This is a genomic window from Ruegeria sp. R13_0, assembly GCF_017743995.1.
GTDB lineage: Bacteria > Pseudomonadota > Alphaproteobacteria > Rhodobacterales > Rhodobacteraceae > Ruegeria.
Genome location: NZ_JAGHRB010000018.1, coordinates 1 through 55,423, shown reverse-complemented (window position 1 = coordinate 55,423; position 55,423 = coordinate 1). Strand labels below are relative to the sequence as shown.

At 53.8% G+C, this 55,423-nt stretch carries 61 protein-coding genes and 1 pseudogene (1 of these 62 cut by a window edge); 31 read left to right on the top strand and 31 right to left on the bottom strand.

Translation table 11 applies throughout. The features are described 5' to 3' along the window. Positions 1-826, bottom strand: partial view of a LysR family transcriptional regulator gene (locus tag J7394_RS19605; protein WP_209255601.1) — the 5' portion only. Its footprint begins 104 nt before the window's first position; only the first 826 of its 930 coding nucleotides appear in the window; it begins with the start codon at positions 824-826; its stop codon lies off the left edge, out of view. A 112-nt stretch (positions 827-938) separates the two neighbouring features. Between J7394_RS19605 and J7394_RS19600 the strand changes: the two genes are divergently transcribed. The 5 genes from J7394_RS19600 (at position 939) to J7394_RS19580 (ending at position 4,068) form a co-directional block, all read left to right on the top strand. Continuing rightward, positions 939-1,892 carry a glutathione S-transferase family protein gene (locus tag J7394_RS19600; RefSeq protein ID WP_209255599.1) on the top strand — a complete coding sequence of 318 codons (954 nt, stop codon included), beginning with the start codon at positions 939-941 and terminating at the stop codon, positions 1,890-1,892. After that, on the top strand, positions 1,892-2,830 hold the full coding sequence (locus tag J7394_RS19595; RefSeq protein WP_209255597.1) for a DMT family transporter: 939 nt from the start codon (positions 1,892-1,894) through the stop codon (positions 2,828-2,830). Before J7394_RS19600 ends, J7394_RS19595 begins: the two co-directional genes overlap by 1 nt. 33 nt (positions 2,831-2,863) lie before the next feature. Further along, positions 2,864-3,241, top strand: a complete 378-nt coding sequence (locus J7394_RS19590) for a nuclear transport factor 2 family protein (RefSeq protein WP_209255595.1) — start codon at positions 2,864-2,866, stop codon at positions 3,239-3,241. A gap of 104 nt (positions 3,242-3,345) precedes the next feature. After that, on the top strand, positions 3,346-3,561 hold the full coding sequence (gene nrtS / locus J7394_RS19585; RefSeq protein ID WP_209255593.1) for a nitrate/nitrite transporter NrtS: 216 nt from the start codon (positions 3,346-3,348) through the stop codon (positions 3,559-3,561). 24 nt (positions 3,562-3,585) lie between these two features. Further along, positions 3,586-4,068, top strand: a complete 483-nt coding sequence (locus tag J7394_RS19580) for a MerR family transcriptional regulator (protein WP_209255591.1) — start codon at positions 3,586-3,588, stop codon at positions 4,066-4,068. A 2-nt stretch (positions 4,069-4,070) separates the two neighbouring features. Here J7394_RS19580 and J7394_RS19575 read toward each other — a convergent pair whose 3' ends face one another. Together J7394_RS19575 and J7394_RS19570 are read right to left on the bottom strand one after the other, a co-directional pair. After that, on the bottom strand, positions 4,071-4,694 hold the full coding sequence (locus tag J7394_RS19575; protein WP_209255589.1) for a class I SAM-dependent methyltransferase: 624 nt from the start codon (positions 4,692-4,694) through the stop codon (positions 4,071-4,073). Positions 4,695-4,747: 53 nt separating this feature from the next. Then, positions 4,748-5,599 carry a 3-methyl-2-oxobutanoate hydroxymethyltransferase gene (locus J7394_RS19570; protein WP_209255587.1) on the bottom strand — a complete coding sequence of 284 codons (852 nt, stop codon included), beginning with the start codon at positions 5,597-5,599 and terminating at the stop codon, positions 4,748-4,750. Between the two features lie 355 nt (positions 5,600-5,954). Here J7394_RS19570 and J7394_RS23145 point away from each other — a divergent pair, with 355 nt between their 5' ends. Then, positions 5,955-6,488 (top strand): Crp/Fnr family transcriptional regulator, encoded by a 534-nt coding sequence (locus J7394_RS23145; protein ID WP_209255585.1) that lies wholly within the window; start codon positions 5,955-5,957, stop codon positions 6,486-6,488. Between the two features lie 53 nt (positions 6,489-6,541). Then, positions 6,542-7,474: a methylenetetrahydrofolate reductase gene (locus J7394_RS19560; RefSeq protein WP_247748309.1), complete on the top strand. Its 933-nt coding sequence runs from the start codon at positions 6,542-6,544 to the stop codon at positions 7,472-7,474. Between the two features lie 63 nt (positions 7,475-7,537). Here J7394_RS19560 and J7394_RS19555 read toward each other — a convergent pair whose 3' ends face one another. From J7394_RS19555 to J7394_RS19540, 4 genes are all read right to left on the bottom strand, one after another. Continuing rightward, the gene (locus tag J7394_RS19555; RefSeq protein ID WP_209255583.1) at positions 7,538-8,041 is read right to left on the bottom strand and encodes a DUF1772 domain-containing protein; all 504 of its coding nucleotides are present in this window, start codon (positions 8,039-8,041) and stop codon (positions 7,538-7,540) included. Positions 8,042-8,107: 66 nt separating this feature from the next. Further along, positions 8,108-8,935: an NmrA family transcriptional regulator gene (locus tag J7394_RS19550; protein WP_209255581.1), complete on the bottom strand. Its 828-nt coding sequence runs from the start codon at positions 8,933-8,935 to the stop codon at positions 8,108-8,110. Between the two features lie 210 nt (positions 8,936-9,145). Next, on the bottom strand, positions 9,146-9,760 hold the full coding sequence (locus tag J7394_RS19545) for an isochorismatase family protein (RefSeq protein ID WP_209255579.1): 615 nt from the start codon (positions 9,758-9,760) through the stop codon (positions 9,146-9,148). A 27-nt stretch (positions 9,761-9,787) separates the two neighbouring features. After that, the gene (locus J7394_RS19540) at positions 9,788-10,654 is read right to left on the bottom strand and encodes a pirin family protein (RefSeq protein ID WP_209255577.1); all 867 of its coding nucleotides are present in this window, start codon (positions 10,652-10,654) and stop codon (positions 9,788-9,790) included. Between the two features lie 108 nt (positions 10,655-10,762). Here J7394_RS19540 and J7394_RS19535 point away from each other — a divergent pair, with 108 nt between their 5' ends. Beyond that, the gene (locus J7394_RS19535; protein ID WP_209255575.1) at positions 10,763-11,662 is read left to right on the top strand and encodes a LysR substrate-binding domain-containing protein; all 900 of its coding nucleotides are present in this window, start codon (positions 10,763-10,765) and stop codon (positions 11,660-11,662) included. 56 nt (positions 11,663-11,718) lie between these two features. Here J7394_RS19535 and J7394_RS19530 read toward each other — a convergent pair whose 3' ends face one another. From J7394_RS19530 to J7394_RS19510, 5 genes are all read right to left on the bottom strand, one after another. Then, positions 11,719-12,678, bottom strand: coding sequence for an MBL fold metallo-hydrolase (locus J7394_RS19530; protein ID WP_209255572.1), 960 nt, complete (start codon positions 12,676-12,678; stop codon positions 11,719-11,721). Between the two features lie 34 nt (positions 12,679-12,712). Beyond that, positions 12,713-13,510 carry a serine O-acetyltransferase EpsC gene (gene epsC / locus J7394_RS19525; RefSeq protein WP_247748308.1) on the bottom strand — a complete coding sequence of 266 codons (798 nt, stop codon included), beginning with the start codon at positions 13,508-13,510 and terminating at the stop codon, positions 12,713-12,715. Between the two features lie 9 nt (positions 13,511-13,519). Next, positions 13,520-14,470, bottom strand: a complete 951-nt coding sequence (locus J7394_RS19520) for a DMT family transporter (protein WP_209255569.1) — start codon at positions 14,468-14,470, stop codon at positions 13,520-13,522. A gap of 70 nt (positions 14,471-14,540) precedes the next feature. Further along, complete coding sequence (locus J7394_RS19515) at positions 14,541-14,762, bottom strand: 4-oxalocrotonate tautomerase family protein (RefSeq protein WP_209255568.1); 222 nt, start codon at positions 14,760-14,762, stop codon at positions 14,541-14,543. A gap of 4 nt (positions 14,763-14,766) precedes the next feature. Beyond that, positions 14,767-15,147, bottom strand: coding sequence for a nuclear transport factor 2 family protein (locus J7394_RS19510; protein ID WP_209255567.1), 381 nt, complete (start codon positions 15,145-15,147; stop codon positions 14,767-14,769). Positions 15,148-15,435: 288 nt separating this feature from the next. Between J7394_RS19510 and J7394_RS19505 the strand changes: the two genes are divergently transcribed. Next, positions 15,436-16,335, top strand: a complete 900-nt coding sequence (locus tag J7394_RS19505) for a LysR family transcriptional regulator (RefSeq protein WP_209255565.1) — start codon at positions 15,436-15,438, stop codon at positions 16,333-16,335. A gap of 41 nt (positions 16,336-16,376) precedes the next feature. Here J7394_RS19505 and J7394_RS19500 read toward each other — a convergent pair whose 3' ends face one another. The 5 genes from J7394_RS19500 to J7394_RS19480 form a co-directional block, all read right to left on the bottom strand. Then, entirely contained in the window at positions 16,377-16,970 is a 594-nt protein-coding gene (locus J7394_RS19500) for a flavodoxin family protein (RefSeq protein WP_209255563.1), read from the bottom strand. A gap of 125 nt (positions 16,971-17,095) precedes the next feature. Further along, positions 17,096-17,569 (bottom strand): carboxymuconolactone decarboxylase family protein, encoded by a 474-nt coding sequence (locus J7394_RS19495; RefSeq protein ID WP_209255561.1) that lies wholly within the window; start codon positions 17,567-17,569, stop codon positions 17,096-17,098. Between the two features lie 406 nt (positions 17,570-17,975). Continuing rightward, positions 17,976-18,806 carry a tetratricopeptide repeat protein gene (locus tag J7394_RS19490; RefSeq protein ID WP_371812091.1) on the bottom strand — a complete coding sequence of 277 codons (831 nt, stop codon included), beginning with the start codon at positions 18,804-18,806 and terminating at the stop codon, positions 17,976-17,978. A gap of 69 nt (positions 18,807-18,875) precedes the next feature. Beyond that, positions 18,876-19,556, bottom strand: a complete 681-nt coding sequence (locus tag J7394_RS19485) for an IS6 family transposase (protein ID WP_209255559.1) — start codon at positions 19,554-19,556, stop codon at positions 18,876-18,878. Positions 19,557-19,676: 120 nt separating this feature from the next. Next, positions 19,677-20,252, bottom strand: coding sequence for a CGNR zinc finger domain-containing protein (locus J7394_RS19480; RefSeq protein WP_209255557.1), 576 nt, complete (start codon positions 20,250-20,252; stop codon positions 19,677-19,679). Positions 20,253-20,340: 88 nt separating this feature from the next. Between J7394_RS19480 and J7394_RS19475 the strand changes: the two genes are divergently transcribed. The 4 genes and pseudogenes from J7394_RS19475 (at position 20,341) to J7394_RS19460 (ending at position 24,645) form a co-directional block, all read left to right on the top strand. Then, complete coding sequence (locus J7394_RS19475; protein ID WP_209255555.1) at positions 20,341-21,153, top strand: alpha/beta fold hydrolase; 813 nt, start codon at positions 20,341-20,343, stop codon at positions 21,151-21,153. A gap of 17 nt (positions 21,154-21,170) precedes the next feature. Then, positions 21,171-23,216 (top strand): FAD-dependent oxidoreductase, encoded by a 2,046-nt coding sequence (locus tag J7394_RS19470; protein WP_209255553.1) that lies wholly within the window; start codon positions 21,171-21,173, stop codon positions 23,214-23,216. A gap of 79 nt (positions 23,217-23,295) precedes the next feature. Next, positions 23,296-24,001, top strand: a pseudogene (locus J7394_RS19465) (IS6 family transposase). Between the two features lie 422 nt (positions 24,002-24,423). Beyond that, positions 24,424-24,645 (top strand): hypothetical protein, encoded by a 222-nt coding sequence (locus J7394_RS19460; RefSeq protein ID WP_209255551.1) that lies wholly within the window; start codon positions 24,424-24,426, stop codon positions 24,643-24,645. Between the two features lie 151 nt (positions 24,646-24,796). Here J7394_RS19460 and gcvA read toward each other — a convergent pair whose 3' ends face one another. Further along, a complete protein-coding gene (gcvA, locus tag J7394_RS19455; RefSeq protein ID WP_209255549.1) occupies positions 24,797-25,708 on the bottom strand; it encodes a transcriptional regulator GcvA in 912 nt (303 codons plus the stop codon). Between the two features lie 49 nt (positions 25,709-25,757). On the opposite strand from gcvA, the gene J7394_RS19450 reads away from it, so the two are divergent. Beyond that, a complete protein-coding gene (locus tag J7394_RS19450) occupies positions 25,758-27,008 on the top strand; it encodes a hypothetical protein (protein WP_209255547.1) in 1,251 nt (416 codons plus the stop codon). A gap of 62 nt (positions 27,009-27,070) precedes the next feature. Here the strand turns inward: J7394_RS19450 and J7394_RS19445 are convergent, their stop codons facing one another. After that, positions 27,071-27,928, bottom strand: a complete 858-nt coding sequence (locus tag J7394_RS19445) for a LysR substrate-binding domain-containing protein (protein ID WP_247748307.1) — start codon at positions 27,926-27,928, stop codon at positions 27,071-27,073. Between the two features lie 96 nt (positions 27,929-28,024). Here J7394_RS19445 and J7394_RS19440 point away from each other — a divergent pair, with 96 nt between their 5' ends. Further along, positions 28,025-28,405, top strand: a complete 381-nt coding sequence (locus J7394_RS19440; protein WP_209255546.1) for a tautomerase family protein — start codon at positions 28,025-28,027, stop codon at positions 28,403-28,405. Positions 28,406-28,522: 117 nt separating this feature from the next. On the opposite strand, the gene J7394_RS19435 is transcribed toward J7394_RS19440, so the two are convergent. The 3 genes from J7394_RS19435 to J7394_RS19425 form a co-directional block, all read right to left on the bottom strand. After that, the gene (locus J7394_RS19435) at positions 28,523-29,056 is read right to left on the bottom strand and encodes a dihydrofolate reductase family protein (RefSeq protein WP_209255544.1); all 534 of its coding nucleotides are present in this window, start codon (positions 29,054-29,056) and stop codon (positions 28,523-28,525) included. Positions 29,057-29,293: 237 nt separating this feature from the next. Then, positions 29,294-30,211: a LysR substrate-binding domain-containing protein gene (locus tag J7394_RS19430; protein WP_209255542.1), complete on the bottom strand. Its 918-nt coding sequence runs from the start codon at positions 30,209-30,211 to the stop codon at positions 29,294-29,296. 352 nt (positions 30,212-30,563) lie between these two features. Continuing rightward, positions 30,564-30,797, bottom strand: coding sequence for a hypothetical protein (locus tag J7394_RS19425; RefSeq protein WP_209255540.1), 234 nt, complete (start codon positions 30,795-30,797; stop codon positions 30,564-30,566). 483 nt (positions 30,798-31,280) lie between these two features. Here J7394_RS19425 and J7394_RS19420 point away from each other — a divergent pair, with 483 nt between their 5' ends. After that, positions 31,281-32,198, top strand: coding sequence for a calcium-binding protein (locus J7394_RS19420; protein WP_209255538.1), 918 nt, complete (start codon positions 31,281-31,283; stop codon positions 32,196-32,198). Positions 32,199-32,309: 111 nt separating this feature from the next. Here the strand turns inward: J7394_RS19420 and J7394_RS19415 are convergent, their stop codons facing one another. Beyond that, entirely contained in the window at positions 32,310-32,990 is a 681-nt protein-coding gene (locus J7394_RS19415; RefSeq protein ID WP_209255536.1) for a peptidoglycan-binding protein, read from the bottom strand. Between the two features lie 369 nt (positions 32,991-33,359). Between J7394_RS19415 and J7394_RS19410 the strand changes: the two genes are divergently transcribed. From J7394_RS19410 to J7394_RS19385, 6 genes are all read left to right on the top strand, one after another. Further along, the gene (locus J7394_RS19410) at positions 33,360-33,740 is read left to right on the top strand and encodes a nuclear transport factor 2 family protein (RefSeq protein ID WP_209255534.1); all 381 of its coding nucleotides are present in this window, start codon (positions 33,360-33,362) and stop codon (positions 33,738-33,740) included. A 43-nt stretch (positions 33,741-33,783) separates the two neighbouring features. Further along, positions 33,784-34,743, top strand: a complete 960-nt coding sequence (locus tag J7394_RS19405; protein ID WP_209255532.1) for a LysR family transcriptional regulator — start codon at positions 33,784-33,786, stop codon at positions 34,741-34,743. A 165-nt stretch (positions 34,744-34,908) separates the two neighbouring features. Further along, positions 34,909-35,223, top strand: coding sequence for a RidA family protein (locus J7394_RS19400; RefSeq protein WP_209255530.1), 315 nt, complete (start codon positions 34,909-34,911; stop codon positions 35,221-35,223). 72 nt (positions 35,224-35,295) lie between these two features. Continuing rightward, positions 35,296-35,979 (top strand): LysE family translocator, encoded by a 684-nt coding sequence (locus tag J7394_RS19395; protein ID WP_209255528.1) that lies wholly within the window; start codon positions 35,296-35,298, stop codon positions 35,977-35,979. 124 nt (positions 35,980-36,103) lie between these two features. Further along, positions 36,104-36,640: a DinB family protein gene (locus tag J7394_RS19390; RefSeq protein ID WP_209255526.1), complete on the top strand. Its 537-nt coding sequence runs from the start codon at positions 36,104-36,106 to the stop codon at positions 36,638-36,640. Positions 36,641-38,066: 1,426 nt separating this feature from the next. Further along, entirely contained in the window at positions 38,067-38,504 is a 438-nt protein-coding gene (locus tag J7394_RS19385; RefSeq protein WP_209255524.1) for a globin domain-containing protein, read from the top strand. Between the two features lie 42 nt (positions 38,505-38,546). Here the strand turns inward: J7394_RS19385 and J7394_RS19380 are convergent, their stop codons facing one another. Beyond that, positions 38,547-38,924 carry a DUF1801 domain-containing protein gene (locus J7394_RS19380; protein WP_209255522.1) on the bottom strand — a complete coding sequence of 126 codons (378 nt, stop codon included), beginning with the start codon at positions 38,922-38,924 and terminating at the stop codon, positions 38,547-38,549. An 88-nt stretch (positions 38,925-39,012) separates the two neighbouring features. Next, complete coding sequence (locus J7394_RS19375) at positions 39,013-39,663, bottom strand: pyridoxamine 5'-phosphate oxidase family protein (RefSeq protein WP_209255521.1); 651 nt, start codon at positions 39,661-39,663, stop codon at positions 39,013-39,015. Positions 39,664-39,723: 60 nt separating this feature from the next. Here J7394_RS19375 and J7394_RS19370 point away from each other — a divergent pair, with 60 nt between their 5' ends. Together J7394_RS19370 and J7394_RS19365 are read left to right on the top strand one after the other, a co-directional pair. Then, positions 39,724-41,154 (top strand): PLP-dependent aminotransferase family protein, encoded by a 1,431-nt coding sequence (locus tag J7394_RS19370; protein ID WP_209255519.1) that lies wholly within the window; start codon positions 39,724-39,726, stop codon positions 41,152-41,154. An 839-nt stretch (positions 41,155-41,993) separates the two neighbouring features. After that, positions 41,994-43,031, top strand: coding sequence for an autotransporter domain-containing protein (locus J7394_RS19365; RefSeq protein WP_209255517.1), 1,038 nt, complete (start codon positions 41,994-41,996; stop codon positions 43,029-43,031). 134 nt (positions 43,032-43,165) lie between these two features. On the opposite strand, the gene J7394_RS19360 is transcribed toward J7394_RS19365, so the two are convergent. Continuing rightward, a complete protein-coding gene (locus J7394_RS19360; RefSeq protein ID WP_209255509.1) occupies positions 43,166-44,362 on the bottom strand; it encodes a lysozyme inhibitor LprI family protein in 1,197 nt (398 codons plus the stop codon). 139 nt (positions 44,363-44,501) lie between these two features. Here J7394_RS19360 and J7394_RS19355 point away from each other — a divergent pair, with 139 nt between their 5' ends. Next, on the top strand, positions 44,502-44,915 hold the full coding sequence (locus J7394_RS19355) for a CVNH domain-containing protein (RefSeq protein ID WP_209255507.1): 414 nt from the start codon (positions 44,502-44,504) through the stop codon (positions 44,913-44,915). A gap of 606 nt (positions 44,916-45,521) precedes the next feature. On the opposite strand, the gene J7394_RS19350 is transcribed toward J7394_RS19355, so the two are convergent. Further along, positions 45,522-46,118 (bottom strand): NUDIX domain-containing protein, encoded by a 597-nt coding sequence (locus J7394_RS19350; protein WP_209255505.1) that lies wholly within the window; start codon positions 46,116-46,118, stop codon positions 45,522-45,524. Between the two features lie 16 nt (positions 46,119-46,134). Further along, positions 46,135-46,962 (bottom strand): GNAT family N-acetyltransferase, encoded by an 828-nt coding sequence (locus J7394_RS19345; RefSeq protein WP_209255503.1) that lies wholly within the window; start codon positions 46,960-46,962, stop codon positions 46,135-46,137. A 330-nt stretch (positions 46,963-47,292) separates the two neighbouring features. Here J7394_RS19345 and J7394_RS19340 point away from each other — a divergent pair, with 330 nt between their 5' ends. After that, positions 47,293-48,192 (top strand): LysR substrate-binding domain-containing protein, encoded by a 900-nt coding sequence (locus J7394_RS19340; RefSeq protein WP_209255501.1) that lies wholly within the window; start codon positions 47,293-47,295, stop codon positions 48,190-48,192. 22 nt (positions 48,193-48,214) lie between these two features. On the opposite strand, the gene J7394_RS19335 is transcribed toward J7394_RS19340, so the two are convergent. After that, positions 48,215-48,667, bottom strand: a complete 453-nt coding sequence (locus J7394_RS19335; RefSeq protein WP_209255499.1) for an Lrp/AsnC family transcriptional regulator — start codon at positions 48,665-48,667, stop codon at positions 48,215-48,217. 123 nt (positions 48,668-48,790) lie between these two features. Here J7394_RS19335 and J7394_RS19330 point away from each other — a divergent pair, with 123 nt between their 5' ends. The 5 genes from J7394_RS19330 to J7394_RS19310 all read left to right on the top strand — a co-directional run bounded on the left by J7394_RS19330 (position 48,791) and on the right by J7394_RS19310 (position 51,780). Then, on the top strand, positions 48,791-49,630 hold the full coding sequence (locus J7394_RS19330; protein WP_209255497.1) for a PhzF family phenazine biosynthesis protein: 840 nt from the start codon (positions 48,791-48,793) through the stop codon (positions 49,628-49,630). Then, positions 49,627-50,004, top strand: a complete 378-nt coding sequence (locus tag J7394_RS19325; protein ID WP_209255496.1) for a nuclear transport factor 2 family protein — start codon at positions 49,627-49,629, stop codon at positions 50,002-50,004. The genes J7394_RS19330 and J7394_RS19325 overlap by 4 nt, the downstream gene beginning before the upstream one ends. Positions 50,005-50,109: 105 nt before the next feature. Then, positions 50,110-50,508 (top strand): RidA family protein, encoded by a 399-nt coding sequence (locus J7394_RS19320; protein WP_209255495.1) that lies wholly within the window; start codon positions 50,110-50,112, stop codon positions 50,506-50,508. Between the two features lie 12 nt (positions 50,509-50,520). Continuing rightward, the gene (locus J7394_RS19315) at positions 50,521-51,117 is read left to right on the top strand and encodes a LysE family translocator (protein WP_209255494.1); all 597 of its coding nucleotides are present in this window, start codon (positions 50,521-50,523) and stop codon (positions 51,115-51,117) included. Between the two features lie 126 nt (positions 51,118-51,243). Further along, entirely contained in the window at positions 51,244-51,780 is a 537-nt protein-coding gene (locus tag J7394_RS19310) for an AAA family ATPase (RefSeq protein ID WP_209255492.1), read from the top strand. A gap of 196 nt (positions 51,781-51,976) precedes the next feature. On the opposite strand, the gene J7394_RS19305 is transcribed toward J7394_RS19310, so the two are convergent. Both J7394_RS19305 and J7394_RS19300 read right to left on the bottom strand, forming a co-directional pair. Further along, complete coding sequence (locus J7394_RS19305) at positions 51,977-53,956, bottom strand: bifunctional 2',3'-cyclic-nucleotide 2'-phosphodiesterase/3'-nucleotidase (protein WP_209255490.1); 1,980 nt, start codon at positions 53,954-53,956, stop codon at positions 51,977-51,979. Positions 53,957-54,407: 451 nt separating this feature from the next. Beyond that, on the bottom strand, positions 54,408-55,040 hold the full coding sequence (locus J7394_RS19300) for a tyrosine-type recombinase/integrase (protein WP_209255488.1): 633 nt from the start codon (positions 55,038-55,040) through the stop codon (positions 54,408-54,410). Positions 55,041-55,423 lie beyond the last annotated feature (383 nt).

Below are 55,423 nucleotides of genomic sequence, written 5' to 3'. Positions count from 1 at the left end.
GTTGGCGTTCCGGAAACACGGCATAGAGCGCCTGTTCCGGCATAGCTAAATCGGACAACACGCGTCGAAGGCGTCCAGAAGCCAAGTGCTTGCCCGCGATGAACGTGGGAAGACGACCGATGCCGAGGCCGGCGATCAATGTCGTGCACAGAGCCTCACTGTTGTTGACCCGAAACTTTCCCTTGGTCTTCACAGCGATCTCACCATCTTCGCTTATGAATTTCCATTCAAGCGGATCGCGCGAATAAGCGTAGTGCAGGCATTCATGGTCTGTCAGGTCTTGAGGATGGACAGGGTTTCCAGCCCGGTCCAAATAGTCCGGTGAGGCGACAAGGACGCTGTGAATGGGGGCCAGCTTCCGAGCGATCAGTGCGGAGTCGGGAAGTGTGCCGGCGCGGAGTGCTACGTCCATACCGGACTCGACGAGATCAACAAAACGATCATCCATCGACAACTCCATCGTGATGCCAGAGTGCTGCTGCAGGAACTCGGGGACGGCTGGAGCAACATGAAGCTGACCGAAGGACATCGGCACGCTGAGTTTCAGATGTCCCACAGGATCGCCTTGTAGTGCAGCAACCGCGTCTTCGGCTTCTTGCGCGGATCCCAGAGCAAGCACGGCATGCGACAGGTAGATTTCTCCAGCTTCCGTCAGGGAAATACTGCGTGTCGAGCGATGGAAAAGCTGCGCTCCGAGATTGGCCTCAAGTATTCCTATTCGCTTGCTGACCGCGGATTTCGTGATGCCGAGCTTGCGCGCGGCGGCGGCAAAACTTCCGTTTTCCGCCACGGCCACGAAGACGGGAATAGCGCTGATTTCGGTCATCTACACGTCTTTGGTCAACTTTTTCTCACCTTAATGTACAAAAGATAACCAATTATCGCGCAATGGGAAACCGCCTACATCGCTTTCAACACCGCGAAGATCGGAGGAAACGATGTCAAAAATGCTGATCAATGGAATATTGCGAGACAAGCCCCCGCAAGCTGAAGGCCGCTTTGTTCGCCTGCCAAGCCGGTTTCGAAGCCGGATTGAAAATGACGCGAATGCCGAGTTTCCGGCAGAACCGAACCGCTACCATCTCTATCTGTCCAAGGCCTGTCCCTGGTGCCACGGCGTCGACCTTGTTCTGTCGATCAAAGGGTTGCGCGACATCATCAGTATTACCTGGATGGACCCGATTATGTCGGAGGAAGGGTGGGTCATCGATCAGTCTGTCTTCAACCCGATGCAAGGCGTGCCGCGCGACCGATATCTTTATGAAGTCTACCAGCGGGCTGCGCCCGATTATACTGGTGTGGTCACGGTGCCCGTCTTGCTTGACCGCAAAACCGGCAAGATCGTCAGCACGGACTCCGCCGATATCATGCGGATGTTCGGGTCCGTATTTTCTGAAGCATCAGGGCCAGAACTTTATCCTGAGAACCTCCGGCCGGAAATCGACCGAATGGCTGATCTCATCCAGGACCCCATTCGCAACGGCGTATACCGTGCCGGTTTTGCAACCGGCCAGGACGCCTATTGTGAAGCGGTCATTGGCATCTTCAACACGCTGGAGGTCCTCGAGGATCTTCTAACTGACCGTCGATATCTCGCTGGTGACGCGTTGACGGAGGTCGACCTCAAGCTGTTTCCCACCCTTCTGCGGTTCGATCCGGTCTATGTGACTCACTTCAAGACCGATCGGGCGCGCATCGCCGATTATCCGGCACTTTCGCGCTATTTGGCAGATATCGCTGCGCTCCCCGGGATGGCCGAAACCATCGATCTGCCCCATATCCGCGAGCACTATTTCCTGAGCCATCGGCACATCAATCCGAACGGGATCGTTCCGATCGGACCGATGTCTCTCTACGCCCTCGCAGCAGCTCCACTTAAGGGGGGCGCGTGATGCCCGATTTTGTTCGATCTGCCTCACCCACCGTTCTGATCATCGCCATTGGATTGCTTGTCGGCCTGAGCTTCACTTTGTCCAAGTTTGTAGCCATCGCTGCCGTGCCGCCACATCTTGCGCTGTTCTGGCAGGTGGCCGCGGCCAGCGCCGCCTTGTTAGGCGTTCTTGTTACAACCAGGACCGTTCCGCAAACAGCACCCCGCTTCCTGGTTTACTACCTCGGGGCAGGGCTGCTTGGCGTGAGCGTTCCAGCACTCATTGGATACCTGGTTCTAGGACATATCACGACCGGCTTCTATTCGGCGTTGGTCACACTGTCACCAATGTTCACATTCGCGATCACGGCGATGGTTGAACGCCGGATGCTGCCGCTTCATCGCCTCCTGGGACTCCTTATCGGGTTCGCGGGGATCAGCCTTGCCACACTTCGCGGCTTGGATACATCTGGGATCGAGCCCGTGTGGATCATTCTGGCGCTGAGCGGCCCGCTTGTTCTGGCGTCAGGCAATGTGTTCCGCAGCCGTGTTTATCCCGTAGGTGCCGACCCGATGCCACTCGCGGCTGGAACGCTGTTTCTCCAATTGATTATGATCGGTGCCGCTCTGCTCCTATCGGGAAAGTTTGTGGACAGTGTCTCGATCGATCCCAGTGCTTTCGCCGCGATCGGCACGATCGGCCTGATCACAGCGATCAGCTATGCGCTCACCTTCGAGGTGCAACGGCGCACCGACGGTGTGGGCTTCTCTCAGGTCGGATATTTCGCGACCCTGTCCGGTATCACATTCGGCGCAATCGCATTCGGAGAAGCGATCTCCCCAGCCTTCATCGTGGCTCTTCTGCTCATCTTCGCCGGACTGGCGATTACCAACGGCCATTTCTCAATCCATCATCTGTGGCGAGGGCCACGATCACGCCACTGCCCTGAATGCCCGTGAAATCTAAAAGCACTTCATCGAAAGGAAAGACCAATGCAAATCCTGGCTCAAAACGCGTCCGAACATACATCACTGATTGCCGCGCTCTACACCGCTGTTGACGAGATGAACGCCGAAGGCGTCGTCGAACAGGTAACCGACGACGTGCAGTTGCAACTTGGAAATTTCGAGCCGCTTTCAGGACGGGCGGCCGTCAAAGACAGCAATGCTGCGTTCTTTGCGACGATCAAGGAAATGCGCCATACCATCAGCGGCATTTGGTCGAGCGGTGACATGGCCATCTGTGACGGCACTGTGCACTACACGCGTTTGGATCAATCAGAACACGAAGTGCCGTTTGCTGCGCATCTTGGGCTGCGGGATGGGAAAATCGCTGACTATAAGGTCTTCGTGGACATCTCGGGGCTCTGAGCTCTTGGAAATCGTTGACGAGCGGCAGTAGATCTGATCGCTCGGAAGGTTTCCATCGAGCGCAATATATCTTACAATGATGTAAGATATTTGAGGAATACAAGATGGAAGTTGCGCTTGCGCGGGAAACGGTGGTTCGATCGTTGAAGGTTTCGCTGATCGTTGGTAGCGCCCTCAACCTTATCAACCAGGGCGATGCGCTAATGAACAGCGAATCCGTAAATATCTTCAAGTGCTTGCTGACCTATGCAGTACCCTATTGCGTTGCTACTTATGGGGCGGTTGCTGCGTTGCGGGCGAGACAAGATCGCTTTGACTAACTGACCAAAGAGTGGAAGAGACTGATGTCGTCTAGCAATAGTGAAAGATCTTACAAGATTGGAGAGCTTGCAAAGCTGTCAGGTCTGAGCGTGCGATCTATCCGAGGGTACGAAGAGATGGGGATAATCTCGTCTATTCGCTCAGAAGGCGGAACGAGGTATTACTCCGAGGCGGGGCTAACAATCGCCAAGCTGGCGCATCGAATGCGCAACCTCAACATTCCGGTGACCACCATTCAAGAGATCGCAACTAAGCGTCGTGACTTCGAAACAGGTGACATGTCGAGTGCGGCAATAACAGATATTCTGGAGAGCTTGTCGGATGAACTCCGTGGCCAAGCAGCTAGAATGCTTGAACTGGAGGACGAAGTTATGCGCACGTTGCGCATCATCCGTGGATGCCGTGGGTGTCAAAATCTGCCTTCGGCTAAAACTTGCCCAGATTGCCCGATGGAGAAAAGCGACGCCAAGACAGATCTGTCTCAAATGATCTGGCACGATAGCTAACCTTACACCCGGAACACCTTGCCAATTAAAGGCCAACGCACTTCGAACGATGTGTCCAGTTTATCCAGGTCGTCCTCTTTTGGCTCCGGCAAATCAACACCAGCGCGCAGTGCGGATTGTAGGCCGGACCAGCCGGCGATGATTTCTTCGAACTGATCCAGAGAGACACGATGACTGCGGTACGCCAGTGCCAATTCTATCCGTTGACCGGGGAGTATAAGATCAGGGTAGCCCGCCAATACGCGGGCGCGCTCTGTTTCCCAATATGGAGCGATGGCGTCAAATACCGAGGCATAGGCGTCCCTGACCGGATCGGGGATCTGCATCTCTCCCCAGCACAGCGCAGCGAATACGCCGCCTGGTCGTATTACCTTAAGTGCTTCTAATAAGTGTTTTTCGTGGTCGAAGTGGTGAAATGCCTGAACTGAGATCAAAAGATCAACACTATCCGTATCAAAAGGCAGACTATTCGCGCTGCCTGTGAATGTTTCAACGTTCTTTGCACAGTGCCCCAAGACAGGATTGACATCTAGTGCGACTGAGCGATCAAACGTCTTGGCCAGGAAGTTTGCGGTGCCAGTTGTACCGGCACCGCAATCCACGCAAAACGTGTTCCGGTCCGACAACCCAGATATCCAGGACAACAATTCCCAAGGGGTCAATGGGTCATCGGAGCAGCTCACATCTTTAACAGGCTTGCCATCTTCTCAGCTTCGCCTTCGTGCATGTGATGCGACAAATCGGGGTTCGGGAATTGGCCACCGTGAGCACGTTCAAAATACGTTGTGTACGCTTTGCGCATCTCACCCATCACGTCGCCGAAAACCTCTCGTTTTGGCGGTATGGGGAAGACCGAACAGCCAATAATGTCGCTTGAGACATGAAAAATTCCGTGCGCATGAGGACCGGAGCCAAGACTTGCAACAGCAACCGGCAAGTTCTCGTAGCACCACTTGGTTAGCTCAACTGAAGTGTGTTCGAACAAGGCGGCGAAAATCCCTGCATCAATGGAGGCTTTGACAAGCTCCAGAATGCTTGCGGCTTCCTCTGCCGTACGGCCTGCAGGAGCGTGGCCGGAGTTCATGACGGCGCGCTCTCCTTGCACCCCAAAATGCCCAACGACCGGAATGCCCGCCGCAACGATGGCGCGGATATGGTCGACGGTTCCCAAGGACGGCTCGATGTGCACGCCATCTGCGCCTAGCTTCACGACCCGGGCCGCATTGCGCACCGACTCTTCGATTGAGATGCAGGCGGTCGTATTGGGCATATTGCAGATAATGAATGGGGAGGACGCACCGCGAAGAACCCCTTCCAGCATGTAAAGCTGCTCTTCAAAATCTACAGTCGCCATAGATTTATGCCCCATCAAACCCATTGGCCCGGGGCTTCCGCAGCACAAAAGATCCATGCCAAGTTCCTCTGCAATTATCGCACTTGGGGTGTCATGACACTCCATCCCAACGATGCGCTCGCCCTTTGCAACCTTCTCGGCCAGATGCTTGAGCCTTGTTTTTCTACGCTTTACCACTTCGTAGTCCTCCCTTTGATAGTGATGACGTGGACACTAGCGCGGGTTGCAGTCGGTTTCTGTCAAGCGGTTGACAGTTTGAAATGCGAGACACTCGAGAAGAGAGTTGACATGGAGTGCTTCATTCATGATCTTACATATGTGTTAGATTTATCCAGCACGCGAGACGACCGTCGTTTGCAAAGTCATAAGAGCGAACGGTTGTGACTGGGTCTTGAAGGGGAGGTCAGGGCATTTGAAGACCCAAAGGAAGATTGAGAGTTTGTGCCAAGGATTGCCGTGGCAGGAATGGGATGCGGTTCTTGCTCACGGACGCCACACAAGAGTGTCTGGTAACGCATGGCTAGAAAATTCTATGGAGGAAGGGGAAACGACTGCTTTGTTTCTGAGTGGCCGCGTAGGGTTGCGCGCGTTGTGCGAAGACGTTGACGGTAAGGAAGCCACCGTTCCCTACTCGGCTCCGGCTGTTCTGTCGTTGACGGACGAGCCAATGCTCGAGAGCGCACATTGGGTGCTAGTGCAGTCAACAGTGTGCTTTTTCACTCCGCAAAGGCTCCTAAACGCATTCACGAAATCACCCAAGTTTGCAAGCAACTTGGTGGCAGTTTTGCATGAACAAGCAACGCACTCCCTGCGTTACACTACAACTAACGATGACGGTCTGCGCCGTCTGACCGCTTCTTTGTTGTCGCGGTCAGCACCATCAGGTGATTGTAAGAGAGAAGTCGTCGCGACGCAGTCCCAGCTGGCGGCTGAAACTGGCCTTTCTCGCCAATGGGTAAACAGGCTTCTTAAAGAGCTTGAGAAGAGAGGCCTCGCTGAGTGTGGGCGCGGACACATCGTGCTTCACAGTCCATCGGGGCTAGAGGCGCTGCCTACGCAGTATTGAGCGGCTCTTAGGCCGGGCACGCACAACTCCTGCACAACGAAACTGGAGCAAAAATGGTCAAAATTGTTGAATGGATTTCCGGGCATCGGAATAGGGAGCTGGACGATAATTGCGAATTCCAGAATTTGTTGTCGAATTTTTCGATTGAAGTGATGCCACGAACAGCGGCAAAGGTTGCGGACTTTCCAGCGATCTTACCTCTACAAACACGCGTCTACGTTGCGCACATCGCGGGTACTTCCATCGAAGACATGGTGTCTACCGTCTCGCGGCTGTCATCCGATGGGTTTTGTGTCATGCCGCATATCCCGGCGAGACTGGTCCAAGACAAACGGACCTTCGCAGATTGGCTGCAGCGGTATTGCGACGCTGGAGCCAATCAAGCATTGCTTTTGGCAGGGGGCGTCTCAGTGCCAATGGGACAATACGAGAGTTCACTTGCATTGTTGGAGACGGGTCTTCTGGACAAGTACGGGTTTGAGCGTTTGCACGTCGCTGGCCATCCGGAAGGAAACCGCGATATCGACCCAGATGGATCGACCACCAATGTCATGCAGGCATTGTTGGCAAAACAGGACTTCTCCGATCTCACTGATTGTGAAATGGCGATTGTCACGCAATTCGCGTTCGAGATTGGACCGATTGCTACTTGGGAAAAAAGTCTGCGTGATGCAGGCGTCACATTGCCCATCCACCTTGGGATCGCTGGGCCTGCCAAACTGCAATCGATGATCAAGTTCGCCATTGCTTGCGGCGTCGGGCCATCTATCCGTGTCTTACAAAGGCGGGCAAAAGATGTGACGAACCTGGTTCTACCGTACGAGCCCACAGAGATTTTGCGTGGCCTACAATCCCATCTTGATACAGAGCAAGGTAGCCTGATCAACCAAGTTCATTTTTTTCCTTTGGGGGGAATTCAACGCGCCGTGGACTTCGTTCGGCAATCTGTAGTTTCTGATCATACTGTCGAGGCAAACTTGAGTTGAACCAGCGAAATGCGCAGCTCCTCAGATGATTTCAGCCAGAGGCCGCGGACTTCTTGGACATTGCTAAGTTAGAAGCAGCTGCTTCGCCAACGGTAGGGCGAAGAGCAACAGCGCCGCTGACACCACACAAGCGGTTGTTCGAACCGAGTTCCAGAAGGTCCAACGAGGTAGATAGGTGCCTTCCCAATAGGCCCGTGTTGCGTCAATCTGGGGATCCATCTCGGCCAAAGCTTCATTCATCGGAACGTTGAAGAAGACGGTCACGCCGAAACATCCGACAAAGTAGATGACCCCAGCGAGCAGCATCAGAATGCCAGGCTGACCACCCAGAACCCAACCGCCGTAGCCCGCGATGAAGAGGGAGACAGGGGCGAGGCCGATAAACAGAACCATGAAGATCCAACGGAACACCTCTCGGTTAATAGATTGCATGGCTTCGACGCCTCCGGCACCGCCGGTGAGGGCGAGCGACCGCATCACAAAGTCGGAAAAGGCCAGAAAGACGCCGCCGACGAGGGCATAGGCGAGGATGGTGAATTGGATCAGGAAAAAAATCGTGGTGGACATGTCATTGGCTCCTTTTTCCCAGAGGAGGCAGGTGGCCCGCGCCACCCACCTCCCGGTGTGTGTGGGTTAGGCGGCGCTTGGCCAAGCGCCTGCAGTCATGGCGGTCTGGGCGAATTCTGCGAAGTCGCGGGGCTTGCGGCCCAGGGCCCGTTCAACCCCGTCCGCTGTATGGGCGTTGCGCCCGTCCAGCGTTTCGCGGGCAATCGCGGTGAAGACGTCGGCGACAAATGTGTCGCCAGAGGCCGCGACATTGGCGTGAAAGTCCTCAAACGTGATCGGCAGATGCCGGATGGGGCGGTCCAAGGTCGCGGTCAGGACCTCTGCCATCTCCGCGAAGGTCATCAGGCGTGGACCAGTGACCTCGTACCGTTCGCCCAGGTGCCCGTCTTCGGTCAGTGCCGCGACAACCACGTCTGCGATATCGTCAATGTCGATGATCGGCTCTGTGATATCGCCGCCGGGCATCGGAAGGACACCGCCCAGAATTGGATCGCGCAGGTAACCTTCGGAAAAGTTCTGCGCGAACCACGCAGACCGCACGATCGTAAAGCCGAGGCCGGAGTTGCGGATCACCTCTTCCCCCATGCTGGCGAAGTGTTCACCCCGACCTGATAGAAGCACGATGTGCTGCAGGCCGGTGTCGAGGGCGACCTTTGCGAAAGCCTCCAGCTTTTCGATAGCGCCGGGGAAGGCCAGGTCGGGGAAGTAGGTGACATAGGCCTTGGAGACACCGGTCAAGATTGGGGCCCAAGTGCTTTGATCTTCCCAATCAAATGAGGTGTCGGACCGCCGCGCGCCGCGACGTACGGGAACACCTTTGGCTTCGAGTTTTGTTGTGACGCGTGATCCGGTTTTGCCCGTTGCGCCGATGACGAGGATAGGTTCGTTTGACATAGTTTTCTCCTGTGGTGAGCCGGGAGCCCGCCCTGTATGTGTGGTTCAAGATGTGGTGTTGCGGTGGCTGCGGCCTTTACAGAAACAGGGCCGCCGCCCATCCCATCGCGATCAAACAAAACAGCGATGTGAAGTAGATCAGGTAGAATTGTATTTGCATGCCCCGGTGCGGATACCTGCTACGGGACGCATAGGTAGAACGATGCATGGCTATGCACTCTCACGGACTTGGCCGACGAGGATCGACCAATCCATGCCCAAAGCACCATAAACCTCGCCGGCCTGATTGCTGGCGTTGTCCGCCAGGATCTCAATCATCAGGCTTGCGCCATCGGCCACTACAACACCCGCTTGGGCGAGCCGGACCAAAGCGGTTTCACGCTTGGTCATGTTGAAGGTGCCGCTGGCATCGACGGCGACGTAGGCCTCGAACCCTTCGCGGACGGCGCGCATTGCCGGGAAGGCTGCGCAGACCTCAAGGGACAGCCCCGCGAAGATCAGTTTAGTGCGGCCTGTGGCCCGAATAGCCTCTTCCACCCGCGGGTCGTCCCAGGCGTTGACCGTCGTTCGGTCGATGAAGGTTTGGCCGGGCAGGGCCTCCTGAAGTTCCGGGATCGCAGGCCCCCAGAGCGTTTCAGAGGAGGTTGTGGTTGTCACGATCGGCAGGCCGAGCGCTTTGGCGGATTTCGCCAGACCGACGATGTTGTGCTTCAATTCCGCGATAGGATAGTCGCGCACGCCGGTCATCAGACCGACCTGATTGTCGACAAGCACCAAAGCGGCATTGTCGCGTGCCAGTGGAGTTGGGTTGTAGGCATTGGTCATTGAATTCTCCTTTTTGGGTTGGGGACTTTAGTCAATTGATCCAAGCCGACCGTCGCGATAGGCGGCTTCGACTGCGTCAAGCTCTGCCGCGTTTCCCATGGCGTATGGGCCCCGTTGCACAAATGCTTGGCGTAGGGGGTGACCCCGAAACAGGACGACATGTGCGCCGCGCTCGGAGGAAAGAGAGATGTCGGTGGCTCCGGCGAAGGCGATGGCTTTTCCCGGTTGCAGTTCTGTTGCGCCCGCATTCCAGGCAACGTTGGATGTCCCCTTGATGGGAAGGATCCAGGCGTGTTCATCGGGGGTGCCGTGGTCCGTGAAAGTCCCACCGGACTGAAGGGAGATATCCAGCAGCGTCAGCGAAAGGTCCGGTGTAGCTTGACCTGTGATCCCCTGGCTTTGACCAAGGATCAGCCGCGCCGTGCTGCGGTCACCTGCCAGTTTGGGGATGTCCTGCGCCTTCAAGTGAAAGGCAGAGGGCGCATCATGCCGGTGGTCAGCGGGCAGGTTGACGAAGACCTGTAGTGCGTGGGTGCGGGCACCGGGGCACGGCGCCTCCTTGTGGATCGCACCGCGTGCAGCTTTGAACCAGTACAGATCGCCCGGTGCCAGATCGAGGTCGTTGCCAACAGAATCGCGATTGTGGAACGCGCCTTCGCTGTCTTCGAACATGACTGTGACGGCAGACATCCCGGCGTGCGCATGCGTGCCGAAAGTCGGCTTTGTCACGACAAAGTGGTCAACCATGATCAGCGGGTCCATCAGACCGTCGAAGTCCGCATATTGGTAGCTTTGGGCCGCAAACCCGTCACCAATGGTGATCTTGCGGCCGTCACTTTGGGCGTGGTTTTCGCAGGGAACGCCTGCGAGCTTATCAATCAGTTGCGTGGTCATGTCATACTCTCGCTTGTGTTGCATTGAGAATATGAGAGAGACGATGGGGCGAAAATCTGGTAAAATCAGAACCTATCGTTCTATTGATGGGACAATAAGAGGCGCGCTGTGGATCTCAATGACGCGTTCTATTTCGTTCAGGTGGTTGAAAAGGGCGGCTTTTCGGCGGCCGCGCGGTTTCTGAACATCCCGAAGTCGCGGCTCAGCCGTCGTGTCAAAGAACTGGAAGATGACCTCGGTGTGCGTCTGTTGCAGAGGACATCTCGTGTCGTCACCGCGACGGAGGTAGGTGAGGAGTATTATCGGCACGCGCAAGAGGCGCTTGCACGTTTCGAGATGGCCGAAACAGCAGTCCGTCGGAAAACCAACACAGTTGCCGGAACGGTGACGGTATCTTGCTCTGTTGGGATGGCGCAATTCGGCCTCGATCAGATCTTGCCGAAGTTTCTGCAAGACAATCCTGGGGTGACAGTGGTGCAAAGGGCCTCCAATCAAATGGAGGATCTGATCAAAGACGGGATCGACGTCGCGATCCGGGGGCATATGGACACGTTGCCCGACTCAAGCCTGATCCAAGTGCGGCTGGCGCGCTTGGAGTGGCACTTGTTTGCGTCCCCTGACTACCTTGCGACCTTGGGTTCGGTGCAAGACCCTGCCGAACTGGCAAATCAACCCGCCATGGTCCTCGGTCGCCCTCGAGACTCGCATCAGTGGCTCCTAACGGATGAAACCGGACAATCGGCTTCTGTGCCGTGTTCTGTGCGGTTCGCGAGCGACGACATGTCCACGCTTAAAAATGCCGCTGCGGCGTCCTTGGGTATTGTCGCGCTGCCGTCATACGTCTGCAAACCGGAGATTGAGGCAGGCACACTGGAGCGTGCCTTGCCCGGCTGGACCGCAGGCACGCCGCAGATCAGCATTCTCATGCCGTCCAAGCGCGGCATGTTGCCGGCGGTGGAAGAATTTGTCGAATGCCTCAAGCAAGACCTTCCAACGGTTCTCGAGTAGAGCGATCTGGGCGTTAGCGAATACAACGGGCCGGTTCGCAAGCTCAATGCTGGGAACTAAATCCACGATGTAGGCAAGTAGCGGTAAACATTACTGGAAGACACGAATCTTCCAAAGCCTGGAAAATGGATATGCGCGCCCGCAATCAAAATTTGGTCTACGGCGGCTCGGTCAAGTATGCGGAGCCGAGACTCGGCTGCTTCGGCCGGATCACTGTCAAACCCAAAACCTGCTCGCGGAAGAGCCGCATGTAACTCCGCGTTGTGTACCGTGTCTGCGATGAAGAGCAGTTCTTGGTCTCCACCGTCAAGATGCAGGAGAGAATGTCCTGGTGTATGACCAGCTGAAAGTTCCAGCGTGAGACCAGGCGCAACTTCGCCCTTGTTTGCAACGAGGATCAATCGGTCTTGGTAAGGGGCCAAGGCAGTTTCAGCCATGTTGAACAGAGGTTGCAGACCTTCTGGCGCACGAGCACGCGAAGCCGCGTCGATCCAAAACGCATATTCCTCTTCTGCGATAGCCAATTCCGCGTTTTCAAACACCGCGCGTCCGTTAGAGACCAATCCCCCGACATGATCGGGATGTGCGTGAGTTACCACGACTTTTGAGATATCGGAGGGGCGAAGGCCAAGCACGTCGAGGCCCGAAATGATGTGACCAAAGCCCGTTCCCAAGAGATCAAACGCACCCATTCCGGCATCAATGAGAATAGCCTCCTCTGATGATTGCAGCAGATAGACATTCAGTGGCACGGACATATCGGAGGCTGGGACGCCAAACTTATTGAGAGTCTTATCAATTAGCCTTTCGTCCTCGCCAAAAAAGTGTTGCCGCTTGAGTGGGGCCAAGCCATCCATCAAGGCGGTCAACCGGAAGCGTCCCAAACGCGTCTGATAGAGTGAAGGACGTCCGTTAATTGATCTGGGCGTCTGTGCATTGCCGGCTGTTGTCAGCGTAGAGGCGGTCGAAAACCCGAGACCAGCGTGCATGAAAGAGCGGCGTGTGAGGTTTGTCATCAGTCTTTCCTTTCAGAGGGGCGGTAAGTTGAATTCAACAAACCCGCATGGGACTTGAGTTGGTTGAGGCGCTTTCAGTGGGCTGATGAAGCCGAACGATTTGCGCGGGGATTCCAGCGACGGTGCAATGAGGGGGCACGTCCTTTAAGACAACGCTGCCAGCGGCGATTTTGCTGAATGCGCCCAGTTCGATATTGCCAATGATGTTCGCGCCTGCGCCGATCACGACGCCTGTGCGCACTTTGGGGTGCCTGTCACCGCGCACCTTGCCAGTTCCGCCTAAGGTCACGTTTTGCATAATGGTCACATCGTTTTCGATCACCGCGGTCTCTCCGATGACAATGCCCGATCCGTGGTCCAGCAATATCCCTGCGCCAAGTTTGGCCGCAGGGTGAATATCAGGGCCAAGGGCGACAGAGGCCCGATTGGACAGCCACATCGCCAGATCGCTCCGACCTGCGCACCAGAATACATGCGCTACCCGCGCGACTTGCACCGCATGAAAGCCCTTGTAGTTTAGGAAGGCATGGGCATGGCTGCGGCTTGCCGGATCGTTGGCCTGAATAGCCATCAAGTCACGCGCGGCGGCGTCGGCAATGTCAGGTTGGGACTGAAGGACCTCGGTCAGGATCGCAGACACGTGGTCTTGGGATATGTCCGGACCCGCCAGCCGGTCAGCTAGCAACAATGCAAGTGCCGAGTGCGGTTGAATTTGCGGTAACACGAAGCGCAAAAGATAGCGCGTTAGAGCAGGCTCACGATCGGCCATCGCGTGAAGCTCTTGTTCCAAAGTCGTCCAGAGATGAGCAGAGAGGTCTTCAGGGACAGGCATAGTCATCTCCTATCGCTGAACTGCAGGGGTGGGGGTTACGCGCGGTGGAAGCGACGCAACCAAGAGACCGCCGACAACAAGGCCCAAGGCGGCAAGCTCAAAAGTGTCTGGCACCTGCGCCAATACTGGCACGGCCAGCAGCGTTGCGACGGCTGGTGTCATCGCCGCCAGGCGCGTTGCAACAAGACCGATCAGCTGCAGTGCTTGTCCGTAAGCGTAGAGAGAAACCAAACCAGTGATGACGCCCTGAAAAATGAGCTGGAACACCACGTCAGATGTGGATGCTGAGTCGATCGACGACGGTCCCGGCAGGGCCCATATAGGTACAAGACCAAGGGTCGAAATCGTCGCGACCACAGAGGTAGCCAGAAACGGAGGGATCGCATGATGGCGCAAGGTCACTGTGAAACAGGCCCAAAACACAGCCGCCATCAAAAACAGCCCATGTCCAATCCAAATGTCGCTCGTTCCGGAAATCTCATCAGATCGTAGGATAATTGCCAACGCGCCGGAAACGATCAGCATGGCAGACCAAAGATGAGGCTGCGACATGCGCTGCCCAAAAACGAGCCAGCCTGCTAGGGTTACAATGACTGGCATCAAGCTTGGGACCATCGCGCCCGCATGCGCCACAGGCGCATAGCCAAGCCCGTACCCGACGCAGAGCGTGAAGGGCGCGCCATATAAAGACAACATCAGGCACCTTGCTAAGCCGAGCTTTGCGATCTCTTGTCGTTGCCGCCACAGCAATGGTCCCAAAACGATGGCAGGCACCAACGCACGCAACCCTGCCAGATCGATTGGCGAAAGATCGGTCGTCACACCTGAAGACGTCAGGACCAGCCAGCTTGCCCAGATCACAACAGCTGCCATCATCCACGCATAGCCCTTGAGCCGATCAATCAGACCGCGATTTCTCAAGCGATCATAGCCGAAATTGCGGCGTGCCGGGCTGTTCATGGGCTCGCTCCTTTTTAGCGGTATGCCCTCGGGCATACCGGTTCTTTCGGTTGTGAATGATGGGATTGGATCAGGCGCCGGCCGCGCGAATGTGGCTCACCTGTTCGCCGCCGATCCCCCAGTTCTCGAGCGGGACTTCGTCAATGACGACGAAGGTTGTCGCGGGGCTTTTGCCCAGAACTTGCAAAAGTAGATCAGTGACGCCTTCGACCAGTTTTGCCTTCTCCTCATCTGAGGGCCCGGTGCCATTGGTTCCGCCTTCCTGAGTTACCTTGATGTTCACATAAGGCATGGCTCTAGTCCTTTCGTTCAACAAATGAGAAAACCTTGGTCAGTATGCGCCACCCGTCATCGGTATGGATCAGCGTCAGTAGGTCCTGATAGTTGCGTCCCAGCATGGTCATCCGTGCTTCGATCAGCCCGATGCGGTCGCCCTTCAGCGTGATGCGTTCGATCACTTCGTCGCGGTCATCCCCTCGAGAGGCAGGCGGCTTACGCGCATCGATCCGCGCCATATAGGCTTCGAGATCCATGTATTCGTACGTATCTGCGGTGCCGTTCACGTAAGTCAGATCGTCGTGGAAGACGGTGCGCAGGATTTGGCTGTCGGAATGGTAGAGCCCGTCGAAGTACCGCGTCATCAGCTCTTGAATTTCGACGTGATTGGTCTGTTCCATCATATCAATCCAACAATAGAGAGGGTCGCCGATACTACGGGGGGAGTATCGGCCAGCTGATCACAGACCATGCCGATACAGATCAGGATGAACAGGGCAGGGGCCTTTGAATTCGCAGTCGACCTTGATGAGAGAATTGGTCGAGCCGACAGAAGAGCGCCTGATTGCAAAGTGGGTGTCATTGAAAAGCTCCATTCGGTTGCAGCCATTAGGTAGCAACCCACTACTGCAATTGATAATATTGAGTTCTCATGATAATGATCTGATATTTGGATCAAGAAGGACCCTATGACGCTTGATCAACTTATTGCTCTAGACGCTATTGTTGCCACTGGCACCTTTCGTGCTGCTGCGGAGCGGCTTAACAAGGCACAATCCGCAGTGAGCCACCAAATCCGCAAACTGGAGGATGAGCTTGGCTTTGCATTGCTCTCACGTGATGCATACCGTCCAAGCCTGACGTCTGAAGGCGAAGTGTTTTATCGAGAAACCACGCGTGTTCTTGAACAGGTGCGCGGCTTGAAATCTGTTGCTGCCGGATTGCGCAGTGAACAGGAACCGACGGTTTCAATTGCGATCACAGCGACCATGGCCCTGGCGCCTGTCCTTGATTTGTTGGGAACGATTAAGCGGTCCTATCCTGGCACCAACATCCACGTGGCCTCCGAAATGATGGGCGGGCCACTGGCGCGCCTGATGGAGGGCAGCGCAGATATGATCTTGGCAGGCTTGCAGGATGTTCCGATTGACGACGTGGAAACATTGCCGTTCGGAGCAATCACGATCCGGCCGGTTGCGAGTGCCGAGTTTCCCGCCGCCCAGAAATCTGGGGTCCGGTCCCGACGAGAGATGCAAACCTACACCCAGGTCATCGTTTCTGGCACTGGGGGTAGGGATTTCGATCAGAGTCGGGACGTGTTGTCGGGCAGCCAGCGTTGGACCGTCTCAGACTTCGAAGCAAAGAAGTCAATCATCAAGGCTGGACTGGGTTGGGGCGGCATCCCGGAACATATGATGGAAGATGAGCTCGCCTCAGGCGCTCTTGTGCCGCTCAATGTGGACGGCTTCCCTGCACGCCATACCGAAATTTTTGCGATCCGGCGGCGTGATAAACCAATGGGCAAGGTCATGACTGCCATATGGGCGGCCATCGAAGACCGCGCAGACGAGATGCAGGGCCTTCCGTAAGTTAAATATTGGAAAGAACCTTTCCCGGTTCTTCCCTGGCATCAGGCAGCGACCGCTTCGGTACCTTTAACCGAATTCCAGCGCAGCGCCGTTTCGGCCACGCGCTTACCAAGGTATTCCGCCGTTCTGAGATCTGAGCCGGCCGGGGCTACTTCGGGTGGTGCATCTGCATTTGCTTGCGCCATTGCCCCCAGGAAACCGCCCAGCCGGTTCAAATCGTCCGGCGAACCTGAGCTGGTGTTGTTCCCTGGAAGTAAACCCAAACCGACCCAGAGCATGCCATGCTGCATGGCGAAATGATTCATCTGTTGAAGCGTGGCCAACTTGTCACCGCTCATTCCAGCGGAAACAGTGAAACCAGCGGCCAGCTTGTTGTTCCATCGACCTTCCAGCCAACGCCCCGACGTCGCATCCAGAAAGGCTTTGAACTGCGCCGAGGCGCTACCAAAATAGGTCGGTGAGCCGAATATGATTGCATCCGCGGCATCAATGACGTCCCAGTTCTTCTCGAAGTCCTCAACAGGGATCAAAGAGACCTCCGCTCCGGAAACCTCGTTTGCACCACGGTAAACCGCTTCGGCCTGAACAGCCGTGTGCCCGTATCCGCTATGATAAACAATTGCGATAGTCGCCATTGTCTTCTCCTTTCTATGTCAGCTGGTCACATGGACCGGTTTAAGTTTCTAAACACGTGCCTGCTTTGAACTGATCCTAGTTCCGGCGGCGCAGGGTAATGTCGTGCTGGGATGTTCTCTTGAGCTCAGGCCGCCTGCGCCGTTGTGGGAACCCCGTGAGGCATCCGAAAGCCAATCGCGATCCTGTTCCAGGCATTGATGGCGCAGATCACAAGGCTGAGCGCCACTTGTTCGTGAGGAGTGAAATGCCGCTCCACCTCTGCATACACCGCATCCGGAGCCTGTGAGGTTTCGATCCGCGTCAGCGCCTCGGTCCAGGCAAGGGCAGCGGCTTCGCGTGCGGTGTACACCGAGGCTTCGCGCCATGCATTTAGTAGGTAGAGGCGTTCTTCTTTCTCACCCAGTGCTCTCGCATCCTGCCAATGCATGTTGATGCAAAATGCGCAGCCATTGATCTGTGACGCACGCAATTTTATCAGCTCAATTAGGCTTTGCTCCAGACCGCTGTCTTTCAGCAGCTTTTCCTGCTCAAGCATCGGCTGGAACAGTTCAGGCGCAACACCGAAGTGGTCCACACGTTGGCTTTGTTCCTTTGGCATTTTTGTCTCCTTCGACTTGAGATCCAAAGGGCCAAACCAGTCGGCTGGATCGCAGTTTCGAGCGACACTCAAGATTTGGATAAAGGGCTGCTCCGTTTTCTCGATGCCGCTTGACCGAGAATTTAAGTGAGCGCGGCAAGGATTGATAATATCGAGTTCTCATGATTACGATCTACAAAAACGATCGTGTGACGCTTACCGCACCCCTTTGTTTCCCTTGTGATTAAAGATGAGACCGTCGCGCGAATGTCTACTTTGTGAGCTTCACAACCATCCTTCTACTCGCAGCTTGTCATGTTGTTGGATCTTGGTGGACATTAGCCGTAGGGTGTTAGGGTAGCTGTTGTGCGGGACGTACCCGACCTACGCTGCAGCAACACCAATGGCAGCTCCCGCAAGCCTCGAGTCACTTAGGAAAACCCGCGTTGAGTAAACGCTCACGCAGCGTTCCCATTTTCTCCGGGTCTTTCAAAGGAACGCGATTCAGGTCTTCAATACAGATTCCCGGCAAAGCATCCAGAGCGTCATTTACAGCCGATGTCGCATCTTCGTCGTGGCCAAGCGCGATATGGCTGGCAGCAAGCAGAAAATGCGCGAAGTACCAACTCGGCCTGCGGTGTATGGCGCGCTCGGCCCATTCTATTGCGGTCTCGAACCGACCCGCCATGTAATGTGCCAGCGCAAGGCCCGAGAAGCGGAAGAAAATGCTCGGGTCCAGGGGGTTGGAACGGATTGCAATTTCCTGATTGGCGATGGCCTCATCTGACCGTCCCAGAATACCGAGTAACGTGCCAAGGCTGCCATAGGCCAATGAACAATTCGGGTTCAGCGCGACGGCGCGTTCCAGGGCCGCCAGCGACTCCTCGTACTTGACCAGACCCCAACAGCTGATCCCCAATGCCCAGTGAGCGTATTCGTTGCGGTCGTCCAACTGGGTGGCGCGTCGCGCCAACGCATAGGCCGTTTCCATGGCCGGTTTGACGTCAGGCACAAAGCCCATGATAGCGATGTGATGATTTATCAGCGAGAGCATCATGTTCGCTTCCGCGCTTTCCGGATCAAGCGCCAATGCGCGTTCCAGAAGCGTCTTGGCGTGGGCGTAGCTTTCCGGCGTGAAGTCGTACAGCAGATGCCATGATCGCATTGTCAGTTCCCAGACCGTCAGGTCGGGGCGGGACGCGCGTTCAACCGGTTCGGGGACGGTGCTTAGTTGAACAGTGGTCTGAATGGATGCCACGACATTCCTCGTGATCGGTTTTGTTGCGAAGTTTCAGTTGGAAGAAGGGAACGCGCTGTAGCAGCAGGTTTAAGAGGCAAGGGCCGCGAACTGGCGAAACGGGCAGAGTCCAGGCGTGATTTGACCTTTGCGGATCATGTGCGCCACTTCAATTCCGTCCAACGTTGCCGCTGCTGATACGAAGGTTTTGAATCCCAGCATCGGGCGGGTTCGTCTTTTTATGAATCGGTGGTCTTGTTCCACAATGTTGTTCAAATATTTCCGCCTGACCATTTCAATTGGGACAGGACAACCAAAACCTTTCAACATCTTATTTATGGCCTTGATGCCAGCCGTGTTGGCACCGCTTTTGTCGATGACAATCTTTCTCGGGAGGCCGTTGACCTCCAGTGTCCGGGCAAAGAATTTGGTGGCGGCGGGTTTGTTTCGGCGCTGCGAAAGCATGAAATCAAGCGTCTTACCGTGCTTGTCGACAGCTCGGTAGAGATATACCCATGCCCCTTTCACCTTGATGTAGGTATCGTCCATTCTCCAAGAACGGTCGCAAGATTTTTTGCGGCGACGCGCGGCCTCAGCAATCGCGCTGGAGTATCTCTTCACCCAGCGGTTCAGTGTAGTGTGGTCCACCGAAACACCGCGCTCACCCATGATTTCCTCCAGGTCACGGTATGAAACACCGTATCGAACGTAGAAAAAGACCGCGAATAGGATCACATCCTTCGGATATTGCGCACCCTTGAAAGAAATCATGAACTGACTTTCGGCTGAATCACACCGGCCGCTATTCACTCTCTGCGTTCTTGAGCGTCAATGGCAAAAAGTTTGCAACAGATCCGGTAGCGCTCTAGTGGGCATCGCATCGCTGTTTTGCTACTTCCGATCTTCTTCCAGAATCCTTTTGCGGTATGCCGCCACTTTATGTCGGTTGCCGCAAGTTGACATATTGCACCAACGGCGGCCCCGTCCCCTACCTGAGTTCAAGAAGAACCAGCTGCATCCTTCGCATTGGCGCAGTTTTGCTACTTCGGGAGAACTGAGAAACCTTTCGACGAGCAGGACAAATCGGTCGATCCAATAGTGACTATCGCTGCAGGTGGCGATCCATCTGGCGGGGGTGGTCCCCAGATCCAAGTGCGCACGTGCCATCGAACACTTGATCTGGGTCTCAAATGTCCGGATGTCGTCAGGTTCGGTCGTGTTGTTGTCCAATGAGGCCGAAAGAACGCGATGTGAAAGTTCCCGAAACCCAATGAGCGTTTCTAGGTCTTTTTGCGAAGGTGGGATGCCTATTGCGTCGGAATCTTCAAGACCGCTGGCAGCTACCCAATCCATAAGCACGTCCGGCGAAGTGATCAAGTTTTTCGCTCGCGACTTATCGGTGTCCCCAACGGTATTGAGGAAATCCAAAGCAAGGTGCCCTCCAACAAAACTATCATCTGACCACATAGTAACCCCATAGTTAAAATATTAGGTTACAATCAACGGAAATTGATGTAACCACTTATTCATCATAAAGCATTACAGGAAAATTGCCATGCTATCGCTATCCGAACGATACGATCACAAAGGACAGTCTGTTGCCTGGGGGAAAATAGGAACTGGGGATCCACTCGTACTGGTGCATGGAACCCCGTTCTCGTCACAGGTCTGGCGGCGGATCGCACCGTTATTGGCCCAACGATGGACCGTTTACTTTTTTGATTTGATTGGCTATGGCCTTTCGGAGAAAGCAGACAATCAGGATGTGTCTCTGGCTGTTCAGAACGACCTTCTGGCTGCCATGTTCAACCATTGGGATTTGGATCGCCCTGAAATCCTGTGTCATGATTTCGGCGGCGCGACCGCTTTGCGGGCCTACTATCTGAATGACCGCAGATATAAGCGCATGACGATCTTTGACCCAGTCGCGGTCGCCCCGTGGGGATCGCCATTCGTTGCTCATGTCAGACAGTATGAGGCCGCTTTTGCGGGTCTTCCAGCCTATGCCCATGACGCGCTTTTACGGGCCTATCTGCAAAGTGCCGCGCACAAAATGCTTACAAAGGAAGCGCTACAAGTCTACATGGCACCTTGGAAGGGCGAGGTGGGGCAGCCAGCTTTCTATCGTCAGATTGCACAGATGGATCAGAAATACACCGATGAGGTCGAGAGCCAGTATGCGTTACTGGATTGTCCCACCACATTGCTCTGGGGTGAAAAGGACGAGTGGATTCCCCTGGAACGCGGCCACAAATTAGCAGGTATGCTGACTGACGGCCAGATCACGGTGATCCCAGACGCTGGACATCTGGTTCAAGAGGACGCGCCAGAAGCCATCGTTGCTGCTATGTTTCAGCACAGCCAATAGCTCGAAAGTCGGCAGCGATGGACAGGCAAACCCCTTCAGACCCACTGCTTCAACCGTTCAAGCTGAAGCACTTGCACCTGCGCAACCGGGTGATCAGCACGGCACATGCACCAGCCTACGCGGAAGATGGTCATCCAAAAGACCGATACCGTCTCTACCACGAAGAAAAAGCCAAAGGTGGTATCGCTCTGACAATGATCGGCGGATCAACCAACGTCGCGCTCGACAGTCCCTCTGTCTTTGGGCAGCTCTACGCAGGGGACGATACCATTATCCCCTGGTTCAATAAGCTCACGACCGGGGTCAAGGCACATGGCGCAGCAATCATGTGCCAAATCACTCATATGGGGCGGCGCACGGGCTGGGATACAGGAGATTGGCTACCCGTCGTTGGTCCGTCCGGGCGGCGGGAACGGGCTCACCGTGCGGTGCCAAAGACTGCTGAAAAAGGCGATCTTGACCGGATCGTTCTGGATTTTGCCGAGGGGGCCCGGCGCTGTAAGGAAGGCGGGTTTGATGGTATCGAAATCCTGTCGCACTCCCACCTCCTAGGCCAATTTCTGTCACCTTTGGTCAACGATAGAACTGACGCCTATGGCGGTTCCCTCGAAAATCGATTGCGCCTGACGTTTGAGGTTCTGGATGCGGTCCGCGCCAAGGTGGGGTCTGAGTTCATTGTTGGCATGCGCATTACGGGAGATGAGTTGATCGACGGCGGTCTGACCGCCGCTGAGTGCGTCGAGATCGCAAGGCGTCTGGAACAGACCGGACAAGTGGAGTTTCTGAATATTCTGGCTGGCGCACCTTATGACGATCTAGGATTGGCGGGTTGGGTGCCGCCGATGGGTCTGCCTTCGGCACGGGATCTGAAAGTCGCTCAACAGATAAGAGCAGCGGTCGATTTGCCGATCCTTCACGCTGGGGGCATCAACGACCTCGCTACCGCGCGTTTCGCAGTGCAGGAAGGAATGGTCGATCTGGTTGGCATGACCCGAGCGCATATGGCCGACCCACATCTGGTTCAAAAAATATCTTCGGGTCAGGAAAACCGGATCAGGCCCTGTGTCGGTCTGGGATACTGCGTGGATCGTGTGAATCAGGGTAAAGACGCGGTATGTGGCCAGAATGCAGTCACAGGTCGGGAAAGTTTTCTGCAACATCGTCTTCTACCCAGGTCCAATCCCAAAAAGATTGTGGTTGTCGGTGGCGGCCCATGCGGGCTGGAGACTGCTCGCCTTGCCGCCGAAGCTGGTCACGATGTGGAATTGTTTGAGGCCGCCGACAGACTTGGCGGTCAACTCATCCTGGCAAGCAAGGGAACGGTAAGACGACAGCTCGAAGGCGTTCTCGACTGGTTGGTTCAAGAGGTCGAGTTTTCTTCGGCAAGGGTGCATCTCGCCGCCTATGCCGAAGCGGAAGACATCCTGGCTACCAATCCCGATTTGGTCGTTATCGCGACTGGAGGATGGTCGTCTGGACCCGCTTTCGAGGGGAGTGATCTTGCACATTCTTCATGGGATGTGCTCGGCGGTCGTATACGGCTATCTGGTGACGTGCTGTTGTGGGACATGCTTGGAGATCAACCAGCTTTGGTCACCGCCGATTTGATTGGTGATCATAGCGCGCAGCTTTCATTCGCCACTCCAGATACTCGTCCTCTTACAGAATTGGGACCTACGACCCAATCGGTCGCCATGAAACATCTGTATGAGAAAGGCGTCCGCTTCATTACCAATGTTGAAGTGGATCGAATTGAGCCAGATGGAAACCGCAAAACCGTGCATCTTCGAAACACGTTGTCGGGGTCTCTGACGCAACAGACCTTTGATCATGTAGTTGTCGAGTCAGGTTGTACGCCAATGGATGAGCTCTTTTTTGAGCTTCTGGATCAATCTCGCAATGCAGGGCAGTTCGATCAAAGGAAGTTCACGAAGGGAGAAATGAAGTTTCCACATATGAATCCTTCAGCCACCTTTGATCTTGTCCGGTTTGGCGATGCGGTCACTAGTAGAAATCTCCACGCTGCCCTGTTCGACGCAAGCAGGCTGGTTCAGGGCCTTTAGGACGAAAGCCCGACAATTCGAAGGTCTTGTCAGATTAACTTTGCTTGAGCGGGGCAGGGCGGCTTCGTAGCTTTTGCCCATGACCATACCCTCCTCGTTCTGTTGCTTTACAACCAGTCCTGAAATCATCCGCCTTGCAGGGACGTTGTACCTCGGTTTCCCGCGTTCGCTTCGGAATGTAGAAGATTTGTTGCACGAGCGAGGCATCGACGTCGGTCACGACACTGTCCGGTATTGGTGGAACAGGTTTGGCCCGGCGTTTGCTTCTGAGTTCCGAAGTAAACGTATTCAGCAATTGAGAGCATACTGCGAACAGAGGTGGCATGTGGACGAGGTTCTTATGAATGTGAATGGCAAACAGCATTATTTGGGGGGCCGTCGATCATGAGGGCGAAGTGCTGGAAGCAATCGTTACCAACCGTCGAAACGAGCAGGCGGCATTGAAATTCCTCAGGAAATTGATGAAGCGACACGATAAAGCGGAAACCGTCGTCACTGATCGCTTCGCCCCATACAGAGCTGCGCTCAGAGAGCTTGGCACTACCAAAAAACAGCAGACGGGCAGGTGGCTCAACAACCGCGTGGAGAATTCGCACCTTCCTTTTCGACGGCGCGAACGCGCGATGCAGCGTTTAAGGCGTATGCGAAGCTTATAGAAATTTGCCGCCGTTCATTCCTCCGTTCTTAACCATTTCAACCAGGAGCGATTGCTCACCAGCCCGGACACCTTCAAGCTGACACGTAGCGCCGCTCTTGCCGAGTGGCGCGAACTTGGCATGGAATGAAGGACACCGTCACTGGTCAAACAGGGACTGGTTCGAATTTGTGCTGACGGCACCGGTGTGAGTTCTGAACCCGGAAGCTAAGCGACACGCGCGTTCGTTTGCTTTTTGTTCGCAAAACTGTTTCAAGACGCTGTCTGTTGCAACACTCGGCTGTGGCATAAACCACTCAAATCGAAGACCTTTCAAGGGATCGCACAGGTAGTACTAAAACCAAGCTGCATATTTGCAGATTCCTAATGCGCAGATGGCGATTTCAATGGCGTCGGAAGCTCATACACTAAAACTCGGTTCCTAACACTGCCAAAAAACGTTGAAACCAAGTCTTTTAGCATGAAATCAACGAAACGCGTCGGGCATTATTCGGAACCGATTGGCCACCAGCAGGTGTGGTCAAAATGTGTGTGATTGGTTTGGAGAATAAAATGTCAACTGAGAGAAACCTGGTGAACCCTCGCTCTGAAGACTTCTTCATTTTTGATGATGAAGACGTCTCACGTGCACCTGATGGTGACGACGACGACAGCGATGATGGAGGAACGGGCGGAACCGATGATTGGGATCCGGACTCGCCTTATCCGTTTCCCACGTCTGACCGCGACGAGGCAGACGAGTTCGTAGAAATCGTCCACTATGACATCGCCTAGGTCGAGCGAGGCGGGAGTTCTTTAGCAAGACCGTGCCGAATTTACCGCTTCACTCTTCCAACGCCAGTCCCGAAAGCAGATGGGGCTGGCGATCCAGGGGCCCCACCCTTTGGCTGGCCGGTCACTGTCGCCGGAGACGGCATCAATCAAGCTAAGTTGTTTCAGTTTCCGATCCATCTTGATCACCTACTTCGAACATCTCAATCGCCCAAGCCTGAACTGAGAGGATCGCTTCGGTCGGTTCGCGCGATTTTGGATAAACGAACCAATACGAATGGCTCGCCTTTAGATGCGTCTCGAATGGCGCGATGAGGCGGCCATGGGCAATATCGTCAGCAACCAGCCAAGAACGTCCAAGCGCCACTCCTTGGTGGTCAAGCGCGGCTTGCAAAATTGCGGTGTCGTCAGCCAATCTCGGACCCGATTGGGGTGGTTTGGTGCAGCCCGCCGCATGAAACCATGCCTCCCAGTTCTCGGGAATATCTCCATGCAAAAGTGTGGCGCCTGATAGATCATCTGGTTCCGTCAAGCCAAGTTGTTGGGCATAGCCTGGCGTGCAGACAGGGCAGATCTTCTCGTCGGCCAGTTTTGTTGTCGTTAAGTCCGGAGACGGCGACTGACTGTATCGGATGGCTGCATCGATGCCTTCGGCAGCAAAGTCGACCAAATGTCGAGATGCCGTTATCCGAAGGTCAATTTCTGGGTGCGCAGCCATAAAACGACCTAGGCGAGGCGCAAACCAGCGTGTCGCCACGGAGGGTAACATCGAAAGCGTCACAACTTTATCGGACCCTGTAGCCTCATCTACGGCTGACCTTATCTGGGTCAATGCCTGGGCGAGTTGTTCCGCGAGCCGCTGTCCGGCGGATGTGGCAGATACCTGAGCCCCTTTTCGGGTGAAGAGTTTGATGCCTAACGTTGCTTCGAGGTCTGAGATCTGCCTCGAAACCCCGCTCTGGGTAATGCCCAGTTCTTCGCCTGCGGCCGTGAAGTTTCCGCAACGGGCCGCTGCTTCAAAAACCTGCAGGGATCTTAGCGGGGGCTTTGCATGAGTTTTACGCATGATGATAGGTGAGTTTTCTCATTATGTATGCTCCTAGGGACGTCGTAGCATGACTGGGAATTATCTTACAGGTGCGTTCATCGAAATGGCTGATACAACAACTTCACCTTCCGCAAACTCTGTTGGCTCACGGTGGACTCCCGATCTGCCGCTTGTCGTTTGGATGGTCGTCCTAGCGCTCCTGCTGGCCTTTGGTGGCGGAATGGGTGCAGTGGACACGATTGCAGCATTCAACCGCGGCTTTGGGCGCGCCCTTGGCGAGTTCGCACTGATTTTGTTGCCGTCATTCACGCTGGCTGCTGCCTTGTCACAGCAAAACGTTGCGTCGGAGGCGGCAGGGAGGACAGCAGCACTCGCCTCGCCGGTTGCAGGCGCAGGTATGATATGCCCTGACACGGCCTATGCCGCTCTTGCGCCGGCGGCGGGCCGTTTCAAGTTGGATCTGGCCTTTGGGGCCTACACCGGGTTCAAGCTGATTTATCCTGCGGGACCTTTGATCGTTGCGGCAGGTTTGGGTGCAACGATTGCTGAAACGATGCAGCCTGTGATGCTGCTTTTGTTAGGCGTGTTGCTGGCTGTGCCGGTTTGGATCGTCGGCGTCATCTGGGGGCGCATGACTTTCCGTCAAGCGCCGAGTAAGGACGTTGGAACAACAGAACCCTCGAATAAACGTCTTTTCCTTACTTTCGCACCTTTTGTGGCCATGACGGCATTACTTATTCTTGGCGGGTTTGTGGGACAGACCGGGATTGGAGCGATTGAATTTCTGATCATGCCAAAAGGCGCTTTGCTGGTGGCCGCAATCCTTGCTTTGCTGCAAACGCCTGCTGCCCAACGCCGTGAGTGCCTTGATAGCGCCGTGCGTCGTACCGGCTCGCTTTTATTGGTCATCGGTGCCGCCAGCGCTTTTGGCACAATTTTGACCGGCTTGGTTTCGCTCGATCAACTGGTGCCTTCTGGAACCGGGCTGGCCACACTGACAGCGCTATTTGTGCTCACGGCGCTCTTCAAATTGGCACAAGGCTCTTCCATGGCAACGTTCGCTGCTGTTGCGCCCGTGGCTGCACCCATTGTGGCCGCCAGCGGGGTTGATCCCATTGCCGCTGTACTGGCGATCTGTCTCGGCTCCTTCATCGCGATCTTACCTAACGACAGCTATTACTGGCTTGTGCGCCGCGATGCGTTGGAGGATGTGTCAGGTGAGGCGCGGGCGATCCGCATTCTCACGGCCGGCACTGTTTTGCAGGCGCTTGTGGGGTTGGCGTTATTGTTGACAGCGGTCGCGGTTTGGTCGAACTAGCGATGGGCTCTATGAATGTCACTGCAGCCGAATCCGCAACCAACTTAAGGGAGTTGGTCGTGCTAGCTAAGAATTGAGCTTCGGTACGCCGCTTTCAGCGCAAAGATTGCTTCTTTAGGTCTGCCTTGGGTGATCCTTGTGTGTAGCAAAACCGGTAGTCGCGGCAGGTCAGGCAGCCCAAGTTCTCTCCCAATATCCTTTGCCCCCATAGGCAGCATCCTCTTGGATAAAGCTGACACACCCAACCCGGCAGTAACGGCCGCCGACACAGCTGCGACACCACCGCCCACAAACGCTTCGGTCCATGAAATACCTGCGTCATCGAGAATTTGCCCGGCCAACACCCGAACACCACAGGGCTCGGCAAGAGTCACCAACGGGAGCGGCTCACCAGCACGCGACTGCCATTTCGGCGATGCGAACCAACCGAATTGTTCTTCGGCGATCAGGTCACCGTCACTTCGACCAACGTTCAGACGAACAATTGCTGCATCCAGTTCCCGGCGGTCATAGGCTTGCAGAAGGTCCCCTGAGGATCCAATGCGAATCTCAATCAGAAGCTGAGGATCTTGTGTATTCATTCGGGCAATCAGTGTTGGCAGTTCCGGCCCCGCCACGTGATCGCTAATGCCGATAACGACCCGCTGCCTTTCAGGGCTGAAGACCGCACATGCCTGGTCATGTGCAGCCAACAACTCTCGCGCGTGGCGCAGAAAGGCTTCTCCTTTCGAGGAGAGTTGGACATGCCGGGGTGTTCGTTCCACCAACCGACAATCAAGCCGTTCCTCAAGCCGCTTTAGCTTCAAGCTGATCGCAGCCTGCGTCATGTGCGTTGCCTCGGCGGCGCGTGTAAAACTGCCAAGTTCCGCAATAAGCACAAAGGCTTGTACCGCATCCAGGTCGAGGTGTTTTTCCATCATTAACATTACTTATGATATATATAAGCAAACATTGCGTTTCTTTATTTATAGAGACGGACTAATTTTTTACGCAAGGGTTAACTTGAGAGGTGTCCTATGCCATTGGTCCACATTTCACTCCGGTCCGGGAAATCTGAGACCTATCGACAAGCAATTTTCGACGGCCTCTATCTGGCAATGCGAGAGACGTTCAGCGTGCCAGAAGATGATCAGTTCATGCTTATCACCGAGCACGATGCTGCGAACTTCAGGTATGGGGCATCGTATCTTGGGATAGACCGCAGCGACGACCTTGTGCTGATCCAACTCAGTGCAATGAACAGCAGGACGTCAGAGCAAAAGAAGGCCTTCTACCAAAGGGTCGTCGATATTTTGGCCGAGAACCCCGGCATACGTTCGGAAGACGTTTTTGTTAACGTCCTGGAGGGCGTCAAAGAAAATTGGTCCCTCGGCAATGGGATCGCGCATTACGCTTAAGCGGGTGTTTTGGCGACTTGTTTCCTCAACGTAGAGGTAATTCCAGTAAAGCAAATTGGGATTTGTCCGTAGTCTCTGAAAAACGCGCGGCGGTAGAGATACCGCCGCGCTTCTGAATCAACCAACCAAGTCGAACTGCTGAAGCACATATCCACCGTCGTAGTTTTTGGTTCCAGTGTGAGCAAAGGCCAGCTTCGACCGGGTTCTGCCGAATAGACGCGTGCCTTCTCCCAGAATGATAGGCGCGCGTTTGAGAACCAGCTTGTCGATCAAGTTGAGCTCCAGAAGGTAACCTGCAAACTCTCCACCACCGCAAAGATAGATTGGGCCGGCAGCATCCGTTTTCAGTTGACAAAGGGCCAAAGCTGTTTCGCCCTGAAGGACATCTATCGCACGATCGTTAGGCAGTTTCAGAGTGTCGGAAACGACAAACGTTTTCATATTGGGGTAGGGGTTTTGTCCTGGTTCCAGACCAAATCGATAGCCGAACTCATAGGTTTGCCGACCCATTATCGCAGTCGAATAGGTGGCTAGTCTGCTTTGGTAGTCGTCAACGACAGGCCCGTGATGGGCGAACAAGGATACATCGCCGTCTAAGCCAGCGATATAGCCGTCTATAGAGACGGCCACGTCATAAATTACAGGTTGCATGATATGCTCCGAGATAGACTTCAAATGGCCTTTCGGCCTGGCTTACGGTTTTGAAATCTATTTGATCATCGGCAGAGCACTCCCAAATCGAGCTCTGTACCTACCGCGAAACCTTGAATTTGTCCAGAAACGCATGGCTGTTGTCGGAGGGCCGAAGTCACCAGCATAAAGCATGAGACTGGGTCGAAGGAAGCCAATCTCATGCCACTAAGAGCTACCACGGGCCAACAGAATCGCCTATTTCGAAGAGGAAGAATGCGTTTGCCGGAGGGGCTTCGTCCTCTTCAACAGCCAATTGCGAAATGTACGAACTTTGGCAGAGTTTCCGCGGTTTCGTCCATTGATCAACCAGTAGCTATTCCCATCGTCACCGAGTAACTTAAAGGGTTGTATCAATGTGCCTGCAGTGATCTCGCGCTTAAAAAAGGCCGGGGTCAGCATGGCAACTCCGTGACCCTCTATTGCAGCTTGGGCCTCAATCATTTGCGTTCCAAAATGCCGAGTGGTGTCTGGGCTGAATCCGGTCGGGTCAACCCCTGCTGCCGACAGCCAAATCTGCCATCTTGGGTCTCCGGGTGACAATACTGGAAGCTGAAGAAGGTCTTCGTATTTGGTCATCTCGCTGACCGAGGCGCCAAGTTCTGGAGACATCATTGGTGAGAAGACGGCCGGGAATAGCATGCGGCAGTCCTTGCCGCCGAACCCGCCGTCGCCAAGCCGAATGGCCATGTCGCAATCGATTGAATCTAAATCGACAAAGTTCTCACTTACCTCGACGCGGACACTGATCTTTGGATTTTGCTCCTGAAAGGATCGCAATGCGCCGGACAAAAAGTGGGTGGCAAACGTCGGGATTGCGTTGATCGTTAGCGTCTGTTGTGACGTCCCCTTTGCTTCTGTGTAGGCTTCCCGGATCGCATCCATTGCGGGAACAACTTGGTCAGCAAAATCTTTCCCTATAGGCGTTAAAGTCACGCCCCTTGCATGCCGCTCAAAGAGTGGGGTGCCAACGCGTTCTTCGAGAACTTTGATTTGGTAACTCACGGCAGCTTGGGTCATACTCAGTTCATCGGACGCCGAAGAAAAATTGCCGTGCCGTGCAGCCGCGTCGAAGACACGTATTGCTGGCATCGGTGGTGTATCTTTGGCGGCCATGGGGACTTCTCAGAAGTTGGTCAGCCTGTCGGCCACAATAAACTGGCGCTATCAGCCTGCCTGTTCAAGCGTACTGTTCAAACGGAAGGTGTTTCAACGTTTTTCCGATGCAGAGTACTTTAGGATGAACCCTCGGAATTCCGAATAGCAATCTTCGCGGCTACTAGCATCCCGGCCGGAAATCCTGTCGCGATGGCAACATTGGGCAGACCGAGTAACGTCAGGCCAATCGTTGCAAACATCAAAAGCCAAAACGCTGAATAAGCTTTCTGATTGGCTTCCGTGACGTAACTGGCGCAGGTCTCGTTTGGGGATACCGGAACCTTTTTCGGTTTTCCGTGTCTATGTCTTTTCACGGCAGGGTTTTTTCGTTTTTGTCGAGCGAAGCTATGTTGTACAAAAGTTGATCGACAGCTTCGGTAAATTCGGTGTCGCTGATTTTGACAAGGGCCGCTGTGAATTTGTCCTTCAGTACTTCTGCGTTCAAAGAGCTTTCTGAAGACGTAGTACTTTCTCGCTGTTCGAGAATTCTAATCGCAAACCGCGATTCGGTTCTTGCTACAATTATGCATTCCATAAGTTCCAAAGCGGCTATCCTAAATTGCATACCATAGTATACAAATACTAGAGTGATTTGAGATTTGCTAGCTAGGAAGCCTCAAGTTCTTCGTAGGATACATAAGTCAGATCTAAGGCTCAGAGATTGATTTCGCCTCACGCAGTACACAGGGTTTGAACCAACCAAGACTGTCTGGGTTGAAGAATGGGTAAAGCGAATTTACTTGAGCAAAACTACGAACCGCAGGATCGGCTTCTGCCTCGAAGTTCACATGACCAAACATGTTCTCATTGGAACTCGGCACGTTGTGCGCGGGTAGCGGGCGCACCAATTTCTTTTCATTTAATTGGTTCCCGCGTTGGTGCAGGAGCCAAGTGCGAGTCCGCAGGTTCCGTGTTCGGGTGGTGGCGACTATCCAATTCTTAGCAAACAGACGGTCGCATTTCATTTCACGCGATCCGTTCGCTTTTTCAGTTTCAATCGCTTGAGCGAAGTGAAGGAGATCAAACCATGCCGAGTGATCATGAAAGCAACACCCCTGTTGATCAGATGGAAAGTGACCCAACCAACTATACGCAACCTGCAACTTCGAAGCTGAATCCGAGTGCGTATTCACATCGCGCGCCAGATGATGACGATGTAGATATTCCGGATACCATCCTTTGGGACCTTGCCGGAGGGAACGTGACGGGAACCGCAGTCGCTGGGGACAATGACGATGATCTACCCGATATCATCATCTGGGACATTGATGGCGGCAGTGTTGTAGCGGTGGAAACCGAAGGGGGTCTTCCCGACATCGTAGTCCACGATGACGACGATGACAGCAGCCCACCGAAGCCTGACGATGATGACGATCTTCCAGACCTGATCATCTGGGATATTGCCGGTGGAAGCATCACCCGCAACGATGGTCTGCCGTGGAAAACCGAATACACACAGATCAGTGGAACCGATGGGGACGATCTGCTGGTTGGGACCGCCGGAATAGAACAGATCATCGGCTTAGGGGGCAATGACGTCTTAAGCGGCATGGGGGGCCCGGACGTTCTGCTCGGGGGTCCCGGCAACGACACACTCATCGGTGGCAGCGGGTCCGATTTTCTGGATGGTGGGTTCGGCTCCAACATGCTGACCGGCGGGGACGATGCAGACACGTTTGTGTTTCGCAACCTCGACAGCGTTTATGCAGGTATCGATACAATAACGGATTTCGAGATCGAAGTAGATACACTTGCCGTTGCGGCAGACTCGTTGAATATCGCGCCAGGAGAGACTTTGATCCAGAACGTCATCGCGCTGGACGGAGAGGCAGGTGCCGAGTTGTGGGCGGATGTGAATGGATCAGGTCTGACACAGATCGCAGTTGTAGAGAACCTTACCGCACTGCAATTGCAGATCGAATTGGAACAGGCGATTCTGATTTAGGACCGTCTAATAGAGCCGACTCGGTCGTCCCAGTTGGCGCTGATTGGGCACACGGCGATGATGTCCGTGTGCCCTGGGGCAAGTCGCATGAGGACCAAGCTGAGCGAAAAGCTAGATGAACTTTTGGCTCTTCTTCGAGTGTTTCTTCAGATCGGCCATCATCTTCTGAACCTCGGCAACGTTCTTGCTTAGATCGCTGATGGTTTTGTCCAGCGTACTGTAGACCGTATCGACATTCTTGCTTGCCGCCTCTCCCTGAGACTGAACCTGCTTGAAAAGGGTGTCGCATTCGTCGGCCAGTTTTTTCGCTCGATGGGGATGAGAAAGTAACAAGCTGTCAAACTGCTTTTGTTTCGACACAACGTCCTGGCTGATTTTGATGATACTTTCCCAGATTGATTTGTTGGCGCCGGCCATTTTTGTCGCTGTGGGAAGGGTTTTGTCTATGGTTTTGTCTAGATTTCCTGTAGCGGCATCAAGCGCGCTCATAAAACCGATCAACAGTAGGTTATGTCGCTGAAAGTCTTTGCACAACTTCGCCACCGAACTCAGGTCTTTGACGTTCATAGTCGGCAACGGACCCCCGTACTGCAAGGCAGCAACGGTGAGATTGTCGACCGCACCATTTGTCGATTTGAGTTTAGCTTTCTTTTGGAAAGCCACGACGGCTTTATGTGTGTTCGGACCAAAAATCCCGTCAATTTTTAACTGCGGTTTAGCGCCCAGCCTGTTCAAACGGGTCTGCAATGCTTGGACTTCTTTACCTTTGGAACCTTTTTTAAGGACTGCCATAACTGTTTTCTCTGACTTTTTGTTAACACATAATGTGGCATCGGAAACGCGATGCCGATAGGCACCTCAACTAGTAGCCACGGATTCACATCAAAACCCGCAGAACTGCATGCAAAACATGTAAAGTTGCAGGACGTATCCAACCGCATAGAGACCCCGTTTTTAGGGTGTTCGTAGGTTGGGCTCTAGTCGAGCTAGTCGAAGTGTCGGGTCTCAGCGGTCTCAACGTTGTTCAGCAATAGCGTCTCGAAGGGGCGGTTCTCGCCATAAGCCAGCTTAATAGAAAGCGCCGAGGCTTTATTGGAGCGTTTCTAAGTTCCGACTTATTCTCTCAAGACGTACGTTTGATTTGTTTTAAGGAGCCCTGACGTGTCCGACTGTTTGCCAGCGGTCATTGATCGCTATGTTAGCGCATATAACGCGCGCGATGTCGACGCTATGTTGGAATGCCTCGATGAGAGCATTGAATTTCAAAACACTTCTGAAGGCGAAGGGAATGCGAGCGCCCACAACAAGGCAGAGTTTCGAGAATTGGCAATTGCTGCTTTGGAACTGTTTTCCTCGCGCAAGCAGGAGATCATTGAATTTATTACGGTTGGTCCATTCACTACAGCCCGGGTCTCGTTTCTTGCAATGGCGGCTGTTGATATTCCCAACGGGCCTACGGCAGGTGCGATTCTTCAACTAAGCGGCACTTCCCTTTTTGAAATTAAGGATAACAAGATCGTCCGGCTGATCGACGAAAGCTGATCCACGCCCGGATTCATCGACCTGCTAACGGTGGTAGCCTCTCATGAAACTCAATTGGGACGACCTTCGCGTATTACTGGCTTTGGTTCGGTCTGGATCGCTTACGCGGGCCTCAACCAGCCTAGGGATTGACCAATCCACGGTCGGGCGCAGGTTGTCCGCTTTGGAGGCGGCCTTGGGCACCACATTGTTCCTGCGGTCGAAAACCGGGATTATACCTACTGAGGCCGGCGAGCGCCTCATAGCGGATGCGATGGAAATCGAGCGGCGCGCCAGCCGCATCGAGGAATTGGCCGCATCCCCTTCAGGGCAGCCAACGGGCGAATTGCGTATTGCGGGTGAGCACTGGCTGCTGGCACGCGTCGCAGATCGGCTTTTACCCAGATTGCTTGCCGAACACTCCCACCTGTCGGTGAGATTGAACGCTGGCGTTCCTGCAACCTCAGCATGGACACCGGCAAGCGTTTCACTTTGGTTCGAAGATACGCCTCAGATGGGTGAGTTTTCGATAAAACTCTGTGACGTTCCTTTTGCCGTCTATGCACATTCAGACCTTGATCCGAACAAATTGGGCTGGATCGCATTGGCCGATGATACGGCGCACCGAAGGGCGCCAGCTAAATTCATGGATAAGCACAAAACTACAGATGCAGCGGTTCACTTCAGCGGAAACGATCCGATGCTGGCACATAACGCGGTCCGCAACGGCGTTGGCAAAGGGCTTCTACCCGTTTGTCTTGGCGAGGAAGACCCGGCGCTGGCTCGGGTCGGCGGCAACGCGATGGAATTGGATCGCACGCTTCATTTGCACGTACACCCTGACACCGTGCAGACTCTGAAAGTGCAAGTGGCCATTCGCCTACTCCGGGAAAATGCTCGACAGATATTTGGCAGGCAAAGGAAGGAATACCAGAACCACTGCGACCCCAGACTTCCGAATTCCGTGCTGAGCAAAGGGCTTAATCGGACAATCGCCGGAACGCTTGCACATAAGTCTGCCTGATGGGTCAATAACCCGTTTGATTTGTGCCCCTGCCAACACCCGGCAATGCTGCTCTGTGCACTTTTGCTCATAGGACCGACGATGTTAAACAGACTTTCTCCCGCAACCGTTAGGGCTGTTCCGACTCAATACCAAGGCATCTATGCCCATGGGGTTGAAGCTCTTATGCCCAGCAGGGTTGTTTTTTTATCAGGTCAGATCGGGGTCGCCACAGACGGGACGACCTTAGGCACCTTCAAAGAGCAAGCGCATCAGAGCATAGACAACGTCGAGGCTTTGCTGGCGTCGGTGGGGATGACGACCGAGCATATTGCGCGGGTTGTTTATTATGTCACGGATGCAAAATACCTGACTGAATTGTCGGAGGTCAGACAGGCCTGGTGGAATACCGGTGCCGCACCTTCCGTGACCACTCTGGTTGTCGCCGCACTTGCTGCGCCTGACCTGATGGTTGAAATCGAGGTCACGGCAGTTGCGTGACACCTAAAGCGCTGTACCGCTGAGATCGAAGGTTCGTTGTAAGCCCACCTTAACCAAACATGAGGGAATTCTATGGACTGGGGTCTTGTCCTATTGATGGTCGCAATACGTGCGTCGATGTTCCTAACGCCCGGGCCGGACAGCATTCTTGTTGTGTCGAGAGCGGTATCGCAAGGACTACGTTATGCGATCGCAACGACCTTGGGCGTGGTGTCGGCCGGTTTGGTGTTTGTGCCTGCAATTGCGTTTGGTTTGGATTTTACTAACCAGCTTTCTCCGACCATTTGGATGGGTATTCGGGCCGCTGGTGCGCTTTATCTCATCTATATCGGCGTGCGGCTGATGCGCGCCGCCTTTCAATCCTGCCGTGATCGCAAAGACGTCGATTTACCGACGCTACCCATTGGCAACGAGCCAATCTCGGTGCCCTACTTGCAGGGGCTTGCCACAAACCTGGGCAACCCAAAGATGATCGTGGTTCTAACGTCGTTTCTGCCACAGTTTGTGTCACTGGAGTTGGGGAATATCAGCGTGCAGATCCTGATCCTTGGGTTTTTCATGTACCTGAACGGGTTTATCTGCCTCATTGCGCTTTCCATGATGGCTGTTTTCGCTCAGAAGAAACTCAGAGAACGTAACGCCTTTGGTACGAACCTATGGCTGCCCAACGCCGTTTCCGGCGGAGCTATGCTTGGTGTCGGGTTATGGATGCTGATCGCACCGGCAAAATACGCAATGGCCCAGATTTCAAGATGAAAGCCAGCGAGCGAACGTGGAGGCTGAGTGCATCAGCGCTCATTGCGATGGCCTCGGAGGAGCATGCGTCATCTCCGCAGCGAACCCACAGCAAATCACTGGAACTCTAGAATCGGAGAAGCAAATGCCCAAGTTGTCCTACACACACAAGATGGCCGCCTACATGGCCTGGGCCGATGACGTCATGCTGAAGAACGCCGAGCAGCTGTCTGACGAGACCCTGATGGAACCGCGCGATACGCTGTTCAAATCGATCTCGGGCACCTTTGATCATACGCTCGTCGTCGCCGAGATGTTCAAAGCGCATCTGGAACGGCGCACACACCCCTACACGGCCCGCCATCGGGACGATCCACTTCCGTTTCGCGATGTTGCAAGACAGCTTCGTGAAATCAATGCGTTTTATGTCGATCAGGCGAAGATCTGGACTGAGGCAGAACTGGATGAAACGATTAGGTTTGAGTTCGTTGGCGGTGGTGCCGGTGCAATGACTCGGCGCGACATTATCCTACACCTCGCCAACCACGCCACCTATCACCGGGGTTTCGTGAGCGCGCTGCTCTTTCCGTACAAGATTCCCTTCGCACCGAACGACCTGACGGTATTCTTGCGGGACATTTGGCCAACGATTGAAAAACAAAGTGAAACCGCACTGCCGTGATACGACCGTAGTTCCAATTCGCGTTTTTTTGCCGAAACTCCTGACAAGCTACGAATAGGAGGCCAAGCCATGCGTGGGCAGTTTTGGGCTCTTCTGGTTTTTGTACTAGTGCTACAGATTCACCAGGTGGAGCTACATCACTTGCGACCGCATCGAGCGCTCGGTTTGGGTATCGAAGAAGCCTGCCGCAAGTCTTAGGTGTTGCTCTTGCTTCGGCGGGTTTAGTCGCGCTGTCAGGAACGGGACTAGCGGCATTGGTCGTATCTTTTGCTGCCCGCTTTGTTCACGCCGATGCTCTCGCCCGAGTTGGTTGATAAAGCTCGCGGGTTAACGAGTCCTAACGACCTTTTGGCGCTGCCGATCTTGTCGAATGACGATCCCTGGTGGCTCAAATGGTTCGAAAAAGCGGGTGTTCAAAGCAGGATCGACGAAGTGTTCACTTTGGCCCTCAAGTCGTCGAAGCACAGGCCGTTTGGTGGGGCAGGGTGTTGCTATGCTCACTCCCGCCTTTTTCTAAGAGGAACTGGACCGAAGTTCGCTGGTCCAGCCCTTTGATATCCTTGGTGACGACGGGAGTGGCTACTATCTGGTCTATCTGGAAGGGCTCAGGAACTCAGGTAAAGTCAAGAAATACAGAAAATGGCTGGAGCGCGAAACGAAGGTTTTTCGACCCTCCAGCTGATTCCTGTGCGGAGCCACGGAATTCTCATTGTGGATAGGTTTCGCCACGTGCTCGGGCAGGTCAAATACTCAACGAAATGTGCAGTCAAAGCGGGTGATCGCAGCGCCACTTTTGGCAACCGAGCGGCTGCGTTCATTGGGCCAGCCAATATCCCTTTTCATGTGCTCGGACCAATAGTCAAAGTCCTGACCCGACAAGGTCTGTTTTTGACGACGTTTGAACCAAGATCGAACCGCCGTGAAAACTCTGGAGTGTCTATTTCCTGACATGACTTATGCCTCTTGGACGCCACGATTTGCTATTTGTTAGCTTCCAAGCGGCCTTTGGCGCCAATTGAAACACCTCGCAAGGCATTAACGGAGTTTATATATTGTTCTCTGAAATGCGTTCTATCGGCCTGTAGCACGAAACCCGTGTGCAATTCAGAGTGCGCCTTGTCATTCGGGCCGCTTCGGTGAGGGCGTGTTTTTGAAAAGACAATTCCGCTCCGTATAACAACTGTCCAAAAGCACAGGTGTTACACTTTCGATCCAACGGCCAGAGTTTCCTTGTCGCAAAATCAGAGTGAATTGCCGGGCGTAGCACCCGCATGGATCGGGTCGTGCAATTTTGCATGATCTACATGCAAATTCGGGCATTGTTACATCTTCAATTTCCCGTTTTCTGATCTCAATTCGCACCTTTGAACTGACGGTCGAGGAACCCGTCTCGATAACGGTCATCATACGTGAAGGGGATGGACAAATGAAACTCTGCCAGACTGATATTGAGAATGTCAGGAGTAGCTATTTTTTGTTGTCTGGCAGTATCAATCGCGCTGGCGAAGTGTTCTACGAACGTCTGTTCGAAATCGCACCCGAGACACGTCAAATGTTTCTGAATGACATGACGGTTCAAGCTTCAAAGCTGATGAGCACAATTGGGTTTGTGGTTTCCCAACTTCAGGACGAAAGCGAGTTGACACCTCTGGTTCAAGATCTGGCCCTGCGTCATCTGGCTTATGGTGTTGAAGAAGAACATTACTGGATCGTAAAAACTGCGCTGGTGCAGATGCTGGTACTGGTTCTGGAAGATGCAGCGACGAAGGACGTGTTGGACTCCTGGTCGCTTGCCTATGATGCTTTGGCCGGCGATATGATTGAAGCCGCCTACCGCGAGAAGACAGACTGCGTTGAAGTTTGAAACGAACTACACCCGCTGACAAAGTGGTCCTGCGCCGCAAATTCAGCAGTCGATGTCCTCACCTTGCCGCCAAAGCCTGACGGCAAGAGCAATAAACTCGTCGATTCTGGTGTTGGACACATCGGTTGTCTTTTTGAACCGAATACAGCCTTTTCCAACACTCAAGCCATGTAGTAGCTCTGCGTCAGGGTCGATCTTTGCTGCGTTCCCGACATAAAGGCTAACATACGCCTTCTGCGCATTCAGGTGAAAGACATGGGACTCATCCGAACCATAGCCTAACATCTTGTAATGTATTTGCTCATCGAGTTGTGGCGATTGTTTGAGTATGATTTCGCGCAGCTCCAGTAGCGTATCGCGCCGCCAATCGTCATCGAGTCGGTCAATGTAGTCTGAAGGTGTTTTGGCGTCGTTTAACACTGATATCTCCCTCGGGGCGTATTAATAACTCGCGTGGTCCGGGCGCGACCTCATTCAGGTTCCCTGAGAATTTGGACATTGCGACGCACTACAGCCGAAACGATCTTACATGATTAGGTACAGACACGCAGTCGATGTTTCGGGGGTCAGGGATCGGCTCTCCAATCATTGTGCTGACCGGAATAACCCCGGCCCAAATCGGCAGTTGGTAGTCTTCTTCCTCGTCAACAGGACCACCGGTCCGGATCTTGGCGCTACCTTCAGATATCTCCATACCCAGGACCGTGGTCGCCTTCAAATCCTGCGCGTGATCAGGGCGAAGGCTCTCGTAGCGTCCGGGAAACAAACCGTTCACAAACGCGCTTAGCTTTTGAATCTTCTCTTCTGGATCTTCGACTTTTAGTGCTGTCCCAAACAGCGTAACGGACCGCGAGTTCACTGAGTGATGCATGCCGGATCTAGCGAGTACAAACCCATCCAAAATTGCAACTGAAAGACACACCTCGGCATCGCGAGAACTCCGCAGGGCGCGACTTGCCGAGGAACCATGCCAGTAGACATGATTTCCTTCGCGCCATTGCAAGGTAGGCGTCACAAAAGGTTTGCCTTCTATGACGTATGCCACGCTACACATGGGTTGCGCGTCCAGAATTCGATTGATTGTCGAACGATCAAAATGACCTCGTTCATGCAACCTGCGCAAGCGTGTTCTTTCGGTGATGTTCAGCGTCTCGTTCATTGCATCAGCTCAGGATTGTTGTTGCTAAGCAACTGATGCCGGAATATTGGATATTGGGAAATGGCCAATTTTGAAGCTTCTACTAATGCCAATTTGAATCGCGACTTGTTTGCGATTTCGCTGGATGCGGCCCTGAAGACCTCATTGCAGTCTCAGTTGCTCGATGCGCTTCGCGCTATGCTTTCCAGGTCGCCAGATTTAGTTGGCGCAAAACTGCCTGCCAGCAGGGTTTTGGCCTCGGAGCTTTCGATTTCACGGACAACGGTTCAGGCTGTCTATGATCAGATGATCAGCGAGGGCTACCTGAACACTCGGCAGGGTAGCGGTACTTTTGTCGCCGATGAAATCACCCATTTGTCTCCGCCAACGACTAAGCCCCGTCCAACGCGTCCGATGATGAAAGAGTGGGGCCCCTTTCACACAGGGCTGCCCGATCAATCGTTGCTTCCTCATACGCAATGGGCGCGCCATCTGGAACGCGCCTGGCGCAGGCCAGAAACCGCGCTCTTGGCGCAACCTGACCCGCTGGGCTGGTATCCCCTGCGTGAAGCGATCGCGGATCACCTTGCAGCTTGGCGGAGCTTGCCCTGCGATCCGCGCCAGGTAGTGATCACTTCGGGTGCGAGCGAAGCCTTTGAGATCGTTTTCAAGGGTTTGCTCGGCACCGGCAGACAGGTGACCATTGAGGACCCTTGCTGGCCTAAACTTCATACAATTCTTGCGGACACTGGAAACCAAGCCCATCCAGTGCGTATCGATCAAGACGGGCTCGATCCCGCGCGCATTCCTGAAGGAGTTCACGCGGCGATCGTCACGCCGTCCCGTCATTACCCGACTGGCGTCACCCTGCCATTGTCGCGTCGCATCGGATTGTTGGATTGGGCAAGGAGTGCGCGAGCAATCGTTATTGAAGATGATTACGACAGCGAGTTCAGATACCGAGGGCACCCTTTGCCATCGCTCGCTGGGCTCGATGGGCTGGAACACACGATTTACCTGGGTAGTTTTTCAAAACTTGTCAGTCCGGCGCTCAGAATTGGATACTTAGTGGTTCCAAAACGCCTATTGGATCGCACGCATAGCTACCTTGGTCGGGTCGGTCCTCGCGCTTCGCTGATACCGCAACCTGCATTGGCAAGGTTTATGAACAGTGGTGAATTCGCGATGCACCTAAGACGCATGCGGCGCGTTTATGCGCGCCGTCAAGCTCATCTGCTTGAGGCATTGGCCCCGGTGTCTGACTTGTTGGACCTTCGGCCCGACCCATCAGGAATGCATCTGTGTGTTTCACTAAACGCCCAATTTGCAAATAACGTCTCGGATTATGAGATCAGCAATCGAGCCAAGAGTGTTGGTTTAGAGGTCAGTGCCTTGTCGACCCATTGTGTGCGTCCAAATCCACTACAAGGGCTTGTTCTAGGTTATGCGGCCTTCCATGAAGACGCTCTTTCCATCGCATCAAAGCAATTGGTCGGAATCCTTCGCGCATAGGGTTGGGTTTTCTGCCGATTTTCCGGCGTGTGTAGTAGCGCGGCGCTGGACAGCAAAGCTCTGAACAGAAAGAGCACTCTAGCCCGAGCACAGTTGGGTGTGAATTCAAAAGTTAGAGACCACCGTGCATCGCAATCAATAAATACGCCCGTAAGCTGCAAAGTTGGCATTCCACTTCACATTTAGTCGACTCCGCAAATCTGCATGAACTTCAGGCGGCCCTGCGGGGAGGCAACGGCCGGTAAGTCTGGCAGAGTCGTAGAAGTTCAAAACGAAGCGGAGGCACCTGAACGAAAACAGTTATTTTCCCCAACTACGAGCAGGGTTTTGCCAAACGGCAAAACACCTTGAATCGCCCAATAAGATCTAGTTCAGATAGGATAAACCATTGAAGTACTCATTAGCATTGAAAAACAGCATCGCGGCGGCAACGATCATGGTCTCGCTTGTGGCAGCGATCCCAGGCTTTGCGCAGAACACAAAGTTCCCTTCGCCTTCGGTAAATCAGGCTTCCAATTTCGGAACGTCCGGAGGCCACACGCACAAGGTACCTGACAAAGTCCAGGTCACCAATATTGCGACTGGTGACGTCGGGTGCCACAACCACGATCAGCAAGTGTCTACACCCGGGCCTTGTGATTGGCCTGACAACTCGCCAAACGGCGCTGGGTCCAGTGAGCCCGTGCAATAGGCTATTGTCTTAGCCACTCGTGGCCTTTGCACTATCCTGTTGAATTTTAGAAATTAGTCCCTCGGCAGTCACTGTTTTCAGGCTGCCGAGGTAGGTCAGCTACGAGGCAAAGCCTCGAGCTGCGAGCTTATTTAACAAGTTTGATGGTATGAAGCTCATTTCAGGTAATCGTCTGCTTGATCGTAGATGGGTGTTCGGCAAGTCGGCGCTTTGGCAAGTTTTGACGCTCATGATCACGCTGAGTGTTCCCGCTATTGCACAGCCGACCAGCGATCATGACCCAATACCAAGTATCTTCACCTATAGATGGTGGCACATTGATCATAGCCTTTCGGCTCAGCCGGATTTGAGTGACCTGTTATCCGCGAACCCGATCGGCTACCTCGACGCGAACATAACAAATGAGGTCGGTGATTTTGATTTTGCAACAGGTGGTCGGCAAGCGACATGGGCTCGTTTTCATGGCGGCTGGTTTGAAGACGAACAACATCTTAGAGCCTATTTCTTTGGTGCGGCTGGCGTTCATTTCCGCCTCACCCCAAATGCGATTGCTGGTGTCATGTTTCAATTCGATCAGATGACTTATGAGAGCTACGGTTTTGGGAGCAAAGGCAAGGGGTATCTGGTCGGGCCATATTTCGTTGCCAAAAACCGTGATCACCCGCTTTACCTCGAAATCCAATACCTAATAGGCCGGACCGAGACTGACTTCATCGGGTTCAGAGGTGCGGTTGAGGACATTGTGTCAGAGCAGACTTTGGCGACCGTGAAGGTATCCGGTGAGCTGATTTACGATGATTTCAAATTGATGCCGCACCTGCTCATAAGCCGTATCGAAAACTCGCGGCAGCCCTATGTTGATTACGCTACCGGCTCAATTGCAGAGCAAAGCATGACAGTTACAGATGTCGTCGTCGGTGTCGACTATTCCAATGACTTGCCGGTTGAAAGCGCCAGTCTGGTTTTGACGAGTGGGATTTCTGCTAATTGGTCAGAAACAGTCGCTAAACGCTCAGGTTTGACTTTGGCCGAAGACTTTGGCGGCGTATGGGGCAAAGTCCATATTGGCGCGACATATACAAAGCAGCGTGATTTCGCCTTCAGAGCGCGCGCCACCCTTACTGGTATCGTAACAGAGTCCGAACAGGACTGGGGTCTTAACATAGGTCTGGAAATGACGTTCTAGCGGGTCGCTTCCTCCTGTATTTTCATAATGACAGGAGTGTCAGCAGGACGTTTCGGGCGGGATAGGCAGAATACACTTGAGGTTATGTCTGCACCCCAAGCTCGGGAGGATTGTTGAATAATGCTTCCACACAATTATTCACTCATTGCATGCGGCGCACGGAACCTGAGCCAACCACCATTCTTCGCAGACGTAGTCCCAGATTGGTCGCGGCCAATGAACAGTCGGTTTCCGTCTACCTTAACCTCGCCATTCCAATCGGCGCCGACGACAAGCTCGCCACGCTTGACCAAGAGATTGCGCGACGCACCGGGTTTGATTTCACCTGCGGCCCAATCGGCTTTGATCCCATGATCTTCGGTACGCGACAGCAACATGATCGTGGGGAACACTCCAGATCCATCCGTCGATGATTGACGCGTTACCAAAACATGGACGCCGTTCGTCATTTTGCCGATGAACCGATATGCATAGGTGTCATCTCCGGTTGTCGAAGATACCCAAGGCGATCCTTGCTTCGCATCCGGCTGGATTTTGACATCACCGGCAAACCGGTTGCTGTTTTGTGACGCGGTTAGGTTGATTGCGACGACCTGATCGCCTGTGTCGCTCAACCATGTCGACAATTCCTGGACGATCCGAGGGTGTATGAATGGTTTACGGTCGAACCTTGGTTTCTGTTCCGTCTGACTTGTTCGAACAAAGAACCCGTTAATGCTGGGTGCAGAGGCGCCGCACAGTCCTTGGCTTTTGACAAGTTCATCAAACGCAGCAGGGGCCCAAAAACCAGTCCCGGCTGATTGCAGTCTCGTGCTCTTGTCATCCTGAGCAATTACCAAGCTCGATCCGGAGTCGTCTTCATTTGCTGAGAGGCTGGCTTCACACGTCCAGTTCTGCCCGGCGCCGGAAATGGTTATCTCATAATCTCGTTGGTCTTTGCTGGTCGTAGATACTTCAAGCCCAGACCAATTTTCAAACCTCCCAGACCAGCCAGCGAACACGCTATAGTCCTGATCCAGTTTTTCGAGTCGTTCCAGATAGCTATTGACCACGCAGACGGTATTTGGGTCACAGGCATCGCGCTCCTTGAGCCACTGCCGCTGGACGTCACGAAGGTGCGCACGTTGGGTGTCGGATAGCGACGATGACAGCGAGTCGTAAACCGATGCAAGTTCGCTATCCAGCCGCCCAGCGTTCGGATCGCTGCATATCTGCATTTCGATAGCGGTTGTTGCTTTCGTGCAGTCAAAGCTTTGAGCGTGCCCACTGACCGGATTGATCGTTATGACGATCAAACTCAGGAAAGAAACAACAAGACCAGTTCTGAACATCAACGCCCTCCGAGTTGTGCTTTCACTTTTTGAAACCTGTTTGAGACGCTATGATGTAACATATTCGATGCGCGTATCGGTCAATCATTCGGAGAGATGTTCGAAGGAATTTATCTCTTTGATCTTCGGGAGAGAATCCATGACAAAGACGTTTGCAGTTTTAGCATTGGTCATATCGATACCCTTGGCAGGAACTGCGCTTGCTTCCGAGCATAGGGCCTCAACCTTTCAGGAAACCTGTTCCAATCTAGGCTATCGCGCACCTGATCTAACAGCGGAGTGCAAGACAAGGATCGGTGCAACTGTTTTCAGCTCAGTTGCTCTGCGCGGTATCGAAAACATCGATGGAACTTTGCGGCATAGTTCGGGAAGAAAAACCGGCACCTTCTACAAGACTTGCAGGGATATTTCTGTCTCAAAAGGTGGGAAGGCCGGTGCGAGATTGATGGCAGAATGTCAACGGATCGATGGTTCCTGGGTTAGGTCTTCAACCGGTATCCGAGGCGTAGATAATATCGATGGCAATTTGGAATACAGGTTCCAAGAGAATTAGGGTCGACAATCAGAACTTCGCCAGCGATTGGTCATAAGGATTTGAGCACGTTGGAGCTGCAAGTCAGATTTCCGACCTGAAAAGGGTAATGTGCGTCATCAAAACAAGCCGCTATACGTTGGCTCGGATCAGCGCTAACAGAGACCCGTGGACGATACTCAAACTACCCGCTTATCGAGTTCGGTGGGATCGTCAACATCGACGTGCCAAAACTCCGCAGCCTCTACCGGTAACGTTGCCAAGGTTCTGTCGCAAAACCTATGATAGACCCAGACGGCATAAGCGGAAAACGAAAACCCTTCATGCAAGGCATCTTGGACGGCACATTCATGCGTGAGGCCTAGTCAGTTCACGACGCGAATACAAGTTGGCAATGCCCATCGAAAGAATGATCGCACAGCTCGAATCCAAGAGTGTGGAAGTCCGCCGAGATCCAGATTCGCCTTATCCGAATGGCAAATTCGCATGGCTCAATGATCCGGAAGGAAATCCAATAGAGCTCTGGGAGCCAGCTTATATTCTGGAGTGAGCCATCGTGAAGTTTCGCAGCGCTCGAATTTTCCGTCTCGGGACTTTTGGTTTTGGATTCACAACAGAGGAGTGTTCTCAATTGTCGCCAGTGCCCGTCAGTTTTTCGAGCGTCAGATGCTGAAGAAGTATAATCGTCTTTGCATCCCGAATTTCGCCCTCGGTAATCATCTGCATCGCGTCCGATAATGGAACGTGTAAAACCTCAATATCTTCCCCTTCGTCGAAAGAACCTCCACCGTTGCCAGTTTGATTTGAGGCTGAATAGGTGCCTTTGAAGAATGACAGATACTCTGTGACCGAGCCAGGGCTCATATAGACGTCAAACAAGTGAATCAGTTTGTTGATCTGATAGCCGGTTTCTTCTTCAAGTTCTTTACGCATCCGCTCATCGGCCTGAATGCCATCCAGCAGACCAGCAGGGGTTTCGATGAACCCATCAAGCCCGCCATTCAGGAAAACTGGCAATCGGAACTGACGCGTGAGCAATACTTGATCTGTATCCGGGTTGTGCAATAGGCAAGTCGCCCCGTTGCCACGGTCATAGGCTTCTCGCGTTTGGCGCTGCCATTCGCCATTCTGACGACGCAAATCGAATTCGTATTTGGTTAGAACGCCCCAATCACTAGCCAAAACACGCTCTGAAATCGGGCGAAAAATCTCGCTTTTGGGCATTCGTGTGCTCCTGAACTCATAATTCCATCGTTAATTCGAATTGACGGACGGTTGCCACGGCTCCGACACTTCCAAGAAACGACTGGAATTCTGTTGATGTGACGTCGACGTTAAGCAAGCGAAGCGTATCGCCAGCTTGACATGTATGGAGCAATGAACTGCCGATCCCTTCCTGTCTTCGGTCTTTGCGAACGCAAATTTGGGCAAGGGTATTGTTTGTTGGCAAAAGGACCGCATAAGCCACCAGACCATGGCAATCGGATATGGCCCAGCACTGCCCTTCATCCGCTACGGCGCTTAAGGACGCGATGTCGTTTTGCCAGGAGGGTTCCAATTCGATCATAGCGATGACGTCGCTCTGAATCTCCCTCCAGGGCACCTTTCGCGCCATGATCGGAGCATCGAAACTCGGCCGGAATGGAATGTCGAAACACTGCAACGTCCGCGCAGTGTTCATTCCAAGTGATGCGTATAGTTCATATGCTTTGCCGTTCTCGACCAATACCTCAGTCTGGAGACTGACGGTGTGCCTCTTTCGGAGATGTGCGATGCTGTCCTCCGCCAGTCTCCGTGCCATTCCCAGCCGCCGGAACATGGGATCCGTACCACTGGCAACTAGGTAGCTGTGGCGACCGCGCAGGGATACCAACCAGATGGCAGCAATTTGCCCTTCAACAAGCGCAATACGCGAGACTTGGCGATCAAATCCCCTTTGCTTCAACATGAATGCAAATGACTGCCGGGTCAGTTGCATTGGAACGGCGTAGTCCGAAAACGCGCTGTTCATGGCTAGGCGCAAATCCTCGAGTGTGATGTGCTCAGCCGATACGATCATTGGGTCCATAAATTGTCCAATTGTGAGAAGTTGAACCAACTTTTCTGGCTTTGCGACGATTTCTCATTACCAGGATGATCTTTGAAAGTAACACCTTTCCGGTGGCGCTGGGTAATCCATGCCAATGTCTCTTTTCATGTGGCCCGACCAGTGTTGAAACTCGCCTAGGTGAACAGTTTTGTCCCGGTAGGTTACAGTATCCCGAGTCAGAAAGTTTTGAAAACACGCGAGCAGTTTCATATGGTCCTCACATTCGTTGAATTGATGACTGCCATACGTTTGACCGTTTGAATGAGCTTAAAACAAACAAAACAGAGCCAAAGAGCATAAGGAGATTGAATGGCTTCCCGAGGTGATCTACCGCCATTGGCTGCAATTCGGGTTTTTGAGGAGGCCGCGAGGAGCAAAAACTTCACGGTTGCGGCGGACAAGCTTGGGATGACCCAGGCTGCTGTCAGCTATCAGATCAAGATCCTTGAGGAACGGGTTGGCGCACCACTCTTCCGTCGCGAGGCACGCGGAGTATCTCTGACAGATATTGGAGTTGGTTTCGCGGAAAAGGCGACCGAAGCGCTCAACGTTCTAAGTGACGCGTTTGACGAGGCTAAAGGCGTTTCTCAGGAAACGCTTGCAATCAGTGTCATTCCAACTTTTGCCACCAATTTTCTTGCGCGGCACCTGGGGGGATTTCAGGTGGAAAATCCCAACATAGCGGTGCGGGTAGAAGTTAGTGAAACCCTGACTGATTTTAACTCCAGCGGTTTCGACGTCGCCATTCGCGGCGGCAAAGGTAATTGGCGCGGGCTTTCGAGTCATTTGCTAATTCAAACCCGCTTCACCCCAATGTTGAGCAAGGATCTGGCTGAAAGCATAGGCGGCGTTCATGACCCTAAGGATCTAATGAGCCTTCACATTCTGTCACCCTCCGATCCCTGGTGGAAACGCTGGATCGCAGAGGCGGGATTGGAAAGGCCGGAACTGTCAGATGAGGTTCGCCAACATTTCGGCCCGCAGGTATTGGAAGCCAACGCCGCCATGTCAGGTCAGGGTGTCGCAATGCTGACCCCTGCGTTTTTCAAGGATGAGCTTGCAAGCGGGCGGTTGATCCAACCTTTCGATCTGACTTGTGAAGATGGATCAGGCTATTGGCTTGTCTACCCCGAGAGCCACCGAAATTCGCAAAAGATACGGCGGTTCAGGAAATGGCTGGAAGCAAAGACCAAGGACTGGCGATCCTAGATTCCAAAAGCCGTTCCGAGGCCTAGGGCTGGTCGAGGGGCGGCAATCTGTGCTCGAAAACCGAAGATTTTACGATGGACGTGTTGGTCTCGGCCCGGTCGTGGAAGGGCAGAAGGATATCGTCGAGTTCGCTGATCTCTTTCAAAAGCAACCGCGCGACATAACAATCGTCGCCAGTGACCCTGTCACATGACATAAAGCGAGGCTGCTCCTCGATCATCTTCTCTACAATGTGAAGCTGCCCACTTCTTGGTTTGATCCTGACCAGAGCCTGGATTGAATAACCAAAACGTCTCAAATCGATCCGGGCACCAAAGCCCGTGACGTATCCGCTTTCCTGAAGGTGGCGCAGGCGTTCTCCGACGGCGGGGCCGGAAAGACCTACGTTCTTTCCAATATCAGCGAGGCTGGTACGGCCATAGGAATCGAGAAGCTCTACGATTCGGCAGTCTGTTTGATCCAGTTCTTTCGACATGAAGGAAGTTTAGAGAACTGGGCAACGTTGTGAAAGAAATTTTCAGAAATTCCCTTCGCCTATACTGGGACAGAACCCAGTTCCTTCCGATAATTTGCCACAAGCAGAACCAAGGAGACAAACATGGATATCCAACGTATAGCGGCATTTAGCCAAGGAGCGGAAGGCGGAAATCCGGCGGGTGTCGTGCTATTGGATAGCGATACAAGTACCGAGGAAATGGCTCGGGTCGCAGCTGAGGTCGGGTATTCAGAGACTGCGTTTGCCGTCGCGCAGGATGACGGAGGAAAGAATTGGCGCGTTCGTTATTTCTCCCCTGAATCTGAGGTTCCATTTTGTGGCCATGCGACAATTGCCTTGGGCGCCGCGCTCGGGCGACACAGTGGGGCTGGAACTTATTCACTGGCCCTGAACGATGCCACGATCACGGTAGACACGAACACGACACCCGACGGCGTGGTGGCTACCCTGTCATCACCACCGACCAAGAGCCGCGCACTGGCAGACACTGAAGCGCGCGAGATCCTGGCGCTCTTTGATCTGACCGTGGATGACCTTGATCCACGCCTAGCCCCGGCTCATATCCATGGTGGTGCTGATCATGTCGTACTGCCGCTAAAGAGTCGAACCCGATTGGCCGCCATGTCATATGATCTCGACAAGGGCCGGCAAGTGATGCGCGATCATAATCTGGTCACTGTCATGCTCGTCTTCATAGAAACCGATCAGACATTCATTGCGCGCAATGCATTCGCTTCGGGGGGTGTTCTGGAAGACCCGGCAACGGGCGCGGCAGCTGCAGCCTTTGCAGGGTATTTGCGTGATAGCAACTGGCCACATGGGGGTGAATTCACGATCCGCCAGGGTGAAGACATGGGCAGCCCATCCTTGATCCATGTGTCGTTGGATGATGTTAAAGGTAACTCGGTACGGGTGTCCGGCACTGCGCGAGACATAGTATGAGTGACCTTCCCGAAGTAATTGCAGCCTACATCGCGGCTTACAACCGGATGGATGTGGCCGGCATGGTCGCGTGCCTTTCTGACGACGTGGCGTTTCGAAACATCGTCGACGGAGACGTCACAATGGAAACGTCCGGTAAACAGGCTTTTTCCGATCTGGCCTCTGCCGGAGTGCAAGCGTTCAAATCCCGTCAGCAAACGGTGACAAACATGATAACGGTTGGGACCGTCACCTTGGTTGAGATCGACTATTCAGCGGTTGTTTCGGCTGATTTGCCCAACGGCTGGAAAGCAGGGCAGCAGCTTCGATTCCGAGGTGCATCTGCGTTTCGCGTCGAAGACGGTCGGATCGTCAGTATTACCGATCAGAGCTGAAAGCGAAAAGCCCATTGATGTCAGGCCCTGATGTTTTGTTGGCGCTGATTTTCGACTTGGTCCAAGTTCTCGGTGGCAACATTGCGAACACGCAAGGGAACTCAGATGATTACACGATTGGCTCCTGCCTCGCTGCGCGCTGTACCGCAACAGTATCAAGGTATCTATGTGCATGGCACTCAAATCACTGCTCCGCAGTCGTTTTTATTTTTGTCAGGGCAAATCGGCGTCTCTCCGGATGGCAAAACCCATACAGGATTCGAGCAGCAATGCCATCAGGCGATGGACAACGTTGAAGCACTTCTCAAAGACGGCGATCTGGATACGTCCGACATTCTGCGCGTTGTTTACTATGTCACCGACGCGGTTTTCCTGCCCGAGCTTTCCAAACTGCGTCAGGCCCGTTGGAACCAGGGACATCCGCCAGCGGTGACTCCGCTGGTGGTTGCTGCCCTCGCAGCACCAGATCTTCTCGTTGAAATCGAAGTTACTGCGGTCCGTTGACCTGGATGACACATGCCGGATCAGATTTGGGCCCTTATAGTTTTCGCGCTGATCGCCACCGGCTCCCCCGGCGGGGCAACAGCGCTTGCAACAGCTTCTGGCGCGCGGTTTGGTTATCGGCAAAGCCTGCCTTTGATTTTGGGTATCGCCATTGCACTCGCGCTGCTGGTGGCCGTGTCCGGAACCAGTCTTGCGGCCACGCTGCAATCCACGCCTTTTCTGAGTTCTGCTATCAAAGCAATCGGGTCAGCGTACCTTGTCTGGCTGGCACTGAAAATTGGATTTGCCGGTTCTCCCTCGGCCGCGCGTTTAAGCGAGACACAACCCATGAGTTTCCTCGTCGGAGCGGCGCTGTTGCTTGTCAATCCAAAGGCCTGGGCGATGGCGGTGGGAGTCGCTTCGTCTTTCTCCAACTTGGTCTCAGATCCCTTGTTGCTTGGCTGCATTCTTGCCGCTGTGTTTTTGGTGTGCGCGTATGTTTCGCTGTCGCTTTGGGTTTTGGCAGGAGGGTTCGTCGCAAATTTTCTGCGTACTGACTGGCACTGGCATATGTTCAACGGCGCAATGGCTCTGCTTCTGTTGATTTCGATTTTACAGATTTGGATTTGAGCGAAGCAAATTCCCAGCTTCCGCGGGCTCTACTGTCGTAGGTTCAACTGAAGCCATATCATAGACTGAAAAACTGCTTCGTTTTCAAAGTAGATCATGAATTGAACATATGAAGAGGTTCGGACTTTGAGAAACAAGTTCATATTGCTGACGGGTTGCTCAGGCGGTGGAAAATCCACGCTCCTTGACGCTTTGAGCAAGCGCGGTTTCTCGACTGTATTGGAACCGGGTCGGCGTATCGTCGAGGAAGAGATTGCCGGTGACAGCAAAGCCCTGCCATGGATCGATATGAACGCATTCGCAATGCGGGCCATCGAAATCGCTCGGTCTGATTTAGAGGCGGCTCAACTACATTGCGGTCCAGTGTTTTTTGACAGGGGTCTCATTGATGCGGCGGTCGCGTTAGAATATTCCCGCGGACCATCGCTCGGTGAAACAATTGGCGATGCTCGTGTCTACTCGTCGCCAGTATTTTTGTTTCCACCTTGGAAAGAGATTTTCGAAAGTGACGCTGTACGCAAACATGATTTTCAAGCTGCGGTAGAGGAGTATCATCGCACAGAAAGTGCGTTGAATGAACTTGGCTACGAGGTTTTGGTTTTACCAAGGGTATCCGTGGATGAGCGGGTTGAATTCGTGCTGCATGCAAGTGGAATTGCTTAGTTCGGATGACTTCTTGGTGCGCGATCTGGTCATCAAAAAGCTCTGAGAATTGCGCGCGAAGGCCAATGTCCGCTATGGGGGCTGCGACCGCAGCATCGTGACCGGCCGGTGAATGACTGGTTTGGGCCGGAGACAACAGACATACGCCCGCCACCGGATTTAAATTGTGGCGGGCGTTTTTCGAGCTCATATTGAGTCAGAGCTTGATCCTGAAGGCTGCGAATCCGTCGGCGCCTTCTCCGGCGTCTTCAATGGTGACGCCCTTGACGTCGCCCATATAGTCCCGCGCCTTTGGGCCTGTCTCGAACAACACCGTCGTGTCCGCGAGCGGAGCAAAAGACCAGTTGGCATCTGCTTTTGGATCTATTGTACCCTGCTCGACGATGTAGCGCACAATGACGTCGCGGTTGGTATCCGGGGCTTCAAATACGATTGTATCACCTAACGCTCCGGGGAAGGATCCACCACCTGATGCACGATAGTTGTTGGTGGCGATAATGAACTCCATGTCATCGGTAATCGGTTCGCTGTTGTGCAAAAGATTCACAATCCGCGCTGCATTAGGATTAATCTCTTCGCCTTTGGGTCCGAAGCGCGAGGGCTGGGACAGGTCAATTTCATATGTCACACCATCCATGACGTCGAAGTTGTAGGACGGGAATTCCGGATTCAGCAGGATCGCGTCTTTTGATCCCGCTGCGACCTGATTGAACATTCCTGCCGACCGTTCCAACCAGCCCCTGACCTGCGCACCGTTCACGCGCACCGCTCGCACTGTGTTCGGATAGAGATACAGATCGGCGACGTTTTTGATAGCAACGTCACCAACGGGAACATCGGTGTAGTATTCCGGGCCACCGCGGCCACCAGCCTTGAAAGGTGCTGCCGCAGACAGGATCGGCAGGCCTTCATGGTCGGTGCCTTTCAGCATCTCTTCGACATACCACTTCTGTGCAATTGAGACGATCTGAACTGAGGGATCATCTGCGACCAGCGCAAAGTAGCTGTGCAGTGGAGCCGAGGTCTTGCCAACAGCACGGCGAACATAGGCCAGCGTTTCGTCGTGATCTGTCGTGACCGAGTCGAGGACACGCTGATCATCTCCGACCAACGCGGTGATTGACCGGTCCTCGTTCCTTTGGGAGATAGGTCGCGCCTCGGATGTGGTGGTCACCACCCGCCATTCATTCCCGTCCCGTTCCAGCAGCAGATCTAGCAGGCCAAGATGCGAGCCCCAAAACCCACCCATGACGGCGGGTTTACCCATAAGTGTCCCGTTTTCAACATCGATCCCTGGGCGGTCTGCAAATGTCGGCGATGGAAAGACCAAATGGTTGTGACCCGTGACCAGCGCGTCGATCCCTTCAACACCGGCAAGTACAACCGACGCGTTTTCCATACCATCTTCATGGTTGGCATCTCCAATTCCGGAATGCGACAAAGCAATGATCAGGTCGCAGCCCTGCTCCTGCATCTCGGGCACATAGGCCTTGGCTGTCTCAACAATGTCCCGAGCCTCGACATTGCCCTCAAGATGTTTGCGATCCCAGTTCATGATCTGCGGAGGCGTAAAGCCAATCACGCCGATCTTGATCGGATTTTTTGTGCCGTCACCCATTTCGATCTCGCGGTCGAGAATGGCGTATGGCTGGACAAGCGTCTTGTCCTCGCGCGGGCTCGCGCCTTTTTCCTTTGCGACGTTGGCCAGAACCACTGGGAAATCCGCACCTGCCAATGAGGTCTCAAGAAAGCTCAGCCCATAGTTAAACTCGTGATTGCCCAGGGTGGCTGCATCATAGCCAACCGTGTTGAATGCGGTGATGATTGGATGGCTGTCACCCTCTTTCATGCCGCGTTCATAAGCGATGTAATCGCCCATCGGGTTTCCTTGCAGAAAGTCTCCGTTATCCACCAGAAGCGAGTTCGTCGCCTCAGAACGGATTTCATTGATTATGGATGCCGTGCGGGACAGGCCCACCGTGTCACGGGGCTTGTCGGCGTAGTAATCATAGGGGAACACATGGACATGGATGTCGGTTGTTTCCATGACCCGAAGATGCGCCTGATTGTTGGCCGCAGCAGCCGAGAACGGGTGAAGCGTAACGGCTGCTGCACTTGCAGCTGTTGTGTATAGAAACCGGCGACGGGAAAATAGCGGACGGCTAGAGAAAGACATTGGGCACCTCTCAATTGGGTTGGTCAACGCGCGTTTTGCGGGTTATCCGAAACATCCGTATGACAAAGGTTGCGAGAGCATCTATCGCGCTATTCACAGGCGGTAGTATTCAGAACCATACGCAAATGTCAGGAGTTTGCTAGGTTACCGCAGGTGGTGAACCTGAATTCCCAGTTGTTTGATCACACTAGTCCATAGATTTCCTGGAGATGCGAGCCTGAATGAAACAAACACAATGCTGAAAAAGTCTGCTTTTTTGCAATGAACTCATACCTGAGTCTTTTCTACGCGGTGGTGCAACAGATGGTTGCTCTTGTCAGCAGGATGTTTGTTCACCGGGCACCCGAGTCCGCAGCTGCAGCGAATGGCGGCTTTGGCGGGCCGCATTGCAGCGTACAGATGTTTAGGTCAACGGCAGTTTCGGGCCGCCCGCAAGAGCGGCCCGTTAACGTTAGATCTCTATCGCTTCGGCGATTGCTAGGGCATCCTCGAGTTCGACGCCGAGATACCGGACTGTACTGTCCATTTTAGTATGGCCTAGCAAAAGCTGAACAGCGCGCAGGTTTCCGGTCTTCTTGTAGATCTGAGTGACCTTGGTTCTCCTCATTGAATGGGTGCCATAGGCGCTTGCCTCGAGGCCGATCGACGTGACCCAGTCTCGAACAATCCGCGCGTATTGACGCGTCGAGATGTGTAGTCGCTCGTGGAATCGGCCCGGCCAAAGGTACTCGGAACCAACCATCAGCTCGTCTTCCATCCATTTCTCAATAGAGGCACGTGTGCCCTCGGATATTTCGAAGCGTACAGGTTTCTGTGTCTTGCTTTGCAATACTGAAGCCCGTTCCTTGATCTGACCCGATGACATGACATCCGCCACCTTCATCTTCACCAGATCGCAGCCGCGGAGCTTACTGTCGACTGCCGTGTTGAAGAGTGCAAGATCGCGATGGTTTTCGGCAAGCTCGAGGCGCACTCGGATCGCCCAGACATGTTTTGGTTTCAGAGGGCGTTTTTGACCTACAATACGCCCTTTGTTCCAGGCTGGGCGAAGAGCACGAATAGCAGGTAAGTTTGGGGTTTCCATGGTTGATCCTCCGATCCGCCATGCCCGCCCACAACGACAACCCGACGTTGACTGGATAATTCTATCACATCATGCCGCGCTGCCTCCGAGGTCCGCGATGAGCCCAAAGTTACTGAGTGCTGCAGTCCGCGCTAACGGCGGCAATGCGCAGAAGACAGGCATTACAGTGTTTTATGGCGGCACATTTGAGTCATCGACTTAGGTGTTCTTTGTCTGGAATGGTGGTCGTTAGAGCAACGAGCTCCAATTTCAGAGGATTCTTGGTTTACGGGTTTCATTATATAGACGGCCGAGTTCCTGCAACTGGACTGCACGCATTTCGCTACATTGCTTGCGCCAACGCCAATGGGTTTGCTTCACAACATAGATCTATCTGATCGCAT

Coding starts and splice junctions, on each gene's coding strand:
- J7394_RS19600 (WP_209255599.1), top strand. CDS start 939: ATGTCAAAAATGCTGATCAATGGAATATTGCGAGACAAGCCCCCGCAA.
- J7394_RS19595 (WP_209255597.1), top strand. CDS start 1,892: ATGCCCGATTTTGTTCGATCTGCCTCACCCACCGTTCTGATCATCGCC.
- J7394_RS19590 (WP_209255595.1), top strand. CDS start 2,864: ATGCAAATCCTGGCTCAAAACGCGTCCGAACATACATCACTGATTGCC.
- nrtS (WP_209255593.1), top strand. CDS start 3,346: ATGGAAGTTGCGCTTGCGCGGGAAACGGTGGTTCGATCGTTGAAGGTT.
- J7394_RS19580 (WP_209255591.1), top strand. CDS start 3,586: ATGTCGTCTAGCAATAGTGAAAGATCTTACAAGATTGGAGAGCTTGCA.
- J7394_RS23145 (WP_209255585.1), top strand. CDS start 5,955: ATGGAGGAAGGGGAAACGACTGCTTTGTTTCTGAGTGGCCGCGTAGGG.
- J7394_RS19560 (WP_247748309.1), top strand. CDS start 6,542: ATGGTCAAAATTGTTGAATGGATTTCCGGGCATCGGAATAGGGAGCTG.
- J7394_RS19555 (WP_209255583.1), bottom strand. CDS start 8,041: ATGTCCACCACGATTTTTTTCCTGATCCAATTCACCATCCTCGCCTAT.
- J7394_RS19550 (WP_209255581.1), bottom strand. CDS start 8,935: ATGTCAAACGAACCTATCCTCGTCATCGGCGCAACGGGCAAAACCGGA.
- J7394_RS19545 (WP_209255579.1), bottom strand. CDS start 9,760: ATGACCAATGCCTACAACCCAACTCCACTGGCACGCGACAATGCCGCT.
- J7394_RS19540 (WP_209255577.1), bottom strand. CDS start 10,654: ATGACCACGCAACTGATTGATAAGCTCGCAGGCGTTCCCTGCGAAAAC.
- J7394_RS19530 (WP_209255572.1), bottom strand. CDS start 12,678: ATGACAAACCTCACACGCCGCTCTTTCATGCACGCTGGTCTCGGGTTT.
- epsC (WP_247748308.1), bottom strand. CDS start 13,510: ATGCCTGTCCCTGAAGACCTCTCTGCTCATCTCTGGACGACTTTGGAA.
- J7394_RS19520 (WP_209255569.1), bottom strand. CDS start 14,470: ATGAACAGCCCGGCACGCCGCAATTTCGGCTATGATCGCTTGAGAAAT.
- J7394_RS19515 (WP_209255568.1), bottom strand. CDS start 14,762: ATGCCTTATGTGAACATCAAGGTAACTCAGGAAGGCGGAACCAATGGC.
- J7394_RS19510 (WP_209255567.1), bottom strand. CDS start 15,147: ATGGAACAGACCAATCACGTCGAAATTCAAGAGCTGATGACGCGGTAC.
- J7394_RS19505 (WP_209255565.1), top strand. CDS start 15,436: ATGACGCTTGATCAACTTATTGCTCTAGACGCTATTGTTGCCACTGGC.
- J7394_RS19500 (WP_209255563.1), bottom strand. CDS start 16,970: ATGGCGACTATCGCAATTGTTTATCATAGCGGATACGGGCACACGGCT.
- J7394_RS19495 (WP_209255561.1), bottom strand. CDS start 17,569: ATGCCAAAGGAACAAAGCCAACGTGTGGACCACTTCGGTGTTGCGCCT.
- J7394_RS19485 (WP_209255559.1), bottom strand. CDS start 19,556: ATGATTTCTTTCAAGGGTGCGCAATATCCGAAGGATGTGATCCTATTC.
- J7394_RS19480 (WP_209255557.1), bottom strand. CDS start 20,252: ATGTGGTCAGATGATAGTTTTGTTGGAGGGCACCTTGCTTTGGATTTC.
- J7394_RS19475 (WP_209255555.1), top strand. CDS start 20,341: ATGCTATCGCTATCCGAACGATACGATCACAAAGGACAGTCTGTTGCC.
- J7394_RS19470 (WP_209255553.1), top strand. CDS start 21,171: ATGGACAGGCAAACCCCTTCAGACCCACTGCTTCAACCGTTCAAGCTG.
- J7394_RS19460 (WP_209255551.1), top strand. CDS start 24,424: ATGTCAACTGAGAGAAACCTGGTGAACCCTCGCTCTGAAGACTTCTTC.
- gcvA (WP_209255549.1), bottom strand. CDS start 25,708: ATGCGTAAAACTCATGCAAAGCCCCCGCTAAGATCCCTGCAGGTTTTT.
- J7394_RS19450 (WP_209255547.1), top strand. CDS start 25,758: ATGACTGGGAATTATCTTACAGGTGCGTTCATCGAAATGGCTGATACA.
- J7394_RS19445 (WP_247748307.1), bottom strand. CDS start 27,928: ATGATGGAAAAACACCTCGACCTGGATGCGGTACAAGCCTTTGTGCTT.
- J7394_RS19440 (WP_209255546.1), top strand. CDS start 28,025: ATGCCATTGGTCCACATTTCACTCCGGTCCGGGAAATCTGAGACCTAT.
- J7394_RS19435 (WP_209255544.1), bottom strand. CDS start 29,056: ATGCAACCTGTAATTTATGACGTGGCCGTCTCTATAGACGGCTATATC.
- J7394_RS19430 (WP_209255542.1), bottom strand. CDS start 30,211: ATGGCCGCCAAAGATACACCACCGATGCCAGCAATACGTGTCTTCGAC.
- J7394_RS19420 (WP_209255538.1), top strand. CDS start 31,281: ATGCCGAGTGATCATGAAAGCAACACCCCTGTTGATCAGATGGAAAGT.
- J7394_RS19415 (WP_209255536.1), bottom strand. CDS start 32,990: ATGGCAGTCCTTAAAAAAGGTTCCAAAGGTAAAGAAGTCCAAGCATTG.
- J7394_RS19405 (WP_209255532.1), top strand. CDS start 33,784: ATGAAACTCAATTGGGACGACCTTCGCGTATTACTGGCTTTGGTTCGG.
- J7394_RS19400 (WP_209255530.1), top strand. CDS start 34,909: ATGCCCAGCAGGGTTGTTTTTTTATCAGGTCAGATCGGGGTCGCCACA.
- J7394_RS19395 (WP_209255528.1), top strand. CDS start 35,296: ATGGACTGGGGTCTTGTCCTATTGATGGTCGCAATACGTGCGTCGATG.
- J7394_RS19390 (WP_209255526.1), top strand. CDS start 36,104: ATGCCCAAGTTGTCCTACACACACAAGATGGCCGCCTACATGGCCTGG.
- J7394_RS19385 (WP_209255524.1), top strand. CDS start 38,067: ATGAAACTCTGCCAGACTGATATTGAGAATGTCAGGAGTAGCTATTTT.
- J7394_RS19375 (WP_209255521.1), bottom strand. CDS start 39,663: ATGAACGAGACGCTGAACATCACCGAAAGAACACGCTTGCGCAGGTTG.
- J7394_RS19370 (WP_209255519.1), top strand. CDS start 39,724: ATGGCCAATTTTGAAGCTTCTACTAATGCCAATTTGAATCGCGACTTG.
- J7394_RS19365 (WP_209255517.1), top strand. CDS start 41,994: ATGAAGCTCATTTCAGGTAATCGTCTGCTTGATCGTAGATGGGTGTTC.
- J7394_RS19360 (WP_209255509.1), bottom strand. CDS start 44,362: ATGTTCAGAACTGGTCTTGTTGTTTCTTTCCTGAGTTTGATCGTCATA.
- J7394_RS19355 (WP_209255507.1), top strand. CDS start 44,502: ATGACAAAGACGTTTGCAGTTTTAGCATTGGTCATATCGATACCCTTG.
- J7394_RS19350 (WP_209255505.1), bottom strand. CDS start 46,118: ATGCCCAAAAGCGAGATTTTTCGCCCGATTTCAGAGCGTGTTTTGGCT.
- J7394_RS19345 (WP_209255503.1), bottom strand. CDS start 46,962: ATGGACCCAATGATCGTATCGGCTGAGCACATCACACTCGAGGATTTG.
- J7394_RS19340 (WP_209255501.1), top strand. CDS start 47,293: ATGGCTTCCCGAGGTGATCTACCGCCATTGGCTGCAATTCGGGTTTTT.
- J7394_RS19335 (WP_209255499.1), bottom strand. CDS start 48,667: ATGTCGAAAGAACTGGATCAAACAGACTGCCGAATCGTAGAGCTTCTC.
- J7394_RS19330 (WP_209255497.1), top strand. CDS start 48,791: ATGGATATCCAACGTATAGCGGCATTTAGCCAAGGAGCGGAAGGCGGA.
- J7394_RS19325 (WP_209255496.1), top strand. CDS start 49,627: ATGAGTGACCTTCCCGAAGTAATTGCAGCCTACATCGCGGCTTACAAC.
- J7394_RS19320 (WP_209255495.1), top strand. CDS start 50,110: ATGATTACACGATTGGCTCCTGCCTCGCTGCGCGCTGTACCGCAACAG.
- J7394_RS19315 (WP_209255494.1), top strand. CDS start 50,521: ATGCCGGATCAGATTTGGGCCCTTATAGTTTTCGCGCTGATCGCCACC.
- J7394_RS19305 (WP_209255490.1), bottom strand. CDS start 53,956: ATGTCTTTCTCTAGCCGTCCGCTATTTTCCCGTCGCCGGTTTCTATAC.
- J7394_RS19300 (WP_209255488.1), bottom strand. CDS start 55,040: ATGGAAACCCCAAACTTACCTGCTATTCGTGCTCTTCGCCCAGCCTGG.